This window comes from candidate division WOR-3 bacterium, assembly GCA_039804165.1.
Lineage (GTDB): Bacteria > Hydrothermota > UBA3072 > UBA3072 > UBA3072 > JAFGHJ01.
This window is the reverse complement of record JBDRZZ010000003.1, coordinates 114,041-163,953: the sequence shown is the minus strand read 5'-3', so window position 1 is coordinate 163,953 and position 49,913 is coordinate 114,041. Positions and strand designations below refer to the sequence as shown.

Annotated in this window: 42 protein-coding genes and 1 tRNA gene (1 of these 43 cut by a window edge); 27 read left to right on the top strand and 16 right to left on the bottom strand. The window is 33.3% G+C overall.

The genetic code is table 11. The features are described from left to right. From ABIN61_02765 to nadE, 6 genes are all read left to right on the top strand, one after another. A partial coding sequence (locus tag ABIN61_02765) for an AIR synthase-related protein (GenBank protein ID MEO0293128.1) occupies positions 1-888 on the top strand: 888 nt, incomplete at its 5' end. Continuing rightward, positions 882-1,604: a phosphoribosylformylglycinamidine synthase subunit PurQ gene (locus tag ABIN61_02760; GenBank protein MEO0293127.1), complete on the top strand. Its 723-nt coding sequence runs from the start codon at positions 882-884 to the stop codon at positions 1,602-1,604. The genes ABIN61_02765 and ABIN61_02760, both read left to right, overlap by 7 nt. Positions 1,605-1,668: 64 nt before the next feature. Continuing rightward, positions 1,669-2,622 (top strand): MraY family glycosyltransferase, encoded by a 954-nt coding sequence (locus tag ABIN61_02755; protein MEO0293126.1) that lies wholly within the window; start codon positions 1,669-1,671, stop codon positions 2,620-2,622. Next, a complete protein-coding gene (locus tag ABIN61_02750; protein MEO0293125.1) occupies positions 2,619-3,866 on the top strand; it encodes an FAD-dependent oxidoreductase in 1,248 nt (415 codons plus the stop codon). The genes ABIN61_02755 and ABIN61_02750 overlap by 4 nt, the downstream gene beginning before the upstream one ends. After that, positions 3,854-4,963: a glycosyltransferase gene (locus ABIN61_02745; GenBank protein ID MEO0293124.1), complete on the top strand. Its 1,110-nt coding sequence runs from the start codon at positions 3,854-3,856 to the stop codon at positions 4,961-4,963. Before ABIN61_02750 ends, ABIN61_02745 begins: the two co-directional genes overlap by 13 nt. A 215-nt stretch (positions 4,964-5,178) precedes the next feature. Beyond that, on the top strand, positions 5,179-5,970 hold the full coding sequence (gene nadE / locus ABIN61_02740) for an NAD(+) synthase (protein MEO0293123.1): 792 nt from the start codon (positions 5,179-5,181) through the stop codon (positions 5,968-5,970). 3 nt (positions 5,971-5,973) lie between these two features. Here nadE and ABIN61_02735 read toward each other — a convergent pair whose 3' ends face one another. From ABIN61_02735 to ABIN61_02680, 12 genes are all read right to left on the bottom strand, one after another. Next, positions 5,974-6,714: a polysaccharide deacetylase family protein gene (locus tag ABIN61_02735; protein ID MEO0293122.1), complete on the bottom strand. Its 741-nt coding sequence runs from the start codon at positions 6,712-6,714 to the stop codon at positions 5,974-5,976. Continuing rightward, a complete protein-coding gene (locus tag ABIN61_02730; GenBank protein MEO0293121.1) occupies positions 6,689-7,777 on the bottom strand; it encodes a glycosyltransferase family 4 protein in 1,089 nt (362 codons plus the stop codon). Before ABIN61_02730 ends, ABIN61_02735 begins: the two co-directional genes overlap by 26 nt. Then, a complete protein-coding gene (locus ABIN61_02725) occupies positions 7,774-8,601 on the bottom strand; it encodes a lysophospholipid acyltransferase family protein (GenBank protein MEO0293120.1) in 828 nt (275 codons plus the stop codon). Before ABIN61_02725 ends, ABIN61_02730 begins: the two co-directional genes overlap by 4 nt. 36 nt (positions 8,602-8,637) lie before the next feature. Further along, positions 8,638-9,072: a dUTP diphosphatase gene (gene dut, locus ABIN61_02720; protein MEO0293119.1), complete on the bottom strand. Its 435-nt coding sequence runs from the start codon at positions 9,070-9,072 to the stop codon at positions 8,638-8,640. Beyond that, positions 9,038-10,243 (bottom strand): pyridoxal phosphate-dependent aminotransferase, encoded by a 1,206-nt coding sequence (locus tag ABIN61_02715; GenBank protein ID MEO0293118.1) that lies wholly within the window; start codon positions 10,241-10,243, stop codon positions 9,038-9,040. The genes dut and ABIN61_02715 overlap by 35 nt, the downstream gene beginning before the upstream one ends. Beyond that, positions 10,224-11,408, bottom strand: coding sequence for a hypothetical protein (locus tag ABIN61_02710; protein ID MEO0293117.1), 1,185 nt, complete (start codon positions 11,406-11,408; stop codon positions 10,224-10,226). The genes ABIN61_02715 and ABIN61_02710 overlap by 20 nt, the downstream gene beginning before the upstream one ends. Beyond that, the gene (locus ABIN61_02705; protein MEO0293116.1) at positions 11,395-12,624 is read right to left on the bottom strand and encodes a pitrilysin family protein; all 1,230 of its coding nucleotides are present in this window, start codon (positions 12,622-12,624) and stop codon (positions 11,395-11,397) included. The genes ABIN61_02710 and ABIN61_02705 overlap by 14 nt, the downstream gene beginning before the upstream one ends. A 52-nt stretch (positions 12,625-12,676) precedes the next feature. Then, a complete protein-coding gene (locus ABIN61_02700) occupies positions 12,677-13,789 on the bottom strand; it encodes a glycosyltransferase family 4 protein (GenBank protein MEO0293115.1) in 1,113 nt (370 codons plus the stop codon). 6 nt (positions 13,790-13,795) lie between these two features. After that, positions 13,796-14,899 (bottom strand): UDP-N-acetylglucosamine 2-epimerase (non-hydrolyzing), encoded by a 1,104-nt coding sequence (gene wecB, locus ABIN61_02695; protein ID MEO0293114.1) that lies wholly within the window; start codon positions 14,897-14,899, stop codon positions 13,796-13,798. 79 nt (positions 14,900-14,978) lie between these two features. Beyond that, positions 14,979-15,164, bottom strand: a complete 186-nt coding sequence (locus ABIN61_02690) for a hypothetical protein (protein ID MEO0293113.1) — start codon at positions 15,162-15,164, stop codon at positions 14,979-14,981. Positions 15,165-15,178: 14 nt separating this feature from the next. Then, complete coding sequence (locus ABIN61_02685; GenBank protein MEO0293112.1) at positions 15,179-17,614, bottom strand: PAS domain S-box protein; 2,436 nt, start codon at positions 17,612-17,614, stop codon at positions 15,179-15,181. Between the two features lie 230 nt (positions 17,615-17,844). Beyond that, entirely contained in the window at positions 17,845-19,365 is a 1,521-nt protein-coding gene (locus ABIN61_02680) for a hypothetical protein (protein ID MEO0293111.1), read from the bottom strand. Between the two features lie 121 nt (positions 19,366-19,486). Between ABIN61_02680 and ABIN61_02675 the strand changes: the two genes are divergently transcribed. The 7 genes from ABIN61_02675 (at position 19,487) to ABIN61_02645 (ending at position 24,956) form a co-directional block, all read left to right on the top strand. Next, a complete protein-coding gene (locus ABIN61_02675; GenBank protein MEO0293110.1) occupies positions 19,487-20,158 on the top strand; it encodes a polyphenol oxidase family protein in 672 nt (223 codons plus the stop codon). 166 nt (positions 20,159-20,324) lie between these two features. Further along, a tRNA-Val gene (locus tag ABIN61_02670) sits at positions 20,325-20,399 on the top strand. Between the two features lie 19 nt (positions 20,400-20,418). Next, on the top strand, positions 20,419-20,688 hold the full coding sequence (locus tag ABIN61_02665; protein MEO0293109.1) for a DUF1844 domain-containing protein: 270 nt from the start codon (positions 20,419-20,421) through the stop codon (positions 20,686-20,688). Between the two features lie 3 nt (positions 20,689-20,691). Continuing rightward, the gene (locus ABIN61_02660) at positions 20,692-21,759 is read left to right on the top strand and encodes a LysM peptidoglycan-binding domain-containing protein (GenBank protein MEO0293108.1); all 1,068 of its coding nucleotides are present in this window, start codon (positions 20,692-20,694) and stop codon (positions 21,757-21,759) included. After that, positions 21,746-22,558: a 3-methyl-2-oxobutanoate hydroxymethyltransferase gene (panB, locus tag ABIN61_02655; GenBank protein ID MEO0293107.1), complete on the top strand. Its 813-nt coding sequence runs from the start codon at positions 21,746-21,748 to the stop codon at positions 22,556-22,558. Before ABIN61_02660 ends, panB begins: the two co-directional genes overlap by 14 nt. 9 nt (positions 22,559-22,567) lie before the next feature. Beyond that, positions 22,568-23,530, top strand: coding sequence for a GNAT family N-acetyltransferase (locus ABIN61_02650; GenBank protein MEO0293106.1), 963 nt, complete (start codon positions 22,568-22,570; stop codon positions 23,528-23,530). Between the two features lie 4 nt (positions 23,531-23,534). Then, on the top strand, positions 23,535-24,956 hold the full coding sequence (locus ABIN61_02645) for an oligosaccharide flippase family protein (GenBank protein ID MEO0293105.1): 1,422 nt from the start codon (positions 23,535-23,537) through the stop codon (positions 24,954-24,956). A 653-nt stretch (positions 24,957-25,609) separates the two neighbouring features. Here ABIN61_02645 and ABIN61_02640 read toward each other — a convergent pair. Then, positions 25,610-30,310: an FG-GAP-like repeat-containing protein gene (locus ABIN61_02640; protein MEO0293104.1), complete on the bottom strand. Its 4,701-nt coding sequence runs from the start codon at positions 30,308-30,310 to the stop codon at positions 25,610-25,612. A gap of 1,075 nt (positions 30,311-31,385) precedes the next feature. On the opposite strand from ABIN61_02640, the gene ABIN61_02635 reads away from it, so the two are divergent. From ABIN61_02635 to ABIN61_02585, 11 genes are read left to right on the top strand one after another with little or no spacing between them, the layout of a single operon-like run. Further along, complete coding sequence (locus ABIN61_02635) at positions 31,386-31,799, top strand: secondary thiamine-phosphate synthase enzyme YjbQ (GenBank protein ID MEO0293103.1); 414 nt, start codon at positions 31,386-31,388, stop codon at positions 31,797-31,799. Beyond that, on the top strand, positions 31,792-32,526 hold the full coding sequence (locus ABIN61_02630; GenBank protein MEO0293102.1) for a prolyl oligopeptidase family serine peptidase: 735 nt from the start codon (positions 31,792-31,794) through the stop codon (positions 32,524-32,526). The genes ABIN61_02635 and ABIN61_02630 overlap by 8 nt, the downstream gene beginning before the upstream one ends. A 51-nt stretch (positions 32,527-32,577) precedes the next feature. After that, positions 32,578-33,333, top strand: coding sequence for an SAM-dependent chlorinase/fluorinase (locus tag ABIN61_02625; GenBank protein ID MEO0293101.1), 756 nt, complete (start codon positions 32,578-32,580; stop codon positions 33,331-33,333). Further along, positions 33,326-33,748 carry an Hsp20/alpha crystallin family protein gene (locus ABIN61_02620; protein MEO0293100.1) on the top strand — a complete coding sequence of 141 codons (423 nt, stop codon included), beginning with the start codon at positions 33,326-33,328 and terminating at the stop codon, positions 33,746-33,748. The genes ABIN61_02625 and ABIN61_02620 overlap by 8 nt, the downstream gene beginning before the upstream one ends. A gap of 8 nt (positions 33,749-33,756) precedes the next feature. Beyond that, the gene (gene lon, locus ABIN61_02615) at positions 33,757-36,117 is read left to right on the top strand and encodes an endopeptidase La (protein ID MEO0293099.1); all 2,361 of its coding nucleotides are present in this window, start codon (positions 33,757-33,759) and stop codon (positions 36,115-36,117) included. A gap of 2 nt (positions 36,118-36,119) precedes the next feature. Further along, the gene (locus ABIN61_02610) at positions 36,120-37,061 is read left to right on the top strand and encodes a sugar phosphate nucleotidyltransferase (GenBank protein ID MEO0293098.1); all 942 of its coding nucleotides are present in this window, start codon (positions 36,120-36,122) and stop codon (positions 37,059-37,061) included. Continuing rightward, complete coding sequence (locus ABIN61_02605) at positions 37,045-37,482, top strand: LytR C-terminal domain-containing protein (protein ID MEO0293097.1); 438 nt, start codon at positions 37,045-37,047, stop codon at positions 37,480-37,482. Before ABIN61_02610 ends, ABIN61_02605 begins: the two co-directional genes overlap by 17 nt. Then, on the top strand, positions 37,466-37,819 hold the full coding sequence (rsfS, locus tag ABIN61_02600) for a ribosome silencing factor (GenBank protein MEO0293096.1): 354 nt from the start codon (positions 37,466-37,468) through the stop codon (positions 37,817-37,819). Before ABIN61_02605 ends, rsfS begins: the two co-directional genes overlap by 17 nt. Continuing rightward, a complete protein-coding gene (argS, locus tag ABIN61_02595; GenBank protein MEO0293095.1) occupies positions 37,809-39,389 on the top strand; it encodes an arginine--tRNA ligase in 1,581 nt (526 codons plus the stop codon). The genes rsfS and argS overlap by 11 nt, the downstream gene beginning before the upstream one ends. Further along, entirely contained in the window at positions 39,389-40,444 is a 1,056-nt protein-coding gene (locus ABIN61_02590) for a site-2 protease family protein (protein MEO0293094.1), read from the top strand. The genes argS and ABIN61_02590 overlap by 1 nt, the downstream gene beginning before the upstream one ends. Continuing rightward, entirely contained in the window at positions 40,441-41,481 is a 1,041-nt protein-coding gene (locus ABIN61_02585) for an L-threonylcarbamoyladenylate synthase (GenBank protein MEO0293093.1), read from the top strand. Before ABIN61_02590 ends, ABIN61_02585 begins: the two co-directional genes overlap by 4 nt. Positions 41,482-41,530: 49 nt before the next feature. Here the strand turns inward: ABIN61_02585 and ABIN61_02580 are convergent, their stop codons facing one another. Further along, complete coding sequence (locus ABIN61_02580) at positions 41,531-42,574, bottom strand: tetratricopeptide repeat protein (GenBank protein ID MEO0293092.1); 1,044 nt, start codon at positions 42,572-42,574, stop codon at positions 41,531-41,533. A gap of 138 nt (positions 42,575-42,712) precedes the next feature. Between ABIN61_02580 and ABIN61_02575 the strand changes: the two genes are divergently transcribed. Together ABIN61_02575 and ABIN61_02570 are read left to right on the top strand one after the other, a co-directional pair. Then, the gene (locus tag ABIN61_02575; GenBank protein MEO0293091.1) at positions 42,713-43,252 is read left to right on the top strand and encodes a TIGR03546 family protein; all 540 of its coding nucleotides are present in this window, start codon (positions 42,713-42,715) and stop codon (positions 43,250-43,252) included. 1 nt (position 43,253) lies between these two features. Continuing rightward, positions 43,254-45,305, top strand: a complete 2,052-nt coding sequence (locus ABIN61_02570; GenBank protein MEO0293090.1) for a TIGR03545 family protein — start codon at positions 43,254-43,256, stop codon at positions 45,303-45,305. Between the two features lie 22 nt (positions 45,306-45,327). Here ABIN61_02570 and ABIN61_02565 read toward each other — a convergent pair whose 3' ends face one another. Together ABIN61_02565 and smc are read right to left on the bottom strand one after the other, a co-directional pair. Beyond that, positions 45,328-45,801 carry a DUF192 domain-containing protein gene (locus ABIN61_02565; GenBank protein MEO0293089.1) on the bottom strand — a complete coding sequence of 158 codons (474 nt, stop codon included), beginning with the start codon at positions 45,799-45,801 and terminating at the stop codon, positions 45,328-45,330. Further along, a complete protein-coding gene (smc, locus tag ABIN61_02560) occupies positions 45,791-49,057 on the bottom strand; it encodes a chromosome segregation protein SMC (GenBank protein ID MEO0293088.1) in 3,267 nt (1,088 codons plus the stop codon). The genes ABIN61_02565 and smc overlap by 11 nt, the downstream gene beginning before the upstream one ends. A 158-nt stretch (positions 49,058-49,215) precedes the next feature. On the opposite strand from smc, the gene pilM reads away from it, so the two are divergent. Further along, on the top strand, positions 49,216-49,913 hold the 5' portion of the coding sequence (gene pilM, locus ABIN61_02555) for a type IV pilus assembly protein PilM (protein MEO0293087.1). It continues 340 nt past the right edge of the window; only the first 698 of its 1,038 coding nucleotides appear in the window; it begins with the start codon at positions 49,216-49,218; its stop codon lies beyond the right edge, outside the window.

Here is a 49,913-nt window from a genome sequence, read left to right as displayed (position 1 = left end):
TCAAATAAAGCTGTTGTTTTGGGATTTGGCATTAATCCTTCATATGGAAAAATAGACCCTTATAAGATGGGAGCTTCAGTGATTGATGAATCTTTAAGGAACTTAGTTGCTGCCGGAGGAGATATTAAAAATGCTGTTCTTCTTGATAACTTTTGTTTTGGTGATGTTGCAAATTCCAAAGTATTTGCAACTCTTTTTGAGACAGTGAAGGCTTGTTATGACTATGCTAAAATATTCAAAACACCTTTTATCTCAGGAAAAGATAGTTTAAATAACTTTTTCACATTGAAAGATTCTTCAAAAAAAAGAATTTCAATCCCTCCAACTCTTTTAATTTCATCACTTTCAGTCATAGATGATTATAATTATTCAATGACCTCAAATTTCAAAGAAGAGAATAATTATATTTATCTTGTAGGAGAGACAAAAGATGAAATAGGAGGGAGTGTATTCTCAAAAATTCTTGAAATAGATGGAGAGCCTCCCGAAGTTAATGGACCACTTTCATATAAAATATTAAAAAAAATATCAGATGGGATTAGAAAAAATTTATTTCTCTCAGTTCACGACTTATCAGAAGGAGGGTTAGCTGTTGGGCTTGCAGAGATGTGTTTCTCTAACGAAATTGGATGCGAAGTTGATATTAGCTTTATAACCCCAACCTTAAGGGAAGACATTCTGTTATTTAGCGAATCAAATTCACGTTTCCTCCTCGAAGTAAAGAGAGACAAAGCGAGATATGTGGAAAGGCATCTAAAGGGAATTCCTTTTTATAAGATTGGCGAGACAAGAGGAGACTCTTTTATCTTAAAGAAAGAGAGAAAAACAATAATGGATGTTAAAATAAGACATATTTTAGATTTATGGGAAAAGGCCGTAAAATGGTAAAAGCTTTAATTTTAAGAGGGCCTGGAACAAACTGCGATGTAGAAACAGGTTTCGCTTTTAGTAAAGCAGGGGCAGATGTGGAATTTATATTTCTCGACGCTCTTTTAAGAAACCCAAAGATTCTCTCAAGAATACAAATACTTGCAATTCCGGGAGGATTTACTTATGGAGATGACCTTGGAGCAGGAACCGCAGAAGCAGCAAGGCTTACAAAAATAAAAGATGAAATTCTTAATTTCGTAGAAAAAGGAAATCTTATTATTGGTATATGTAATGGTTTTCAAATATTAATAAAAATGAAACTCCTTCCAGGCTTTAAAGACGCTAAGGCTACGCTCACCCTAATTCCAGAAGCTAAATTTAGAGACGAATGGCTTACTCTTAAAGCAGAACCAAATCATTGTGTATTTACAAAAGGAATAGAAACCTTTCGCATCCCAATGGCGAATAGTGAAGGAAGGTTATTTATTGGGGATGAAAGAACACTTAATAAAATAGAAAAGGGAGGATATGTAGCTCTTAGATATTTTGGGAAAGATCCTACAAATTCAAGTGGTAAAATAGCTGGCTTGTGTGATAAAACTGGCAGAATCTTAGGGCTCATGCCACATCCAGAAAGAAATATATTTAAACACTCTCCCCCTGATTGGCAAGATGGGAAATTAGGAGGAGAGGGGCTTAAAATCTTCAAAAATGCGGTGGATTATTTCAACTGATTTGAAAAAATTTTATATTGACTAATTTGGATAAACTTGTTAATTTGAAAAGGAGAGTTAAGAGATGATTTATTTTATTCTCGCATTTTTTTTAAGTTTCTTTTTAACAATTCTATTTTGGAAGATTTCTCCAAAAATAGGATTATTAGATAAACCGGGAGGAATTAAAACCCACTCTGATCCAACTCCTTATGGTGGTGGAATTGCAATTTTCTTAGGGACCTTAATTGGTCTTTTAAGTAAAGGAGAGAAAGAAATACTCCTATTTGGTTTTTTAATTTTCCTCCTTGGGTTATTTGACGATGTTAGGCCTTATTCAAGGTATCTAAAACTTTTCTTTCAATTTTTAATAGGAATTTTTACGGTCTGGGCTGGTTTTAGGATGAGAATTGTCTCTTTACCTACATCCATTAACATAATCTTATCCATCTTTTGGATTGTTGGAATTACAAATGCTTTTAATATAATTGATGTGATGGATGGGATAGCTGCAGGGGTTGGCTTTTTTTCAGCCTTAAGTTTTGTTTTTATTTCAGCTTTTGGCACAGGAAATTATCCTATAATTGCTTTGACTCTTGCCGGAAGTTGTCTTGGCTTTTTACCATTTAACTTACCAAAAGCGAAAATTTTTATGGGAGACTCGGGGAGTCTTTTTCTTGGTTACATTCTTTCAGTGGTAGCTTTAATTACAAGGTATTCCTTCGGTAATCCCATTAGTATTTTTGTCCCATTATTAATTCTCTTTATCCCAATTTTTGACACTTTTTATGTAATATCTCTTAGAATTACGAAAAAACAAAATCCTCTTAGGGGTTCTCATGACCACTTTGTTTTAAAACTTAAGGCTTCGGGCTTGCCTATTCCTTCAATAGTGGCTATAATATACCTCTCAACAATTGCTTTGTGTGAAGCTTCTTTTATCATCACTTTACTTACCTTTAAAGGTGCCGTAATTTCATATGCGGTTGGATTTCTAATATTTGCATTTTTTGGCATTATATTAAGAGGCAAAACTTGATTGTAATCCTTGGAGCAGGAATTACAGGATTATCTATTGCATATCATCTTAAAGAGAGAAATTGTAGATTCATAATTATAGAAAAAGAAAAAGAGCCAGGAGGACTCTGTAGGAATATAAATATAGATGGATATGTTTTTAACTATACAGGGCATTTTCTTCATTGCAGAACCATATATGTTGAAAATCTAATAAAAAAACTTCTTCCTAATATTAGATTAATAAAAAGAAACTCGTATGTTTATCTTTACAAAAGACTTATTCCATATCCAATTCAATTAAACATTCAATACCTTCCTATATTAAGCCGTATAAAATCCTCTATATGGTTTACTCTTCGAAACAAGAAAAAAATTCAAAATCTTGAGGATTGGTTTATTAGTAATTTTGGAAAAGGATTATATGAAATTTTTTTCTTGCCTTATAATGAGAAGCTTTGGAGATATCCAATAAGAGAAATAACCCCTAATTTTCTCGTTAATTATGTGCCTAAGGAAAAGCCAAGCTCTTCACAGGAAGTTGGTTATAACGCTAAATTCTTTTATCCTCCTGAAGGAATTGGTGAGCTTATTTCTTCTTTTTCTAAAGGAATTGAGTTTGTAAAAGGGGAAGTTAAGAAAATAGATAAAAATTATGTTTATTTAGATTCCAAGAAAATAAAATATGAGAAGCTTATTTCTACAATCCCTCTTCCTGAGTTATTGAAGATGTTCTATAGAAGGAAGATTAAATTAAAAGAAAAACTGATTTGGAATTCGGTTCTTTGTTTAAATATTGGAATAAAAGGAGAAATTTTACCTCCAGGTGAACTACATAATATAAATTTTGAACCTTCGAAATTTCACTGGATATATTTTCCAGAAAGGGAAATTCCTTTCTATCGGGTTGGCTCTCTTTCAAATGTGTATAGAGAGCTTGCACCTAAAGGGTGTTCCTCATTATGGGTAGAAATTTCATATAGAGATAAAAATCCAAGTAAAAAAATTATTGAAATTGTAATTAAAAATCTGGAGGAAATAGGAATGATAAAAAGAGAAAAGATAGATATAGTTTCTAAGGTTGAGATTCCATATGCCTATCCAATTTATAATAAAAGTAGAGAGAATATCCTCAGAGAAATCAAGGAATTTTTAGAGAATTATAATATAACCTTAGCAGGAAGATTCGGCAAGTGGGAATATTCTTATATGGAAGAATCTATCTTGGAAGGAAAAAGAATTGCAGAGAATTTATGCGAGTTTTAGTTATTCAATGTATTGCTAAATTAGAATTAGGGGGAGCTCAAAAAATTGTATTAGATTTAGTAAGAGAGTTAAAAGATAAAGGAGTATTAATCACAGGAAAGGGTGGATTTCTCTATCAAAACGTAAAAGAAAAACTAGGAGAAAGACACATAACATTATCTTGTTTAAAAAGAGAGATTAGTCCACTAAGTGACATCCTTTGTTTCTTTAAATTAAGAAATATTCTTATTACATTTCATAAAGAATATGACCGAATAATCTTGCACACCCATGGTTCAAAAGCAGGTATAATTGGAAGATTAGTTTCGGGAACACTTCCTTTTGTATTTTCCGTCCACCACATTCATGGATTCGCTATTAATCCTTATATTCTTTTTTTCAAAAGATTTATTTATCTCTTAGCAGAAAGAATCGCTTCTTGTTTTGGCAATTTTCAAATTTCAGTCTCTAAGATCCATATAAAAAAAGCCCTGGAATGGGGTCTTAGTAAAAGGCCAAAATATATCTATGTTCCCAATTATGTAGATACGAGTCTTTTTAAAAGGAGAAGCAAAAGGAATAACTTTATAAAGATAGGAACGGTGGCTAATTTTAAACCTCAAAAAAATCCAATAATTTGGGCGAAAGTCGCCTTAAAAGTGACTTCAATATTCAAGAACGTCGTTTTTCTATATGTTGGCGATGGGGTTCTTCGTAAAAAAGTAGAAAATTTAATAAGAGGAAATAAAAGAATTAAGCTTTTAGGATGGCGGAAGGACATCCCTGATTTCCTTTCCAAGATTGATATTTTCTTTCTCCCTTCAAAATGGGAAGGAGCCCCTTTATCTATTCTTGAAGCAATGGCTTCAGGGCTCCCTGTTGTAGCCTCTTCTGTGGACGGAATAAAAGAAGTGGTCGTAGATTCTTTTACAGGCTATCTCATTTCACCCAATGATCTGAATGGATATGTAGAAAAGTTAAAAGAACTAATTAAAAACAAGAAGAAAAGAATCGAAATGGGGGAAGAGGGAAGAAAAATAGTAAAAAGCAAATTTTCTTATGAAAGAACAAAAGAAGCAATCTTAAAAATATACGAATCTTTAGGGTTAAATTTCTAAAGTTCTATTTAGTATTCAGAAAATAAATCCAGCTTGTTTTGGATTTCCCTATTCCAAAATTAAATCTATTGACTTATCCTTCATTTAAAATATATTATATCCTAAAATACTAAAAAGATAATAGATATAGGATTTTATCATTATTTGAAACCAAATAAGGAAACTTTATAGGTTTAATTTTGAATCGTAATAGATCTTTGTAAGAGTAAATAAAGATGAAATGGGAAGTAGTATATAGTAAAATCATAGAAGGAATAAGAAAATACTTCAATAAAAGTGGTTTTAAAAAAGGTGTTATAGGAGTAAGTGGAGGGCTAGACTCAGCTATCACAGCTTTTTTAACAGCTGAAGCAATTGGTAGAGAGAATATAATACCTCTTTTTATGAAGGCTAAATTTACTTCTCTTCAAAGTCAAGAAAATGCCTATGAACTTTGTAAAAGAATAAGTGTAGAGTTAATCGAGTTTGATATAACAGATATTTTCGATAAATATTTAGAAAAGCTTTCTAAGAAATTCATTATTAAAAGAATAGAAATACCAGAAGAAAATCTTCAGGCAAGAATTAGAGCAAATTTTCTTATGTATGTAGCTAATAAAGAAAAGGCTTTGGTCATCGCAACAGGAAATAGATCTGAAATATTAACAGGCTATTGTACCCTTTATGGCGATACTGTAGGTGCTATTGCTCCAATTGGAGACCTATATAAAACCGAAATATACGAACTAACAAAATGGATTAACAAGACAAAGGGAAAAGTCATTCCAAGTTCAATTATAAAAAGGCCACCGACAGCAGAACTCAATAAAGACCAATTAGATGAAAATGAGTTGTTGCCTTATAGGATTTTGGACCCCATTTTGAAACTCTATGTAGACGAAAAGAAAAACAAAGAAGAGATTATAAAAGCTGGGTTCAAAAAAGAAGATGTTGAGAAAACCCTCTCATTATTTAAATCAACTTATTATAAGAGAATAAAACTCCCTGTGATTGTGAAGTTAAGATAATCCTTAAGATTTAAATCCTTTTATAATACTGGTAGCATTAGAGACCAAATTTATTCCTCTACACTTAATTTTCTCAATTGTTCTTAATTTATTTAATCCTAACTTCGCAGAAAGAGTAAAGATATTATCTATGGTATAAACTCCCCATCTTCCTAAAAAATAAGGATTACCCAAAGAAACAGGGATAGAAGTAAATGCTAACTTAAAACCAACTTCTTCTGCAAGATACCATTCCCCTTTTCTTATTCTACCAAAAGGGTAAGAAAAGTACTTCACTTCTTCTCCAAGTTTATCTGAAATGATCTTAAAAGAGATCTCCATATCTTTTCTTACAAACTCTATAGGGATTCTTGAATAATCAGGATGAAGATGAGAATGAGAACCAATCGTAATCCCATAGCGGTGCATCTCATCTATTTTACTCCATGGAAGATGGATAAAGGATTTCCCTATTGTAACATCCCAATTATTCTTTTTCCCAGCAAACCCTGAAACCACAAAAATAATAGCAGGTATTTTTTCTTCTTGAATTATTGGAAAAGCAAACTCATATAAATCAATATATCCATCATCAAATGTTAGTAAGATTCCAGAATCCTCCTTGATAAAATTCTCTGGGGTTAAAAATTTTATTCTTTTATTTTTTAGAAATCTTATTTGCTTCCTAAATTCCCAAGGAAAAACAACCCCTCCATAAGGAGAAAAGGTTTTTGATATATTATGGTAGAGAAGGACTGACTTCATAGTAGAATTTAATAATTTCTTTTGCAATGGCACTCCAAGAATATCTTTCTACTGTATTAAGTCCTCCTCTTATTAAAGTCTTCCGTAATCTCTCATCTTTCATAAGTTTTATAACCTTTGACGCAATTTCCTCTGGCTTTCCAGGGGGGAAAAGTAAACCATTCACTCCATTTTTAATCACACATCTATAACCCGGAATATCCGAAGCAAGAACTGGAATCCCAGAAGCCATGGCCTCCAAAAGAACGATTCCAAAACTCTCACCGCTTATTGCGGGAGAAACGAAAACGCTCGCTCTATTGAATATTTCAGGTAATTTAGAAGGGGATACAAAACCTAAAAAGTTAACTGCTTCTCTAACCCCTGGCGGAATCTTTATCTTCATACTCTTATAACCTCCTCCTGCTACGGTTAAAAATGCTTTTGGGAATCTTCTCTTAATAATTGGCAATGCATCAATTAAAAATTGTAAGCCTTTTCTCGGTTCTATCCTCCCAACAAATAAAATTTCAAAAGGATTTTTCTCCACCTTTCTTATTTTAAATCTAGAAACATCAATCCCATTAGGAATTATGCGATATTCACCAGGAAAATATTTAGAAATAGACGCCATAGCTGTGGGAGAAACCGCTATCTTTCCGTGAATTTTCCTAAAGTAATGGTTTAAATAACCTTTGAAGACTTTATATAACGTAGAAGAATTAAATGTAGGGTGAAAGGTGAAAATATTTGTTCTCTTCGAAACCTTTAAGGCAAGAAGAGGAAGTGTAGGAGCAATTGTTCCATGGATATGGACTATATTATATTTATTTATAACTTCTGATAGTAGAGAAAGCTTAACTTGATAGGTAATTCTTGCGTTAGACTTATTCATTGGAATAACAATTGATTTTCCAATTCTTATAACTCTTCTTTCATCAGGTTTTAGATCTCCTTCTATATTTGCTGTGAGAATTGAAACCTTATGCCCCATCCTTTCAAACTCATTTGCAAGATGAAATATATGTTCAGAAATTCCTCCAATATGTGGGTAATAGAGATCCGAAACAAAAATAATTTTCATTTCCAAATCCTCTGAAAAACAAACCATTGTAAAGGATACATTTTTATTGCCTCCTCAAGATTCTTGACTAATACATCTAACATCTCCAAAGGAGAACAGAATTCTTCCGGATATATTGGGGGAAAAATCTTCCCTATATATCGTGGGGAACCAAATTTATTTAGAGCTAAGAATCCTACCAAGATAGGAGCTTTCGTTATTCTTGAAAGTAAAACAATTCCCTTTGGTATTGAAACGATTCTCCCAAAAAATTTTGTAGGAACTCCAGTATTTAAAATATCTCTATCTCCAATCAAAACCACTATTTTGTTTTCCTTAAGAAGCTTGATTAATTTGAATGTTAAATTTTTACTTTCAAGAGAGAGTAATTTATTTCCAAATTTTGTCCTATATCTTTTGTAAAAGTTAAAAAAACTCATTCCAGGGCCACGGGTTTCCGCTACAGAATAAAGAGGGAATCCTAAACTTGAGAGAAAAATTCCCGCAAGTTCCATACCACCAAGATGACAAGAAACAAGAATGAGGCCTCTACTTTTTTCTAATTCCTTTTTTAATATATATAGCTCTGGGACTTTTATCATTGATTTTACATATCTTTCACTCATATTTGGGATATTCAAAATATCACCATAAACTCTCATAAAGTTGATAAAAACCTCTTTCACGTCCTCTTCTTTTGCTTCCCCTAAAACTGCAAGGAGATTCTCTCTTATAACTTCTCTCCTTCCTTTCGCAAAAATATACCATAATGTTCCAAAGAGCTTCGCAAGAAACTCACGAAGAGCTTCTGGAGTGAATCTTAAAAATTGAGTTAAAAAAAGCATAAAAGTTTTTTTAAAGAACAACATTCTTATGAAAAACTAAAGATCTGTAGAACCAAATCCTTTATCATCTCTCTTTGTTTGAGAAAGTTCTTTCACCTCTTTTAGTTTTACTTTCTCCACCTTTGAGATAATCAACTGAGCTATTCTATCTCCTTTTTTTATTTTAAAATCCTTTTTACCAAAATTGAATAAAATGACTTTAACTTCTCCTCTATAATCAGAATCTATTGTTCCTGGAGAATTAAGAATCCCAATCCCAAACTTAGAAGCCAATCCACTCCTTGCTCTAATCTCTCCCTCATAACCAGATGGAATCTCAAGAGCTATACCTGTAGGGATGGTTCTAAATTCCCCAGGGGGTAAAATACAATCTTCAGAAGCATAAAGATCAAGACCTGAACTTCCTTCAGTTTGATACTCTGGTAGTGGTATCCCCTCATCCAATCTTTTTATATTTATTGTTAAACTCATAAAGCCCTTCTCTTAATATCCTTAATGCATCTCTTAGATCTTTCTCATTTAAAACAAAAGCTATTCTTGCCTCATTTATTCCCTTGGAAGGGAAAGTATAACAACCATCCGCAGGGGTAATCATTGTGGTTTTACCATCTCTTCTAAAAGAGGTTAGCATCCAAATAATAAATTCTTCGGCATTCTCTACAGGGAGTTTCACAATTGTATAAAAAGCTCCTTCTGTTTTTCTATAAATTACTCCTTCTATTTCCCCAATTTCTTCAAAAGCAACGTTCCTTCTGTGCTCATACTCCTTAACAATCTCTGGTATAATGTTTTTCCGTTCTCTAAATCCCTTAATAGCTGCATATTGTTCAACTGTAGGAGCACAAAGTCTTGCCATCCCAAACTTAAGAAGAATATCGTATAACTCTTTATTTTTTGTAACCACATAACCAATCCGTGCACCACAAGCTGAAAATTTCTTTGATATTGAATCAATAACAACAATTCTATCTATAGCTTTCTCAAATTGCAAAAAGGTCTTTGGGGCCTTCCCTTCAAAAACAATCTCTCTATAAGTCTCATCCGAAAAAATCCAGAGATTATTTTCAAATGCAATATCGACAAGCATCTTCATCTCTTCATCAGTAAGTAAAGTGCCTGTTGGGTTATTTGGAGAACACACAAGAATTGCTTTGGTTTTAGGTGTTATTAAAGATTTTATTTTCTGAGAAGAAGGAAGATGAAAGCCATTTTCCATTGAAGTCTCAATAGGAATAAGTTTACAACCCGCAATAGAAACAAAGGGTCCATAATTACTATAGAAAGGCTCTGGAGTTAAAATTTCTTCTCCATAATTTAAAACCGCAAGAAGAGTGAATAAAATTCCCTCACTTCCACCTGTTGTTATAAAAACTTCATCGGGGTTTATTTTAAGAGAAAAATCTTCATTTAGATATTCGGTAATGGCTTCCCTTAATTCTGGGATCCCTTGAGAAGGACTATAAGCTAAAATCTCTTCATCAAAGTTCCTTATTCCATTAAGAATTACCTTAGGCGTCTTTATATCTGGTTGCCCAATATTTAAATGATAAACATAAACACCCTCTTTTCTAGCCTTATCTGCATAATGCATAAGTTTTCTTATTGAAGACTTAGGTGTATTTTTACCCCTCTCGGAAATCATCCTTTACCACTCCTTTTTCACTAAGCCCAAGATAACGATTGAGAGCCTCTCCTAATATCTCTAAACCTTCTTCTAAGATTTCAGGATTGAGATAGCTATAATCAATCAAAACTTCCCCTTCCTCCTCGTATTCCTTCGAATGAAATAAAGAAGCTGGCGCAACAAAGACGGTTCTTTTATCCCAATTATACTCGCACAATAACCATTCCACAAAAGTATCAGCATTAGGAACTGGAAGTTTCAGAAAAACAGAAGATATAGTATTTGGGTAACTAATTACAACATCAGGCCTACTATCTAAAAAGCTCTGAAGCACAATCCTGTTTTGTTCTAATTTTTGAAGTCTTCCTTGAAGTAATTCCTCTGAGTGTTTTAGAAAATAATCTACATTAGAGAGTTGAGGCTGTATCACAGGAAATAAATCATGGGCTATTAATTCAATCTTTGAAGGTAAAGTTGAATGAAAAATAAAAGCTGTTAAATCCCCTAAAAAGAATTCCCTTAGGAAATTATTTATTCTAATGATTCTTTCGTTATTCAGAGCAAAGTTCTTCGTGAATATTAACCCTTCTTTGTCCCTAAAAAGAGTTGAAAGAGTTTCATCTGTTAGTAAAAACAATTGATAATTTCTTGATATAAAAATTATCCTTTCTAAGCTATCTTTTGAATATATTATATTCCCAGAAAAATTAGGTTCAGAAAAATAAAATATTTTCGTCCTTGGAGTAATAGAATCTTCCACCTCCCTTCTCAAAGGTAATTCGAAGTCTTCAGCAGATTTTGTTTCTATCCATTTGATTGTAAGTGCACAAACATCCGCATATTGTCTTAGAAAATAAGGTATAGGCGCAGGGGTTAATATTTCGTCTCCTACATCAGCTACTGTGAAAAAAGCAAGATAATAAGCAGCAAAACGATTAGGAAGGAGAAGAAGTTTATAATCCTCAGGAACTTCTAGAAAGATCCTAAGTTCTTTTATTATCTTTTCTTCCGAGCCTATCTCAGATTCAATTATTTGGTGAATACTTATAGGATCTACAGAAAAAAGATTTATTATCTGGATATCCCGACTCATAAAATAATAAAATTTATCTTTATAAAAATTAAAAGGGAAAGATTCGTATAAAGAGAATCTCCTTGAATTATAAATATCACCAAGAAACATTTTTGGCTTCTCCTAAAACTGTAAGAACAAGGTTTTCTGGGCGTAAATAATGATCCACAATAGTTTTTATCTCTTCCATCGAGACGTTTTCTATTTTATTTAAAAGTTCAAGAATAGAAGACCTCCTCCCACCGTAAATTTCTTCTTTAATATTCCTCTCCATTTTATTATCAATACTTTCCAAAGAAATTAAGATATTACCTTTCAATCTATTCTTTGCAGAGTTTACCTCTTCTTCAGTAAACTCTAAAGAACCTAATAAATCCTTTGTTGCATTTAAAGTCTCCTTTAACCGATCTGTAGAAAAATATATCCCAAAAATTCCTGTATCGGTAAAAAACTCACTGAAAGTGGAAACCTCATAAACATAATTTAATTCCTGACGCAATCTCTGAAACAAAAGAGAGCTCATTCCTGAGCCAAGAATAGTCCCTGCAATTAGCAGTCCAAATCTTAAATTACTTGTGTAAGGAAAAGAAGAAGAAGAGAGGACCACATATTTATGTTTTAACTCTCTTTTAGGAATAATGTTAATACTCACCCTTTCTAAGAGAGGGGAAAATCTATTTATATTATTTCCCCTTTCTCTTTTTATTCTTTTTTCTATAAGAGAGCACAAATTTTCATGACTAACTTTTCCCGCAGCAGACACAAAAATTCTATTAGAGGACCAATGTTCTCCCCAGAATTCTAAAATATCATTACGATTTATACTTTTTACAGATTCCTCCCTTCCCAATATAAATCTGGATAATGGATGTTCCTCTCCGAAAGTGCTTTTAAATGAATAGTCAAAAACCAAATTTTCTGGAGAATCATTTACCATTTTAATCTCTTGTAAGATAATTTCTCTCTCTGCATCTAAATCTTCTTCTAAAAAAAGAGGATTTTCTACCATATCTCCAAGAACATCAACTGCAAGCTCGAGATCTTCGGGTAGAACATGAGCATAAAGAGAGGTCCACTCCCTAGAAGTTGATGCATTTAAATAACCCCCTCTTGACTCTATTGCGAAAGAAATTTCTCTCTCGGTCCGAGTCTTTGTCCCTTTAAAAACTGCATGCTCAGTGAAATGCGATATCCCTTCCTTCTCCTTTTTCTCATCCCTTGATCCCACAACGACAAAAATGCCAATTGCAACAGAAGAGGCATAAGGGACAAATTCAGAACAGACAGTGACTCCTGATGATAAAACACTTTTTTTATAATTATCCATTTCCATATCTAATCCTTATGCGTAAGTATAATAATATATTTGAATATTTATGTCAATGGGATAATTTTAAGAAAGAAAGATAAACTTCTCTATGTCTCTCCACAAGTTTATCTAACCCCCAATTACTAATGACTTTTTTTCTTGCTAATTCTCCTTTCTTTTTCAGTAAATTAACATTATTAAAAGCAAGATTTATTTTTCTCGCTATATCTTCTGGATTCTTAGGTTCCATTAAGAATCCTACTTTTTCATCTATTAGCTCAACCAAACCACCTACTCTACTTGCGGCTACTGGCTTTCCACAAGACATTGCCTCAAGAGCTGCTATAGAAGTTGCTTCCATAAGAGAAGGAATTACCACTAAATCTCCGCTTACAAATAGACCTGGCATTTTGTCGTTAGGTAAACTTCCTATAAGAAAAACATTCTTTTCTATTTTAAGTTCTTTTATTCTTTTCTCTATTCTATCCTTTAATGGTCCCTCTCCAACCACTACTAATTTTACTTTTTTGTCTTTACAGATTTTAGGCATTGCTTCAATTAAAAATTGAACCCCATTTTTTTCAACAAGCCGACGTGGACAAATTAATAAAAATTCTCCCTTTTTTCTCCTAATAATTGGCTTTGCCCAAGGAGAAAAAAACTCTGTATTAACAGGGTTAACAATGGTTTCTACTTCTTTTTCTGGCGCCAATTTATTTGCAATCTCTTTTATTTCCTTACTTGCAGCAAAAACGTAATCAGCACCTTTTATGCCCCACCTAAAATATTTTTTAAATATGAAATTTTCTGAAAGTTTTATGAAGTGAGAACTATGTAATGTAAGAATAAAAGGCTTCTTTTTGAATTTTTTTGCAATCATACACGGAAGTATTGAAGCAATGTCATGACCATGAACAATATCTGCCTTTTTGGACCTTTTTAAAAAAACAGGGATAGAAAATAAGGTCGTTAAAATCCATCCAAGTAAATTTTTACCGAAAAAAGGGGTTCTTATTATAAGAATACCTTTATAAACCTCTTTTTCACCCATTTTGGCAGAATTAGATGTAACCACTTCCACCCTATCTCCAAGTCTTAAAAACTCAATAGCAAGATTCAACATATGAACTTCCATTCCTCCAACTTCTGGATAAAAATACATTCCATTAAGAAGAATTCTCATCGCAAACTATCCAAAGAACTCTTTAAGTATTTTTAAAATTCTAACACTCGCCTTCCCATCACCATAGGGATTTTTTTTCTTACTCATTTTCTTTCGCTCCTCTTCATTATCTAATATCTTTGTAACCTCTTCAAGAATTTTGTGTTTATTTGTCCCCAATAGCTTCGCTACACCACACTCAATTCCCTCTGGACGTTCTGTTTTATTCCTTAATACAAAAACAGGAACCCCAAAAGAAGGAGCCTCTTCTTGAATTCCACCCGAGTCTGTTAAGGCAAGATAAGCCTTTGATAAAAGAAACGCCAAATTTTCATAACTAAGAGGCTTAATTAATTTTATATTAGAAACCCCTCCTAAGATCCGTTTGGCTTTTTCTTTAACATTGGGATTAGGATGAACAGGATAAACAATTAAAGTATCCTTCCTTTTTGCTATTTCCCTAACAGCTTCAAATATCTCCTCCATTGGGCTTCCAAAGCTTTCTCTTCTGTGACAGGTAAATAAGATTACCTTCTTTTTATTTTCAACTAATTCTTCAATCTTTTTGTCTGGTTTTGTGTTTTTAATAACCCAAAAAAGCGCATCAATTCCTGTATTTCCGGTCACATATATTTTATCTATTGGTATCCCACTTTTTATTAAATTCTCTTTCGCCCAATCCGTTGGAGCAAACAAAAGATCACTAATATTATCAATAAAAATCCTATTTATCTCCTCCGGAAAGGGTTGATATTTATCAAAGGTTCTTAACCCTGCCTCAATATGGCCTATAGGGATCTTCTTGTAAAAAGCAGATAGAGCAGCCACAAAACTTGTGGTTGTATCACCTTGGACTAAAAGAAGATCTAAATTTTCTTTTTCTAAAATGTTTTTCATTTTTTTAAGTAAGCTTCCTGTGATATAAAAAAGATCTTGATCTTCCTTCATCAAATTAAAATCTACATCTACTTTTAGACCAAAAAGATGTATAACTTGATCTAATAATTCCCTATGTTGAGCACTTGCAATAACAAACGGAGAAAAAACCCTTGTTTTCTTCAAAACCATTGCCAAAGGTGCCATCTTTATTGCATCAGGTCTTGTCCCAACAAGTAACCCAATTTTATACATCTTTAATTCTAAGAAACTTATTTAGAATAAACTAATTGTCAAGTTTCTTAAAAAAATCTTTTTATATAAGCTCTTTTCTCTATGGAAGAATACTTTTCAATGCTTTACTAAGCTCGTAAACATCATAAGGTTTTATGACTACTGCAGAAAATCCGTAATCTTTATAATGGGACATAACTGGATCATTAGAATAACCACTTGAAACTATAGCTTTAACCTTTGGGTTGATTTTCAAAAGTCTTTTTATTACCTCTTTACCTCCCATCCCTCCAGGAACAGTTAGATAAGAATAACAGCATCAAATGGCTCTTTTTTCTTAATGGCTTCTTTATATTTTCTTATAGCCTCTTCCCCGTTTTTAGTTAAGAGAACAGAATATCCAAGAGTTTTAAGGATTCCCTTAATTGTATTTCGAACGGTTTCTTCATCATCCATAACAAGAATTTTGCCTTTTCCTTTAAGAGTGGAATCAATTCTTATTTCTTCTTTCACTATTTCTTCAAGTTTCTTTTCCATTGCTGGGAGGTAAATAAAGAAGGTAGTCCCACTTTTTAATTTAGAATCAACAGTAATAAATCCATTATGTTTTTGAATAATAGAATGGACAATTGCAAGACCAAGCCCACTACCTCTTTTTTTAGTGGTAAAGAAAGGATCAAATATACGAGGTAAATTCTCCTCAGGAATTCCTACTCCTTCATCCATAAATGTAATTTTTATGTACTTACCCTTTTTTAAAGGGATGGGTTGCGAATTTTCAAGTATTAGATTCTCAGCTTTAATTTTTATTTCTCCCCCCTCGGGCATCGCCTGTTTTGCATTTATTGTAAGATTCTCTATTACCTGGGCTATTTGACCCTTATCCACTTCCACCTTCCAAAGACCTTTTGGAAAATCATATGAACACTTAACATTTGAACCTCTAAGGGCAAATTCTGCTGTTTTTCTTATTATCTCCTCTATTGAAACTTCCCCTTTTATTGGCTCACCACCCTTTGAAAAAGTTAAAAGTTGCTGGGTTAACTCCTTTGCTTGAAGAGCAGCATCTTTTGCTTCTTCTAATAGCTCTTTTATGTCTTCTCCTCCTTCTTCTTTTATTTCAGCAAGAGATAAATTACCAAGAATTCCTGTAAGGAGGTTGTTAAAATCATGAGCAATTCCACCGGCAAGGACCCCTAAAGATTCAAGTCTCTCTATCTTCCTTAACTCTTTCTCTAACTCTTTTCGCTCAGTTATGTCTCTAACAATCGCCCAAATACTATTAGGGGTTCCATCATTATTGCGGATTAAAAAAGCTCTTAATTCTACAGGGAAAATCTCCCCACCTTTTCTAATGTACTCCTTCTCATAAACTTCCGAGTAACCCTTTTTTATAATTTGCTCTTTTATTATCTCTTTCTCCATTTTATGCCATTTTGAAGGAGTTAAATCTGTATTTTTCATTTTTTTTATTTCCTCTTCAGAATATCCAAGCATTTCTAAGTAAGTCTTATTAAATTCAATTATATTACCTTCCATGTCAAATCTAACAAAAGCATCTACTAAACTTTCATATAGATTTCTATATTTTTCTTCGCTTTCCTTAAGCTTCTCAATCGCTTCTTTTCTTTCTTTTATATTTTGAACAATTCCCAAGATCATTTTTTCCCCTCTTAAGGAGATTGCACTAATACATATCTCTGCAGGGAAAGAAGATCCATCCTTTCGATAGAGAGTGGATTCTAATCTGGCAAATTCTCCTTTCCCTAATTTAAGCCAGAACCTTTTTTTATCTTTTCTTGTCTCGCTTTCAGGATCAAAGTCTTTTATTCTCATTTTTAGGAGTTCTTCTCTTTTGTATCCAGAAAGTTCACAAAACGCATTATTTACAAGCAAGACTTCTCCCTCAATGTTATGTAAACATACACCGTATGGCATATTTTCTATTACTGTTTGGAACCTTTCCTCACTTTCTCTCAATGCCTTTTCTGCCTTTTCTCTATCTGTTATATCTCTTGCAATACTTAAGATCGCAGGATTACCCTTATAAGTTATTAAACTCGAACTAATTTCCACAGGAATTATCTTTCCTTTTTTTGTTCTATGAAGAGTAGAAAAAACTTGCTTTTCTCCTTTTCTCATTCCTTTTATAAGATTTTCTATTTCTTCTTTAGATAGGTGAGCATCAATATCAGTTGGCCCCATTTTTAAAAATTCTTCTCTTGAGTATTCTAAGACTTCTAAAGCTCTATCGTTAACTTCTATAAATTTACCATCAAAATTAATTACAAAAGCAGTTTCATTCATTCCATTGATTAAACTTTTATATTCTTCTTCCCTTTCTTTTCTTTCTGTAATGTCTAATAAAGAAGCCACACTTTTATCTGTTCCAGGAATAATGTCTACAGAAATATAAACGTCTTTCAGCTTACCATATCTATCAATAAATTTAAATTCATAATTTTTTGGAACAGAATTCGGGTCTTTTCTCCTATCTATATGGTATCTCTTCATCCTCTCCAAATCTTCTTTTCTTGCAACAAACTCGGTCCACTTTTTCTTTCCTTCTATTTCTTCTCTTTTGAACCCTGAGAGACGTTCAAATTCCTTATTTATTAGGGATATTGTCATATCATTTTCTATTATTACAATACTCGTTGCCGCAGTCTCAAAAGCTACTTTATATTGATCTTCTTTATCTCGCGATTTTCTCCCCTCATTTTTAAAATTTGTCATTAAAAATAATTTCTTACAAAAAATGGTCCAAAACACATAGCCTTTAACTCCAAGCACTTAATTTTTTAAAAATGTAAAATATAAAATAATAATGTCAAAAAATATTGTTTTAATTTCGAGTAGAAAATAGGGTAGCTTAAAAGTGTCTAAGATAATTATATTGTTAATTAAAACAAGAACTAAAAAGGAAGGTGCTATTTTTAGCACCTTCCTTTTTAGAGGTGTTTTATTTATCTTAAAAGAGTGAGCTTTATAGTTCCTTTTTCGTTTTCAATTTTCCCAAAGAGAATTCCTCCTGGAAGTCTATTAATATCTATTTCATATCTTGCGGTATTTCCTATAAATTCCTTCTGAGGAATTACCCCAACCATCTTTCCAGTTACATCAAACAGCTTGAGAGCTGCATCTTTTTTAGTTACTCCTTTTACCTCAAGCAAGGTAGAGGAAATAAGAAGGGTCGGGAAAGCTTCTAAGTTGGAAGAACGTTCCTCCTCTTTTATCCCCATCGTTTTTACATAGAAGTTTACACCGCTTGAGCCAGGGGAGACATTTTTAGGTCCTCCATATAAGGAATCAGGGAAATCACTTAATCCGACTGTATAAGACATCGGTTTAGAAGAAACAAGAAGTCTATAAAAGCCTGTAGAGAAAGTCCCTGAGCTTGGAGCCTTTCCAATTCCAGGGGAAAAAGCCCAAACTTCTATCCCATCTGTAGGAACTCCATCTACAAAAACAGTCCCTGCTATCTGTGCATCACAAGGTTCAACAATAATTGTATCTATTATAGTATCCGGAACCTCAACGAATGAAAAAGATCTCTTTGGGGGAGTCATTGAGTAAGGATCATATTTTTGAAAGAACTCCACCTCCCATGAATTTCCCAAAGAAGAAGACCGCAACAAGAAACTTCCCTCTCCTAATTTCCCAACCCCGGTTTTAAAGCAAGGGATTAAAGTTTCAATCATTCCGGAAGGATCTATGAAAAGACCGGAGATAAAAGTCATTATTGGAGAAGTATAAGGGGTGGGAGGCTCTTGTGTCATTTCTTTAAGGAATATACATTTAAACAAAGAGCCATCCGTGGCAATCAAAGTATCATCTAAAGATTTTTCCCCAGGTATAGCTGAATCCCGAGATAAAGTCCCTAAAAATCCAGGGAAAACTTCATTAGGAGGAAGTGTGAGAATCTTATAATATTGAAGCGTGGGGACAGAAATGCTATATTCTCCTTCCTGATTCGTTATGTCAATTAAGGATCCTATTTCTTCTTGAGCTGCGTCCTTAAAACAAGGGACAGCTTTTACCAATACACCTGAAGCATTAATTGGGAGGGGACTAGGAAAGAATATCTTTCCAGTAAGAGGTCCACCTATAGGAGGCTGAACATGGAGTATTGCTTGATCTAGTCCTGCTTCATCTCTTACTATAACAATAAAGTCACCTGTAGGAATCTCAATCTTGGAGGATCTCACCACTGTTGAAAAATAGATATTTTTCTTCTCATCAATGTCTTCCCAGCTTCCATCAATTAAACACCCATAGTATAAAGGTGGCTCTCCTTCTTCAAGAATTCCATTATTATTAAGATCCATATAGACCTCCAAAGAGGCTAAAGAATCTCCATCTAAGTTTACCTCTAAAAATAGAGTATCTCCTATTATAATTGTAGCCACCGAATCACCATTTATCTTTAACTTACTTACCCCAAAAAGTGATAGAGATAAAAGTAAAATTAAATAAATCTTACGCATATAAACCTCCTTTCTTTTAAAGAGCATGCTCTTTTTTAATTATATTAGATTCGAAAAAACCAGATTAGTTCCAATTTTTATTTTCTCTTGATTTTTTTTAAAATAAGATAAATTTTTGGCTATGAATAAAGATACCAAATCTTGGCAGAAAAGAGTTGAAGGCGAAAAAGAATGGTATGAATTTTATTTTGAACCAAAAGTAAAAGTGATTCAGGGAACAAAATATTTTAATCCTCTTGATTTTATAAAATGTAAAACTGTAGGTCTTATTCAAATTCACTCTGCAATAATTCATAAGGCAAGTTTTGGAGTAAAATTGGTTGGAGATGGGCTTTTCACCCAAGAGAAAAATGTAGGTTTGTATGTTAGAACGGCAGATTGTCTTCCACTAACCTTTTACCATAAACAGAAAGAACTTCTTGGACTTCTTCATATTGGTTGGAGGGGAACAGTTCTTGAATTTCCGAAAAATTTTGTGTTAAAAATGAAGGAAATTTATGGGATAAAACCTCTTGAGTGGGAAGTTGTGCTTGGTTATTGCATAAAATGGGAAGACTACGAAGTTAGTGAAGAGATTGCAAATCTCTTCAATAAATTTGGCTCACCTTGTGTTTATTTTAAAGACGGCAAATATTTTCTCTCTCTTAAGGAAGCAAACATCAATATTTTAAAAAATTTAGGAATTGAGAGAATTTATCTTTTTCCAGAGATAGAATCCCCTTATGAATTATTTTATTCTTATAGGAAAGGCGATAAAGAGAGAAATATCACGTTGACTTTAATTGAGTCTTAAAATAAATCTTAAAGAGTTCAACTTGAATGCTTATTCTTAATGAGGTCCCTTTGAAATTACTCTACAAAATTTCAGAGAAAATAAAATGGCTAAGTCTTAGTAGACAATCTTAATGTAAATGAATATTACCCTTGACAAAATAAGTTGCAAAGATTAAAATAAAAAGGGGCGGATAGCTCAGTCAGGTGAGAGCGCCTGCCTTACAAGCAGGAGGTCAGAGGTTCGAGTCCTCTTTCGCCCAATTGAAAGCTTTATGCAAAATGAGTAAAAAAGAAAAAAAAGTTTTAGAAGAAGCAACTTTTTCTTCCATAGTTATGCGGATGGCAACAGGGGCTTATATTTCTCTTGGGCTTGTAGAGGATCCATTAACAGGCAAAAAGGAAAAAGACTTAGAAACATCAAGATATCTCATAGACTCTTTAAGAATACTTAGAGATAAAACAAAAGGTAACCTAACAAAAGAAGAAGAAGGTTATTTAAAGAACATAATTCAAGATCTTGAATTAAAATATATAAAAGAAAAGGAGTAAAAAATGAAAAGATTTATTTTAACTATCCTTTTGGTTGGAAGCTTTTCTTTGATTGCACAATATAAAAAACACACTGTAGTTAAAGGGGAATGTTTATGGTTTATTGCTGAACATTACTACAATAATCCATTTCTCTGGCCTGTAATATATGAAGCAAACAAAGATTCAATAGCAGATCCACACTGGATTTATCCTGGGGAAGTTTTTGTAATTCCAAATGTTCCTGCCGAACAAGAAGTAACACCTCCTCTGAAAGAAGGGTTAGTAACAGAATTAAAAGGGGCAAAAGGCAAATTAATCGAAGAAAAGAGAAAAGCAATTAGCACAAAAAAGACTCCTCTTGAGTTATGGAAAGAGGAACCTGTTCTTTTCTCGGTTATAAAACCTGAAACATATGCCTTTACAAGAAAGGCTGCTCTTTCTGCAGGCTTTATAACTACAGATCACAGTTTAGAAAAAGGAGAGGTAGAAAAGATTCTATATGGAGAAGCTGTACTTGAAGGCTCTCCAACTACTCTTGGAGACAAAGTTCAAGTAAATATTGGTAAATCTAAGGGAGTGGAAGAAGATAAGCTTTATACTATATTTAAATGGGACAAGGAGATTTTTGGATATGGAAGAATAGTAAGAATAAAAGGTATATTAAAAATAATTGAAGCAGGGGAGAAAGTATCAAAAGCAAGAATAATTGACTCTTATGAAAAAATAGAAGTGGGTGATAAGATCATGGATTATATTCCGCCTGAAATCAAAGCTGGGAAAGTTAAGCCTACACTTCAAGATTTAAAAGGAAAAATAATTGCTTTTAAAGAAGATGAAGACGTAGTAAAGCCCTTCTCCGTTGCTTATATTGAACCCGGAAAAAATAAAGACGTTCAACTTGGAGATGTTTTCCTCATCTACAGAGAACAAGGAGGAAGGGAAAGAGATTTAATTAAACCTCTTGGGGAGATTCAGATTGTCAACGTTCAAGATAAAACAGCCTCAGGATATATAACCTCTATTATGGGGAATACTGATATATCTACTGGGGATAAAGTAAGATTGGTTGGGAGAATTGGAGGAGAGTAAGCCAACAGCAAAGTTTTTCCTTAAAAAAAAACAAAATAAAGAAATCGTAGTAGGTATAACTGCGTATAATTATCCAATTGCAAAAATCGCAGAGGAATGTGGGATAGATTGGATCCTTGTTGGTGATTCTGCTGGTAATTGCGAGTTAGGGTATTCAAGTACTATTCCTGTAACAATGGAAGATATGCTCACTTTCACAAAGGGGGTTCTAAAAGGAGCAAAAAAAACACCAGTAATTGTAGATATGCCATTTCTCTCATTTCATACAACTCCCCATAAAGCAGTCTTAAACGCAGGAAAATTTCTTCAATTAGGAGCTTCTGGAGTAAAAGTTGAAGGAGTTAAGCAAAAAGATAATATAAAGGCGATTATAGATGCAGGAATACCTGTTATGGGACATATAGGCTTAAATCCTCAATATTTTCTACAAATAGGACACAAGATAATAGGAAAAACCGAACAAGAAATAGAAGAAACCGTTAAAGCGGCAAAAGAACTTGAAGAGATTGGCGTTTTTGCAATCATTTTAGAAGCAGTAACTCCAAAGTTAGCTTTAAAAGTTAAAGAAACTTGTTCCATTCCAATTTATGGGATAGGAGCTGGTAAAAATTTAGATGGGCAAATCCTTGTTGTCAATGACATTCTTGGTCTATCTTTTGGCTTTAAACCAAAATTCTCAAAGCAATATATAGATCTTGAAAAAATGATTAAGAAAGCCCTAACAAAATATAAAGAGGAAGTTAAATCTGGGAAATTCCCAGGCCCTCAACACACTTACAACGATTATATTGAGGCTTAGCATCCTTAAATGAAAGAGATAATTGTAGAACCTTACAGAGAAGAATTAAAAGAAGCTTGGGATAAATTTGTGGATAAAGCTAATAATGGAACAATTTTCCATAAAATACAATTTTTAAAATATCACCCAATTAACAGATTCAATTTCCATCATCTTGTTTTCCACTCAGAGAGTAACATAATAGCGGTTTTACCAGGAATGTTAAACAATTCTGTTTTTAAGTCTCCTGCAGGTGCAAGTTTTGGAGGAATTGTGATGGATGACAGAAGTTTTGATAAGGTAGATTGCGTAATAAAAACTTTCATTAAGTATTGCAAGGATAATAACATAAAAGAGGTTTATATTACAATTCCTCCAATTATATATTTAAAAGAAATTACTTGCAATTTAGAATATGTTCTTCTTTACAATGGGTTTACCTATTCTTCAATTATGTATACATCGGTAATAGATCTTTCAAAAGAAGATCCATTAAAAATATGCCATGGAAATTCCAGAAATGCAATAAGAAAAGCCATAAAAGCAAATGTTGAAGTGAAATTAAGCGAGGATTATGAGAATTTCTACCCCATTTTATTAAAAAATAAGGAGAAGTTTAAGGTCCCTGTAACTCATACACTTGAAGAGTTAAGAACTCTCAACTCTCTTCTCCCAAATAATTTTAAACTTTTCTTAGCTTATAGAAATGGAATTTTATTGGGAGGGTCTCTAATATTTGTATGTAACGAAAAAACTCTTTTAGCTTTTTATATTGCTCTTGATTACGAGTATCAAGAGTATCGTCCTATAAATTATCTTTTATTTGAAATAATAAAATGGGGACAAAAAAACGGTTTTAAATATCTGGATCTGGGTGTGAATCAAGAAGTCTCTCCGGAAAATCCGATGGAGGTAAACAGAGGTTTGATTTCTTTTAAGGCCAGTATGGGTGCTCAGTGTTTTTTCAGAAACCAAGTTTATAAAAAAATTTGAAATATTGAAAAATTCTGGGAGCGTAAAAGAACTTTTTAAAGAAACAATAATTTATGGAATTGGGCTTTTCTTAAAAAGAGCCATTGGATTCTTTTTAATCCCCCTTTATACTCACACTTTCACTCAGAAAGAATACGGGAAAATTGCTATGATATATTTATTATCCAGTATATTGATTCTTCTTTTTACACTCGGATTAAATGACGCTCTACTTAAACAAATAACAGAAAAAAACGCGGAAGAGAACGAAGTTTTCACTAGATTCTTTATTTTTCGTTTAATTTACACTTCTATTTTTCTTCTTCTGTTAATCATTTATTCTGAACAAGTGGCAATATTCCTAATGGAACCTGACGAAGGTTACCTTATTTCTCTTGCTATTCTAACAATATGGATAGAAACTCTATTTGAACCAGCTCTCTTAATTTTAAGAATCAAAAATCAATCAAAAAAGTTTGTTACAATTAACACCTTGAGATTTCTCTCGAACATTGTTTTCAATATTCTTTTTGTTTTAAAATTAAAATTAGGCATTGGTGGAGTTCTCCTCGGTAATCTCCTCAGTAGCTCTATATTCTTTTTTATCCTTTATCCAGAAATACATTCTCGCTTTACCCTAAAAATAAAATGGACTAAAATAAAAAATCTTTTATCCTATGGATTACCTCTCCTACCCTTATCCTTCATAATATGGATAGGTCTGGAATTAATTGACCGCTGGATAATAAAATTGATCCTTGGACTTTCTGAAGCAGGCATTTATACTCTTGGCTATCAATTCGGTACCGTAATGGGGATAATTGTTCATGGCTTTCGTGCCTCCTGGACTCCATTCTTTTTCAAGAATCCTCGTAAAAAAGAAGCCTTTGCTAACTCTGCCATCACATTTGTCCGGCTATCTCTTTTTCTCTGGGCAATCCTTTCGTTCTTTACCCCAGAAATTTTCAAAATTATGGTGGCAAAAGAATACTGGGAAGCTCAATCAATAGTTCCCATCATTGCTCTCTCTTACATTTTCTTTGGTCTTGAGGAAATCTTTACAGCTCCTTTTTATATAAAATCAAGAACAGGTCTACTTGTCCCTATCGCCCTTACTCCACTCCTGGTAAACATTGCCCTCAATCTTTACCTGATTCCCTTTTGGGGTATAATGGGAGCTTCTTTCGCAACATTATTTTCTTATTTTCTCTTTGCCTTATTCTCTTACCTTGTTGGGAATAAGCTCTTACCAGTAAATTACAATTTAAAAATAATTTTATCAGACCTATGTTTAGGTATCGCACTATTATGCTTGACAACCCTTTTTGGTAATGCTCTATATCAAAGATTACTCGCATTTATAATTCTCTGCTCTGTCCTATGCTACAAAGAAAAAACAAAAATAAAGATATTACTTCAGAAAATCTTAAAAGCATCTAAATCTTAACAAAAACAATGGTCAAATTATAATTTTTAAATGGCGAAATCCTTATTGAAAAAGAAATCCTTTGTCTTTTTAAAAAAAGAAAGTCTAAAAGCTGATTTCTGGAATATTCCTTCTTTTTAGGAAGTAAATTTTCTTCATATGTAGCAAAGAGACTTATTTATTTCACCGACGGAAGAGCTTCTTTCCCGCTCGTCATTAATTTATATTTGACAGAATTAGGCGAACTAACAAAATCCAATTTTTTGAAAATCTGGAATGGAGAAAAAGTTAGAAAAATCAGAAAATAAATATATAGAGGCAAAATGCTCCCAATATGTAGTGGTTGTTGCAACCTTTATGTGTGAGATAAACTGAGAAAAATTTTAAGTTTAAATCCGTTTTGTTGAAAAATAGAAGATATTGAAAAAACCGAAAAATCCATAATCAAACCTTTATTTTGGCAGAAGCGTCGATCGGATAATTAAAGGTACGGACATAATGTGGGGACCTGGCGGAAGGATAAAAGAGGTATTACTGTTGGGAGTAACCTGTCGGCTCAATATATATTAAAAAACCTGATCACGCAATGGGTATCAAAAAGGTAAAAATTTCCGTATTAAAAAAATGACACTTTCTGAAGAAAGTTACGTCTTAGGATTAGGTATTCGGGAGAATTATTTATAACGATTAATTAACACAACCTTCCTTACTTTGGTAAATTCTCCTCCGTTAGCCTCCATCTTAAGGAAGTATAACCCTGCTGATCTACCAGCCATATCTATTTCTCTTGAGTAAAATCCTCGTTGTTTCTCTTCAATAATTTCTTCTATCTTTGCACCTTTTATATCATATATTTCAAATCTAACAGAAGCCTTCACGGGAAGAGAATACCTCACTTCAAACTTTCTACCAGTGAGAATTGCCTTTACACTCATTGAATAAACTTCCGGCAAATCTTCTGGAACCGTTGAAAGAGGTAAAATCTTAAATAATCCATCGCTTACGTCTGAAGGCTCACCATCAATGTCACTTACTCGCACAAGACAACTATCGGACGGTGCATTTGGTATTGTCCAGGAGTAACTACCGTCATCCTCGGTACTTCCAATAATTTCTGCCCAATTTGAACCTTTATCTATAGAGTATTCTATTCTGACCGCTCCGCTCGTGCCTAAAGAACCCCAGGTAATATTATAAGTGCTATCCACTCTCCAGTTCTCTCCACCATTAGGAGAGATAACAGTAATAAAAGAGTTATTGTTCAACAAAACAGAAACAGTGTTGGGACCAATATTCGCAACAGCCAAGTCCATATCCCCATCACCGTCTAAGTCAGAGGAAAAAATAGAAGTAGGACCATCTCCTACACCATAGTTCACTTTCGGAACAAAAGTCCCATCTCCATTATTCTTTAAAATAGAAATACTGTCAGAAAGATAATTCGCCACAGACAAGTCTAAATCCCCATCACCGTCTAAGTCAGAGGAAAAAACGGATTGAGGACCGCTCCCCACCTTATAGTTCTCTTTCTCAGCAAAATTCCCATTACCATAGTTCTTTAAGATAGAAACATTGCCAGAACCAAAATTTGCCACAGACAAGTCCATATCGCCATCACCATCTAAGTCAGAGGAAAAAAGGGAGGCGGGACCATCCCCTACACCATAGTTCACTTTCGAAGCAAAAGTCCCATTACCATTATTCTTTAAAATAGAAATACTGTCAGAAAGATAATTCGCCACAGCCAAGTCTAAATCGCCATCACCGTCTAAGTCAAAAGAAAAAATAGAAATAGGAGCATTCCCGACATCATAGTCCTCTTTCTCTGCAAAAGTGCCATCACCATTATTCCTTAAAATAGAAATATTGTCAGAAAGATTATTCGCCACAGCAAAGTCTAAATCGCTATCACCATCTAAGTCAGAGGAAAAAATAGAATAAGGACCATCTCCTACACCATAGTTCACTTTCGAAGCAAAAGTCCCATTACCATTATTCTTTAAAATAGAAACACTGTCAGAAAGATAATTAGCCACAGACAAGTCTAAATCGCCATCACCGTCTAAGTCTGAGGAAAAAACGGATTTAGGAGCATCTCCCACATCATAGTCTTCTTTCTCTGCAAAAGACCCATCTCCATTATTCCTTAAAATAGAAACATTATCGTACCCCTGATTCGCCACAGCCAAGTCTAAATCGCCATCACCGTCTAAGTCAGAGGAAAAAATAGAACAAGGATCAATTCCTGCTCCATAGTCTACTTTCGGAGCAAAAGTCCCACTTCCTCCATCCGCTTTAACAGTGAAAGCCCATTCATAGGGACTATTTAAATGATTCCCTCCTATATCCTTAATCCCTTTTGTAAGGATGACATAGACTATTTCTCCTACAACAAAATCATTAGCCGGGTCGAATCTCGCTCTTTTTGTTGTATTTTCATAACTGTAAGTTCCTGCTTGCAACCCTTTTTGCAGGGAATAAACAATAAATGTGGTATCATTGATTGTAGAGGCATCCATATCATTATTAAATGTAACAGAGATATCCGTATTTTTTGAGACATTAAGAGCGTTCTTAACGGGACTTACAGAAACAACCTCTAGTAAAGGAAGATTACGTAAAATCGAAACATTCTCAGAATACTGATCTGCAATAGCCAAGTCTAAATCTCCGTCTCCGTCTAAGTCAGAGGAAAAAACAGAAACAAGATCACCACCTATCCAATAGTCCACTTTCGGAGCAAAAGTCCCATCTCCATTATTCTTTAAAATGGAAACATCGTAAGAAGCAATATTCGTCACAGCCAAGTCTAAATCGCCATCACCGTCTAAGTCAGAGGAAAAAATAGAAGTAGGATTACTTCCTACTCCGTAGTCCACTTTCTCCGCAAAAGTCCCATCTCCATTATTCCTTAAAATAGAAACATTGTCGTGCCCCTGATTCGCCACAGCCAAGTCTAAATCGCCATCACCGTCTAAGTCAGAGGAAAAAATAGAAGTAGGAGCATCTCCCACCTCATAATCCACTTTCGAAGCAAAAGTCCCATCTCCATTATTCTTTAAAATAGAAACAGTATGGGAACCCCAATTTGCCACTGCCAAGTCTAAATCCCCATCCCCATCTAAGTCAGAGGAAAAAATAGAATAAGGATCAATTCCCACATCATAGTTCTCTTGTGTAGCAAAAATGCCGTTTCCATTATTCCTTAAAATAGAAACATTCTGAGAACCCCGATTCGCCACAGACAAGTCTAAATCCCCATCACCGTCTAAGTCTGAGGAAAAAATAGCAATAGGAGCATCTCCCACACCATAGTCCACTTTCGGAGCAAAAGTCCCATCTCCATTATTCTTCAAAATAGAAACAGTCCCGGATCCACTATTTGCCACAGACAAGTCTAAATCTCCATCCCTATCTAAATCAGAAGAAAAAACGGTTTTAGGAGCATCTCCTACACCATAGTCCACTTTCGTAGCAAAAGTCCCATTACCATTATTCTTTAAAATAGAAATACTGTCAGAAAGATAATTAGCCACAGCCAAGTCTAAATCCCCATCACCGTCTAAGTCAGAGGAAAAAATAGAACAAGGATCAATTCCTGCTCCATAGTCCTCTTTCGGAGCAAAGGCCCCACTACCTCCATCTACCTCAACAGTAAAAGACCATTCATAAGGAAAAGCTAAAGTATCGCCATTTGTATTTTTGATATCTGGGGTAAGAACAATTGTTACTATTTCTCCTACCTTAAAATCATTAGCTGGGTCAAATGTCGCTGTTTTTGTTTCCGCGTTGTAAGTATAGCTTCCGGTATGTAATCCTTTTCCTAAGGAATAAACAATAAATGTGGTATTATTAATCGTAGAAGAGTCTATATCCTTGTCAAATGTCACAGAGACATTTGTGTTTTTCGAGACATTAAGAGCATTCTTAGTGGGGTTTACAGAAACAACCTCTGGTGGTTGAAGATTGGACAAAACCGAAATATTGTCGGAAGCCCAATTCGCAACAACAAGGTCTAAATCACCATCAGAGTTTAGATCAGAAGAAAAAATAGAAATAGGATAACCTCCTACCTCATAGTCCACTTTCGGAGCAAAAGTGCCATCCCCATTGTTCCTTAAAACAGAAACAGTGCCAGATAAATTATTTGCCGAAGCCAAGTCTAAATCGCCATCACCGTCTAAGTCTGAGGAAAAAATAGAATAAGGAGTACCCCCTATATCGTAGTCTTCTCTCGTAGCAAAAGTCCCATCTCCATTATTCCTTAAAATAGAAACATTGTTGGAACCACTATTTGCCACAGCAAGGTCCAAATCTCCGTCCCCGTCTAAATCTTGGGAAAAAACTGAATAAGGACTATATCCCACATTGTAGTTCCCTCCTAGAGTAAAAGCCCCATTCCCCTCATTCTTTAAAATAGAAACATTGTTAGAACCAAAATTTGCAACAGCCAAGTCTAAATCCCCATCACCATCCAAATCAGAGGAAAGAAGAGAAACAGGACTACTTCCTACTCCGTAGTCCACTTTCGTAGCAAAACTCCCATCCCCATTATTCTTTAAAATAGAAACATTGTTGGAATTTCCATTTACCACCGCAAGGTCCATATCACCGTCCCTATCTAAGTCCGAAGAAAAAACAGAATAAGGACCATTCCCCACTCCATAGTCCACCTTTGGAGCAAAACTCCCATCCCCATTATTCTTTAAAATAGAAACTTTGTTTGAACCACTATTTGCAACAGCCAAGTCTAAATCGCCATCACCATCTAAATCAGAGGAAAAAACGGAATAAGGAGCATATTCTACCCAATAGTCCTCTTTCTCTCCAAAATTCCCATTACCATTATTCTTTAAAACAGAAACAGTGCCAGAAAAATAATTTGCCGAAATCAAGTCCATATCTCCATCACCATCTAAGTCCGAAGAAAAAACAGAATAAGGACCATCTCCTACACTATAGTACTCTTTCCCTCCAAAAGCCCCACTTCCCCCATCCACCAGAACAGTAAAACACCATTCATAGGGACTAATTAAAGGATTACCTCCTGTATCTTCAATCCCTTTTGTAAGGATGATATAGACTATTTCTCCTACAGCAAAATCATTAGCTGGGTCGAATGTCGCTCTTTTTGTTCCAGATTCATAACTGTAAGTTCCTGCTTGTAACCCTTTTCGAAAGGAATAAACAATAAATGTGCTCTCGTTTATCGTGGAAGGATTCATCTCCTTATCGAAGGTAACAGATATGTTCGTGTTTTTTGAGACATTAATGGAATTCTTAGTAGGACTCACAGAAACAACTTGTTGAGCAAAAAGCGAAAGGAGATTAACACTAAAGAGAAAAATTAATAAGATAATTATTACTTTTTTCATTTTTCCTCCTCAATATTTTAATCAACATTAAATACAATTATAAAAATTGTCAAGTGATTCAATCAAAAGCTTGGACACATATTTTAGAAATCAAAGATAAAGGCGATTTGCGAATAGTTGCCATTGGACTTTTAAGATTTCATATTCTTTTTTATTTATATGTAAAATATTGCCATATTTTCGAATAAAAAACATCTTCTTAAGCCCAAATAAGGAGATATTTTAAAGTTGTGAGTGAAATATTATAAAGGTAAGAGTAAAAGTCTAAAAGGAAGCAAGAAATCATAGGCAAGGAACAAATTAGTATTAAGAAGAAAGTCCTCTTAGTTAGAACCAGTTTAAAGGGTAACGAAAGTATTAAAAAGATAGCAAAAACAGTGAAATATCTCACCAGAGATTTCATTGTAATCTTATTTATTACGAGTATCCTGAAAGTCCTTTTTAAGTGATGGAGATAGGTAACAAATACAGGGAATACTACAATTAAAAACGATACTATTGAAGAATAGGTTTAAAGATGCCAATAGATTCATTATACTTGTATCATATTAGCCACTGTCTTTCACTGAGTTGGATTAGCTGCCCAGCTCTTCCCTAAAATTATTTTTAATATCCCATAGCCCCCAAGAGAAACCAAATTAGAAGGGCTATAGCAAAAGTAGGAAAAATAGCATTTACTATCGAAATATAAATCTTATTTATCGATAGAGATAACTTCAAAAAGGTTGTTCAGAAATTTAAGAGCTATAAAAGATGCTCTTAAAAGAAAACGCAGGCTGGAAAGGGAAACCACATCTCACATTAAAGAAAATAAAAAGATGGTTATATCTTTAGAATACAAACGTTGAAGCAATTATTTTCTATCAGTTGAGAAAAAGAGCCATGTTCTTCCACTTAATTAGAATGCCTAACTGGGGCTTGTTCTTTAGAGATAAAGCATTATTTTTATTACAAAAAATCCTTGAGCAATAAGAAAAATCGATAAAATATAGATAAAGATTTTTTGCTTAGTAAATTTATTATTCTTATACCGGTGTATAAGTGGAATAAATAAAACCTGAATAAGGAGGTGAAAGTGAAAAGTTATAGAAAGGAATTATGGTTTAATACTAAAGAAAGGGTTGAATTTATAAATATAACTCCTGAGGTAGAAAAAGCCTTGGAAGAAAGTAAAATAAAAGAAGGTCTGTGCCTTGTGAATGCTATGCATATAACAGCAAGCGTTTTTATAAATGATGACGAGAAAGGACTTCATGAGGATTACAAGAGATGGCTTGAGGAGAAAGTCCCTTATACCCCATCTCTTTATAAACACAACACTTTTGAGGATAATGCTGATGCTCATATAAAACGGCAAATTATGGGAAGGGAAGTTGTTGTGGCTGTCACTGATGGAAAATTAGATTTTGGCCCATGGGAACAAATATTCTATGGAGAATTTGATGGGAGGAGAAAAAAAAGAGTTTTGATTAAAATAATAGGTGAATAAAGTGAAAATCTGGAATAAACCAGTGAAGGGTTTTCTTTTCTTCCTCTTTTTACAACTATCAAATTGTATAAATCCGAATCTCTCCAGAGCTCCGATTAGGGAAATTGAAACAAAAGGGCATTCTCTTTACAAATATCTTTTATATTTACCAAAAGATTATGAAAAAGAGGATAATAACAAATGGCCTCTCTTGGTTTACCTTCATGGTAAATCTTCTAGGGGCTATAACTTAGAAAAAATAAAAAAGTATGGGCCTCCTCATCTTATAAGTAAAGGATGGGAGTTTCCTTTTATCGTAGTCTCTCCTCAATGCCCTCCAGACAGAAATTGGAGTAAAGATGATTGGTTCCCTATCTTATATAAAGAACTATCAAGCAAATATAGAATTGATGAAAAAAGAATTTACTTAACTGGAATGAGTATGGGAGGATGTGGAGTTTGGATGCTTGCAATGAAACATCCAGAATACTTTGCAGCAGTAATCCCTTTATGCGGATGGTGGAGTACCAAAAATATTGAAGCAATGAAAGAGATTCCGGTTTGGGCGTTCCATGGGGCTTTGGACAAGATTGTGCCTCCCAAGAAAACCGAAGAGATGGTAGAAGCTCTAAGAAAGGTAGGTGGAAAAGTTAAATATACAAAACTCACTGGGGAAGGACATTCTATCCACAAGGTTTACGAAAACAAAGAAATATATGAATGGTTGTTGATGCATAAGAAACATTGAGAAGCTATTTTACCCTTGCATATTAATTTTTATGGTGTATATTTTTATTGTATGTCTTTGATTACATTTATTACAGATTTTGGAATAAAGGATCCATACGTAGCTATGGTAAAGGGAGTGATTTTGAAAATAAATCCTTCTGTTAAGTTTATTGATATTACAAATGAGGTAGCACCTGGAGATTTAGTATCTGCTTCTTTCATCTTAGGAGAAACCTATCAATACTTTCCCCCTGGAAGCGTCCATCTTGTTTTAGTAGATCCAACTGTGGGGAGCAAAAGAAGAGCAATTTTTTCTTTTAAAGATGGGCATTTTTTTGTAGGTCCTGATAATGGAGTTCTTACTCCTGGCCTTTCCTCCGTTTTTAAGATAAAAGAAAAGATCGGTAGGAAATCCAATACCTTCGATGGAAGAGAGCTATTTGCTGAAGTTGCAGCGAGGCTCTCTTTAGGAGAAAAAATGGAAATTTTAGGAGAAGAAATAAAGGATCCTGTTAGAATTTCAATTCCAAAGCCTAAGGAAGAAAAAGATAAAATAATTGGGGAGGTGATATACATAGACAGATTTGGGAATCTCATTTCTAATATAAATGGAGATAAAATTAAGAAAAATATGGAAATAGAGATAAAAGGAATAAAGATTAAGGGTCTATCAAAAAATTACTCAGAAGGGAAGGAGAATGAACTTATTGCTCTTGTAAATGATGGCTTTAGAAAATTAGAAATCTCTTTAAACAGAAAAAGCGCAGCATCTTTCTTAGGAGTAAAGGTAGGAGAAAAAATTATAGTAAGGGGGGAAAATGGGTAATATTTTTGATGAAATAAAAAAGTTTGAGAGGGAAATGGATTTGCTTTTAAACGATTTTATGAATTCTGTGAGAGGAATTCCGTATAAATGGGGCTGGCATCCTCTTATAAATATATTTGAGAAAGAAGATTCACTCATTGTCCTTGTGGAAGCAGCGGGAGTAAAGTGCGAAGATATAAAAATAACAATAGAAGGAAGAATCCTCACTATTTCAGGGAAGAGAAAAGATCCATTTTCAGAAGAAAATCGGAGGTTTTTCTCAATGGAGATTCCTTTTGGAAGTTTTGAAAGGAGAATTAAATTACCTTATCCTATCACTGAACCAGAAAAAGCTATGGTGAGAAAAGAGGAAGGTTTTATTCAAATAATTCTCCCTAAAACTCCTGAGAAGGAAAAAATAATAGAGATAGAATAGGAGAAGAAATGGAAGAGAATGGAAGAGTTTCTATAGAAGAGCTTATTTCTGAAGTCCCTACTGTTTTGCCAATACTACCTTTAAGAAAAGTTGTTTTATTTCCAACAATGGTTCTACCCATTGCGGTAGAAAAGGAACATTACATTAAGTTAATAGAAGACGCCCTTAATAAGGATAAACTTATAGGTGTTTTCCTTAGCAAAGTTTTGGAGAATCCTACCCCAAATGACATAGAAGAGTATGGGACTATGGCTTCAATTATTAGAATGATAAAAGTGCCTGATGGGAGCATAAGGGTCCTTGCTCAAGGTTTAAGAAGAATAAAGATCAAAGATATAGTCCAGGAAAAACCTTATATTTCCGCAAGAGTAGAAAAAGTAGAGGAGAAACCCGTTAACGAAGAGGAAATAGAACCCATCAAAAATAGATTATTAAATATCTTCAAAGAATTTGTGGAGTATTCCCCTTATCTCCCTGAAGAAATAGTTACAGTTGCCCTTAATATAGAAGATACTTCAAACCTCGTAGATTTTATTAGCGGAAATTTAAAAATAGATATTTCTGCAAGACAAGATCTTTTAGAAACCTTAGATGTTAAAGAGCGGTGTGAAAAACTCATAAAAATTCTCTCCGAAACTCTCGCCAGGGCAAAGATTCAAGGTGAAATTTCAGGGCGAGTTCAAAAGGAACTAACTGAAAGCCAAAGGAAGGCAATTCTCCGAGAGCAACTTAAAGAAATAAAGAAGGAACTTGGAGAAGAAGATCCTCTTGCAGTTCAGATTAAAGAATATAAAGAAAGAATAAAAAAGGCAAAGATGACAAAAGAAGCAGAAGAAACTGCCTTAAGTGAACTTAATAGATTAGAAATGGTCCCCCCTCATTCTCCCGAGTACAACGTTATTAGAAATTATCTTGATTGGCTGTGCGATCTACCTTGGCAAAAGAAAACAAAGGATAATACGGATATAAAGAAGGCAGAAAAAATTTTAGATGAAGATCATCATAATCTTCAAGACGTAAAAGAAAGAATAATAGAGTTCCTCTCTGTGAGAAAGCTCAAAAAAGACACAAAAGGTCCCATAATATGTCTTGTTGGCCCTCCTGGAGTTGGTAAGACCTCTATTGGGCAATCAATTGCAAGAGCCATGGGGAGAAAATTTACTCGTCTCTCTTTGGGAGGTGTCCACGATGAGGCTGAAATTAGAGGACATAGAAGAACATATATAGGGGCACTCCCAGGTAGAATAATCCAACATTTAAAAAGACTAAAAACAAAAAACCCCATTTTTATGCTGGATGAAATAGATAAAATTGGAAAAGACTTTAGAGGGGATCCTGCCTCAGCTTTACTTGAAGTTCTTGATCCTGAACAAAATACAAACTTTAGAGATAACTTCTTAGAAGTGGCTTTTGACCTCTCTTCCGTTATGTTTATAACCACGGCAAATATAACCGACACAATCCCTCCACCTCTTTTAGACAGAATGGAGATTATCAGAATGCCTGGTTATACGGCTTTTGACAAATTTAAAATTGCTACTAAGTATCTAATCCCAAGGATGATAAAAGAAAACGGTTTAAAAAAGAAACAAATAGAATTTACAGAAGAGGCGATAAAAAAAATAATAAATAACTATACAAGAGAAGCTGGAGTTAGAAACTTGGAGAGAGAAATTGGAAAAGTTTGTAGAAAAGTGGCAAGAAAAGTCGCTAAGGGAGAAGGAACCTTCTTCAAAATAACTGAAGATTCGTTAGAGGAATATTTGGGACCTATTAAATTCCGCGGAGAAGAAAAAGAAAAGGAGCCTTCTATTGGTGTTGCTACTGGACTTGCATGGACCCCTGCTGGAGGAACAATTCACTTTGTAGAAGCAACAATAATGGATGGGAAAGGGGAACTTATATTAACTGGACAGTTGGGTGATGTCTTAAAAGAATCCGCAAGAGCCGCTCTTTCTTATATCAAATCTAATGCTTCACTATTTAACATTGATTATAATAAATTTGTTAATAAAGACATTCATATTCACATCCCTGAAGGCGCCATTCCTAAAGATGGTCCATCCGCGGGCATTACATTAACAGTGGCTCTTATATCTTTATTTACAGAAAAACCAGTCTCCCCTGATTACGGAATGACAGGGGAGATAACTCTAAGAGGTAGAGTTCTACCAATAGGAGGAGTAAAAGAAAAAGTTCTTGCAGCTAAAATGGCAGGGATAAAGAACATCATTCTTCCAAAAGATAATGAAAAAGACCTTGTGGAAATCCCTGAAGAATATAAAGAAGGGCTTTCTTTCCACTTTGTTGAACGAATAGAAGAAGCTGTAGAACTTGCAATTATTGGTTTGAAAATAGAAAAAAAATAATAATGGTTCCCCACATAATAATTCTTGCTGCAGGAATAGGCAAAAGAATGAAATCAAAAAAAATAAAGGTGCTTCATGAATTAATGGGAAAACCTATAATCGAATGGGTTATTAATCTTGCAAAAAGCCTTTCCCCTGAATCCATCACTCTTGTTTACGGAAAAGATGGAGAGGTTTTAAAAGGAATTTTTAAAGGGATAAATTATGCATTTCAAGAGAAACCAACAGGAACAGGGGCTGCTGTCTCAATTGCCTTAAAAACCTTTAAGGAGTGTAAAGGAGATGTTATTGTTCTGTCTGGTGATACACCACTTCTAATGAAAGAGTCCCTTATTAGATTATTAGAATATCATAAAAAACAAAATAATGATGCGACTATAATGACTTTTTTCCCTGAAGATCCTAAAGGTTATGGTAGAATAATAAGAAAGGGAGAAGAGATAATCCAGATTATAGAGGAAAAAGATGCCACTCCAACTCAAAAAGAAATCAGAGAAGTAAATGGTGGAATCTATGTGTTCTCTATCCCGAAACTCAAAGAAGCTTTAAAGTTCCTTACCCCTAACAACGCTCAAGGAGAGTATTATCTTACCGATGTTATCTCTCTTATAAAAGAAGCTGGAGGAAAAGTTGGAGGGGTAATTATAGAGAATTCTTGGGAACTAAAGGGCATTAATACAAGGAGAGATCTTGCAGAGGTAACCGATATTTTAAGAAGAAAAAAAATAGAAGCTCTTCAAGAAGAAGGAGTTACAATAATTATGCCTGATACTGTGTTTATAGAACCCGAAGTTATGGTGGGGAAGGACACAATTATCTATCCAAATGTTGTTTTAAGAGGGAAATCAATTATTGGGAGTAATTGTATCTTAGAACCTTTTGTCTATCTTGTCGATAAAGAAATCCCTTCAGGAACAATAGTTAAAAGTGGCGAAAGAATCTAAAAATAATTTTTCAATTCTAACTTTAATTCTCATGTTCTTTATTGGATTATTCCTTTTCTCTTTCGGTAACAAAATAGTTAGACCAATAGATTATCATAACATAAAAGTGGAAGTCCTAAATGCTTGTGGCGTAGATGCTCTTGCAAGGGTTACAACAGATTATCTAAGAAGCAAGGGATTTGATGTGATAAATTATGCCAATGCAAAAGAAAAACAAGAAAAAACAGTTGTAATAGACCGCTTATCGAAGGAAAAAGAATGGGCAAAGATTGTCAGCTCTAACCTTGGAATAGACTTGACTTCTACAAGTATAGATTCTAATATGTGTGTCCACGTTTTAATTTTACTTGGAAAAGATTATAAAGAGGTTTTACCAGAAAAAGTCTTAAAAGACAGGAGGTTAAGTGGAGGACACCAATAATCTTATTAAAATTGTTATTGAAAAAATGAAAGAAAAAAAATGCAAAAATCTTGTTAAATTAAAGGTTGGAGAAGTTACAGATTTGACTGAAGCTTTTATAATTTGCACTGCCTTTTCCGACATTCAATCAAGAGTGGTAGTAGACGCCATTTCCGAAGAATTAAAAAAGAAAAAAAAGATTGCTCATAGTATAGAAGGATATGAAATGGCAAAATGGATTCTAATGGACTATATAGATTTTGTAGTTCATGTTTTTCAACCTGAGCAAAGAGAGTATTATAATCTTGAACGTTTATGGGGAGATGTAACAAAAGAGGAGTTTCCTGATGAGGAATAAAATTGAACAAATAATAAAAGAAATAACAAAGGATATATTTGGAGAAGAAATAGAATTCGATATTCTTTATCCTCCAGATGAAAAAATGGGGGATTATAGCGTGAATGTTGCCTTCCCATTAGCTAAAAAGTTAAAAAGCAATCCTGAGAAAATCGCAAGAGAAATCCTTGGAAAATTGGACTTGGATATAACAGAGTCTGTTTTTCAGATAAAAGGATTCTTAAATTTTAAAATAAAAAAAGAAGCTTGGCTTAAAGAGTTAGCCGAGGCAATAAATCCTAATTACGGGGAAACAAACTCAGGAAAAGGGAAGAAAGTTCTAATTGAATTTGTTTCTGCTAATCCCACAGGGCCTTTAACTGTAGCTCATGGTCGTGGGGCTGTTTACGGGGATGCTTTAGCCAGGATACTTCAATCTCAGGGATTTGATGTGAAAAGGGAATATTATGTAAATGATACAGGGAATCAAATCAAAAATCTTGGCGAGTCAATTAAGCTCAAGATAGAAGAAATAAAAGGTAAAGAGGTTCAATATCCTGAAAATGCTTATAAAGGTGATTATATAGAAAAAATTGCTAAAGAAGCAATTAATAAAGGAATTAAAGATTATGGAAAGTTCGGGGCAGATTATATGCTGGAGGAGATAAAAAAGACTCTTCAAAGATTGCACATTCATTTTGACGAGTGGATAAGAGAATCTAAAATAATTGAAGATGGGAAAGTAGAAGCAGTTATCTCAGACCTTAAAAAAATAACTCCCAATCCTCTTGTAGAAAAAGAAGGTGCACTATGGTTTGTAGCTGGGAAGAGAGAAAGAGTTTTTAGAAGAAATGATGGCACATGGACTTATATCGTTCCTGATATTGCGTACCATAGATTCAAATTTGATAGAAATTTTGATCTTTTGATTGATTTACTTGGTCCAGATCATCAGGACCATATCCCAGAGCTTAAGGAGAGTTTAAAACTATTAGGATATCCAGCCAACAATCTTGAAGTAAAAATTGTGCAATGGGTAACTCTTAAAAAAGGAAACGAAACCCTGAAAATGTCAAAAAGAGCAGGAACTTTTATCACTCTGGACGAACTAATAGACGAGGTTGGAATTGATGCTGTGAAATTCTTTTATCTTTTAAAGAAATCTTCCATCCCCATGGACTTTGATCTTGAACTTGCAAAAGAGGAATCTGAGAGGAATCCTGTTTATTATGTCCAGTATGGTCACGCTAGAATCTCTTCTCTTCTTGAGCTTGCAATGGATAGAGGTTATCCTATAGATTCAAAAGAAGCACTTTCAAAACTTAAGCAAAAAGAGGAATGGAATTTAATAAAGAAAATCCCAATATTTACAGAAATTTTGGAAGACGCCGCAAAAATAAGAGAAGCCCACCTCATCACTCATTATCTCCTTAGTCTCTCTAAACTTTATCATAATCTCTACCAAAATATAAGGATTTTAGATGGTGATAAAGAATTAATAGAACCCAGACTCTTTCTCTCAAATGCAACAAGAAATGTAATAAAAAAAGGATTAGAACTTTTAGGAGTTTCAGCTCCTTTAAGAATGTAATGGAAAGTCTTCACAAAAAGATTGAAGAGTTATTACAAGAAGTTTTAGAAATAGAAGCTTCAAAAACAGAGCATTTTTCTTTTGTCTTGGAAGGAAAGTTAAAGATCCCAGAAGAAGAAGCATTAAAATATATAAAAGAAAAAGTAAAACTTTTGGATTTTTTCGTAAGTTTTAGAAGGAAAGGAGAAGGAATCTCATTAACTTTTATTCCACTACCTGAGAAAAAAGAAAGAAAAGATTGGATAAATTTTTTACTTTTAATAATGACGTTCATAACAACGTTAATTGCTGGAGCTCTTCAGTTGGAAGTGAATCCCTTTTCCCCAATCTTTAATATTATTAAAGGGATTCCTTTTTCCTTATCAATTATGTTAATCATTGGAAGTCACGAGCTCGGGCATTATCTTTTGGCAAGAAAAAACAATGTGGATGCCTCTTTACCTTATTTCATTCCAGCTCCACACTTAATTGGAACTTTTGGGGCAATAATTAAAATGAGATCACCAATAAAAGATAGAAACTCTCTAATAGAGATAGGAGCAGGAGGCCCAATAATTGGCTTTATTGTCTCTACTATTGTGCTATTAATAGGTCTTCATCTTTCAGAACCCGTGAGTATTTCAGATTATAAGGGAGGATTAACACTTGGAGATTCCATTCTGATTAAGCTGTTCACAAGGATATATTTTCATACATTGCCAGAAGGAAAAGACATCTCTTTACATCCAATAGCCTTTGCAGGTTGGATTGGATATTTCATAACAGCCTTAAATTTACTTCCCGTTGGGCAGCTTGATGGAGGACACATATTATACGCCTTAATTAACGAGAAAAGCAAGATAGTAGGTTGGATTGTTTTTGGTATAGCAATATTATTAAGTTTTTTCTGGATTGGATGGATAGTTTGGGCTATCCTTTTCCTCGTTATTGGTTTTAAACATCCCTCTCCACTTGACACAATATCTCCTCTTTCTAAGAAACATAAGATTATTGCTTTAATTTCTTTTTTAATATTAATCTTGACTTTTGTCCCAACACCATTTTTGGTGAAATGAAAAAAGAAACAAAAAAAGTGGAGGTATTTCTTTTCCCCACAGACACCATTCCTGGGATTGGATGCTTCCTATCTACTTCGTGTGTAGAAAGATTAAAAAAAATAAAGAAACGACCTCAAGATAAACCCTTTCAACTTATTCTTGGGAATGTAGAAGAAATAAAAAAATGGGTGGAGGAACTTCCTCCTGTTCTTGAAAAGCTCAAGAAACTTCTTCCAGGAGGGTTAACTCTTATTTTAAAAGGGAAAAAAGATTTACCCCCTGGGGTCCTTTCAAAAGAGGGGAAAATAGGGATAAGAATTCCCAATCACAAAGAATTAAGAAATTTCATAAATAAAAATAAACTACCTCTTGTTGCAACAAGTGCAAATATCAGTGGTGAAGAAACTCCTAAAAAAATAGAAGACGTTAAAATTTATTTTGATAAAAAAATAGAGGGAAAACCTGGAAGCGGAAAAGCTTCGACTGTTTTAGATATTTCAGATAACTCAATTATAATTCAAAGAAAGGGTGATGTCTCTATTTTGAAAATAGAAAGAATTGTAGGGGAAGAAGTTAAACTTGGAGAGCATTTAGAATTTAATGTTCTTTTTGTCTGTTCCGCTAATAAATGCAGGAGTCCTATGGCAGAGATACATTTAAGAAATTTATTAAGCGATCTTAAAAAAGTTAATATTCGCTCAGCAGGAATTTTAGGACTGGGAGGAATGGATTTATATGAAGATGCCAAGAAGGTTTTGGAGGAAAACAATTTAATTTTCGAAAATTTTTCCTCAACTCTTTTAACAAAATCTTTAACAGAATGGGCAGATTTAATTCTAATTATGGATGATTTTCAGAAAAAATATATAATGAAGGTTTTCCCAGAAAGTATGGATAAAGTGGTTTTCTTAAGAAATTTTAGAAGGGAAGAAAAAGAGTATATAATAGAAGATCCTGCTGGGAAAAGTTTGGAAGAATGTAGAAAAACATTTAATATAATAAAAGAGGCAAATAAAAAATTGGAGGAGTATCTTAGAAATAAGTTCAAAAAATAAGGGATAAGCAATTTGCTTATCCCTTGAGATAGAATTTAAAATTACCCTTTTATTTATTCTTCTCGCATTCTTCCCACTTCTTTGACCAGAGGCTAGATTCTTTTATCTGCCCCAATTTATAATAAGCTTGTGCCATTAGAGAATAAGCATTACAGTCGTTAATTCCCTTATCTATACATTCTTTCATTAAATTTATCGCTTCCTTATACTCATTCTTTTTTATATACATTTGCCCAATAAGATTATAAGTATTATTAAGAACCGTGGGGTCCACACCCCCTTTCTCTATTACCTTCTTCCCATTCTTTATTCCCTCATCGTAGTTCTCACTTTCATAATGTGCAACCATAAGGTTGTAAAAAATTGTGGGTTTTTCTCCAATAACTTTCAACGCTCCTTCTAACGATTTTATTGCTCCTTTATAATCTTTCTTAAGAAGATAAGCTTGCCCAATTAGTTCATAAACCTCAACCTTTGTAGAATCCACTTTCAAGGCTTCATTAAAATACTTAAGGGCTTTTTCTGTCTCTTTTGTTGTTAAATAATATCTGCCTAAGTATATGTAGGGTTCAACATTATTTTTATAAACTTTAATTGCTTCTTCATAATACTTCTCTGCTTCATCCACTTTTCCCATATTTAAAACCATTCTTCCCAAAAGACAGTAACTTAAAGAAACCTTTTCGGGGTCAGAAACATCTAAAGATTTTTTTGCAAGCTCAATTCCTTTATTGGGATTCTCGTTGTAATTTTCAACAGCTCCATTATAATAAATCTGCCATTTCAAATACTTTGTATTTAAAAGCTTTTCATAATCTCTAAGATCTTTCTCCGTCTTCTCTTTATCCATATCGATTGCCTTTTCAAGATATAAAACTGCATCTTTATAAGCTTTTTTCATATAAGAAGCTACTGATACCCCAACAACTGGAGTTGTGTTATTAGGTTCTTTCTCTATTGATTTTTTATACTGTTCAATAGCCCTATCAGGTCTTCCTTCTTGAAGATGAATGTTCCCACCTGTAATTTCAGGCCCTTTACAACTAATCCCTAAGATAAATGCTGCAGTAAAAAATTTTAACAATTTATTCATAAATCCTCCTTTTTAAAATTTTTAATGCTTTTACTATATGCTTTTCAACTAAGATGTCAAGCCCTATTTATCTTATTCAATAATAAGAGCTTTAAGTGTATCTTGACAGAGAAATAAAAATTTATACACTTAATTTATATGCTTATTAATTGGATTGCGAAAATTTTCGTGGCGATAAATTCAAATAAAAAATCTTCTGGAATTGCATTATCTATTTCTTTTGCATTCGTTTTGGCAATGATTCCAAAGACAAATATTCTTTGGCTCTCTATCTTTATTTTAACTTTCTTTCTTAATTTAAATCAAGCAATAGAACTCATATTTATTGCCATATTTAGCCTCCCTATTAAATTTTTAGACCCACTTTTAGACAAAATTGGTTTTGCGATTTTAACCATTCCTTCCTTATCTAACTTCTTTACAAAACTTTTTAATAATCCATTCCTCTATTTAACCAAATATTATAATTCTATAGTTATGGGAGGATTTGTTTTGGGAGTCCTCCTATTTTTACCCATTTATTTTTTATCAAAATTCCTAATTGATGTTTATAGAGATAAATTGAGAGAAAGGGTTGCAAATAATAAATTTATTCAAGCTCTCCTTCAACAACCCCTTATTACAAACCTTAAAAACACCTTCAGCACAGCCGTAAGATTTTACGAAAATATCAGATAATATGGAGAATTTAAAGAAAATTCCCAAACTATTTAGAGGCTCATTCACCGAAGAAGATTTCAAAAGAAAGATCTTAAATAAACTTTATATCCATGAATACAAAAACTTTATTCAGGAGGTGTTTTATAAGAATGAAGAAGGTGTTTATAAGGTAAAAGAAAATCTTGAAACTAAAGATATAAAAAGGTTAAAGAAAATAGCAAAGAGTATAAAAAGTAACGAAGGTTTTATTCTAAAAGGTAGGCTTACCCTTTTGGGATTCTTCCTCGGAACTGTGGTTCTCTTTAACGCTTTCTTTAAAGACAGGCTAATTGAAAGGGGTTTAGAAAGAAGCCTTGAAAACATCTTTGAAGCAAAAGCAGATATTAGAGACCTTAATTTTAACATCTTTGAGGGACGAATTAATTTTAAATCTCTTGAAGTGGCAAATTGTAGAAAACCTTTTCGGAATTTGTTCGAACTTGGAGAAACCGAAATTCATCTTGACCTTCAAAAACTAATAAGAGGTAAAGTTATAATCAACAATGTTAAATTTCAGGAAATTAGATGGGATACAGAGAGGAAAACCTCTGGAGCTCTTACCCGTAGAAAGAAAAAAACAAGCCCAGCTATAGAAATACCAAAAAGCTTTGGAGAGTTTTTCTTAGAGGATTCGAAAAAAGTTGTTATGGAAATTATAGAAAGGGAGAAGAAAAATATTAAATCTCCAAAACTTTTAGAAGAGCTCGTAGAGAAATATAAGAGCTTAGAAGATAAATGGAAAGAAAACTCAGCAAAGCAAAAAAAGGGGATAGAAGGGCTACCTAAAATAATAGAACCTATAAAAACAATAAAAGTAGAAGAGATAAAAACAGTTGAAGAAGCAATAAATTCTTACAACAAAGTAGAAGACGCATATAAAGAAATAAAACTCTTAGAAAGCAAATTTTCTAATACTTATAAAGAACTAAAAGAGGCCCTCGGAATTGTCAACGAAGATAAAAAGAAAATTGAGAATACTATTAAATCAGATTACTCATACCTAAGTTCTTTTATTAAATCCCCAGAAAAAAGAAAAGAAATAGTAACTTCAATCCTTAGACCTATTATAGAAAGATATACAAAAGAAATTCATAATAGATTTAAAATCTGGATTTATTATTTCGAAAAATTAAAGCCGATGATAAAAAGAAGAGAAGGAAAAGAACTCGTATTACGAGCTTATGGAAGAGACGTTACTTTCCCAACCACAATTCTCCCGAAATTCTGGATTAAGAATATAGATGTTTCTTTAGGGAGTGTTGCGGAAAGGAATCTTTATGGGATAAAGGTTAAACATATAACGAGTGATCAGAATTTAATAAATAGTCCTACCACATTTTCTATCAAAAGAATTAAAAATATAGAAGAAATTGAGTTAGCTGGTTTAATAGACAAAAGAGACAAAAGAGAAAAAATAGCGGCTTTCAATTTTAATGCAAAAAATATTCCGTTTTTTTTAGAAGAAGAGATAAAAGCTTTTAGAATTAGAAAGATAAAAGGAAATTACAATCTTGAGGGTAAACTTGCTTTTAATCCTTCAAATAAAGCAGAAGGAAGTTTATCTCTTCATCTCTTTAGTGTTGATATAGATTTAAAAGAAGAAGATAAAATTGGGGCTCTCCTCAAGTATATCCTATCAAAAAATCCTGTAGATATTGAAGTAAGCTATTTAGTCTCAGAATTAGGAAATTATGACTTTAAGATAAGCAGTAACTTAGATGAACTTGTTTCCGAAGTCATAGAGAAATTAATGGTTGACTGGTTAGAAGAAACTAAAGGTAAACTCAACTCAGAACTAAACAACTTACTTAAAGAAAAATTCCAAGAATATGAAGATTCTTTAAAGGGTTTTATTTCTATAGAAGAAGATCTCAAAGGAAATCTTTTAGAATTAAATACATATGTCCAATTTTTAGAAAAGAAAAAACAGGAATTACAAACCAAGATAGAAGAGAGAAAAAACGAAGCAAAAAAGATGGCAAAAGAGAAAATCGAAGAAAAAATTAAAGAAAAAATAAAAATTCCTTTTTAATTTATTATAAATAAAAAGTTTTTCAGAAGTTCGGTTTATAATCCTTAAAATTAATTTTATCTCCAGGTTTTATATCATGCCTCTTGAACCAACCTCCAATCATCTCAATAGCAAACTTTATTTTTGATGACTTGGAAGGATATCTCTTTAAAGAATCTAAAGGGGTAAAAGGAGACTCTTTTTTCATTGTTATGATTTCCGAAATTACCCCATTTGGTTCTATATAGGCAAGATCTATATCAAATTTACACCCCCTCATCCAGAAAACCCTTCTTTCCAACGTAGGGAAAACAAACAACATTCCTTTATCCTCAGGAAGTGTATCCCTATATGCAAGGCCAATTTCCCACTCCTCTGGAGTATCAGCGATTTCAACCTCTATTTTTTCTTCCCCAATCTGGATAATCTTAAATTCCCGAGATCTTATCTCCTTACATCCTACGAGAAATATTAAAGCAAATAAGAAATAAAATTTAATTACAATTTTAAATTTCATTCACACTTATAGAAAGGACCTTTGATACACCTTCTTCTTCCATGGTTATCCCATATATGTAATCTGACCGTTCCATTGTGGCTCTATTATGAGTAACTATTAATATTTGAGAATCCTCTGCAAACTCCCGGAGAACATCGTTAAATCTCTCAATATTACTTTCATCTAAAGATGCATCGATTTCGTCCATTATATAAATAGGAGACCTCAACTTACGCATCACAGAAAGAAGAAGAGCAATAGCAGCTATGGTTTTTTCTCCTGTTGAGAAAAGCTCCATATTTTTTAGTTTTTTCCCTTTTGGTCTCACCAAAATTTCGATATCTGATTCAAACACATTTCCATCTTTCAATCTTATATCAGCTTCGCCTCCTGGAGAAAGTTTACTATATATAGATTTAAAATCCTCTTTAATCTTATTAATTGTTTCTTCAAATTCTTTCTTCGCTTTTGCATCTATCTCTAAGATAGTTTCTTCAATATCTTTTTTAGAAGCAACAAGATCTGCTCTTTCCCTTTCAAGTTTTTCTAACTCTCTTAACTTCTCTTCATACTGAATCATAGCTAATGGATTCACAGGATAAAGAGCTTCTATTCTCTTCTTTAAAATCTCTATTTCTTTAGAGAACTCTTCTTCATTCACTTCCACTTTCTCTGGCGTAACTTCCACTCCAAACTCCTTGAATATCTGATTTTGTAGACCCTCTTTTTTATATCTTTCTTCGGCAATTTTCATTTTTAACTCATTTAACTGGCTTTCCAATTTACTTTTCTCTTCCTCTTCTTTTAATAACTCTTTTCTCTTCTCAATTAAAACTTCTTCCCTTTTTTGGATTTCACTATTTAAGGATACATTTCCTTTTTTCTGATCCTCAAATTCTTTTGTTTTTTTCTCAATAATAACGTCAAGCTCCTGAATTTCTTTCTTTAATTCCTCTTTTTTCTGAAGAAGCCTTAAACCTTCTTTCAGCCTTCCCATTTCTTCTCTTAATCTTCTTTCTTTTTCTTCGATCTCTCTTCTTTCTTCTTCTAACTTCTTAAGTTCTCCTTCTTTTATTTCTATTTCTTTTTTTATTTTTTCTTGTTCGTCAAAATTCAAAGATAATTTTCCTTCAATATTCTTTTTTTCTTCCTCTTCTTCTTTAAGAGTCTTTTTTATATTATCTAAATCTTTTTGAGTATTAGCTAAATTAGCTGTAATGGATTCCAATCTAACCTCAAGACGGCTAATTTCAAATTCTATTTTAGAAACACTATTTACAAGTTCTTCTCTTTTGTTTTTTTCTTTCTCCATTTCTTTCTCTATTTGATTCAATTTATCTAAAATCTCTGTTCTTTCCTCTTCCAGAATCTTAAGACGGGCTTCCTTTTCTTCCTTCTTCTTAAATAAAAACTTCTCTTTTGCTCTTCTCTCTAAGACTCCTTCTTTGTCTTTTGGAAGAATAATAAAGTTGTCAATCACAAGCTCCCCTCTTCTCGTTACCCAATATCCTCCTTCTTTCTTTGCCTTTTCTATTGCTTCACCAAGAGTCTCTGTAAATTTATATTTAGAAAGCTCTTTTTTCAAAAGATTAGCAAATCTCCCAAAAATAACTTCTGCCATTCCACCTTTTTCTTCTTTTCCTTCTTCTGTTACAAAAACTCCCCCTCTCAAATCTCTATCTCTAATAAAATTCAAAATTTCCTTTATTTCTTCGACCTTTACAACCAAACCTTTAACTTTTTCCCCTAAAATGGCTTCTATAGCTGATTCGTAACCCTTCTCTACTTCTAAATCATCAGAAAGAAAAGGTAAATTAAATTCCTTAGAAATTTTTTTTATCTCATCTGAGACTTCAATATCGATTTTCTTATAAAATTCTATTTCCCTTTTTATTCTTTCTATTTCAGCCCTTTCTTCCTGTATTCTTCTAAGAAGAATTGTCTTTTCGTTTTCCAATTTGTTGAACATTTCGTTCAGCTTATTTATTTTTTCTGAGCTTTCTTTTAGTCTTTCTCTTTTACTTTCTATAGAGGTTTTAAGTTCTCTCATTTTAGAGATTTCTCTTTCAATCTCTCCTTTGCATTCTTCTACTACTCTATTAAGCAAATTCATTCTTGATATCTGTTCTTCTCTTCTTATCTTAAGGGAAAGCTCTCTTTCTTTAAGCCCTTCTATTAAAGAATTTAGTTCTTTATACTTTTTTTCTAAATGTTCTATTATTTGCTTATAATTTAAAATTTGATAATCTAATTTATTCTCTTTCTGCTTAACCTCTTCTAACTCATTTTGTAAGTCTAATATAACATCTGAAATATTATTTGGAAAATCTTTAGTATAATTTTCTATATGACGCAATTCTCCAGAATTAGCTGCTTTTTTCTCTCTCAAAATAGAGATTTCTTCTTGAACTCTTTGAATTAAATCCCCTTTTAATCTGTATTCTTCCCTTTTTTCTTTTAGAACCTCCTCTTCTATTTTTATTTCACTCATCAATTTATTAATTATAGATTGAATTAGATCTATCCTTTCCTCTTGTTCTTTCTTTACTTTTTCTCTTTCTTCAAGAATCCTTTCCATTTCAAAAAGCTGTTTCTTTGCTAAAATAATTGTTTTCTCCTTTAATTTTTCTTTATATTTATGAAATCTTCTTGCTCTATTTGCTTCTATTTTTAACGAATTAACAGAACTCCTTCTTTCGTTAAGAATTATTTCCAATTTCTCAAGGGCAGCTGAAACCCCAATAAGTTTATTCTCTGCTTCTTTTTTATCATTCCTATATTTCTTTATACCTGAAATCGACTCAAAGATTTCCCTTCTTATTTCTGAATCAGCTATAAGAAAATCTTCTACAGATCCTTGACTCAAAATGGCAGACTTTAGACCCGTATTAGCGAAAAGATTCCGAATATCTCTAAGCTGACAAGGTGTTCCATTAATTAAAAACTCACTCTCACCAGAACGAAAGAATCTTCTTTTTATCTCTACTTCATCAAACTCCGTCGGAATTCCTCCATTATTTTCAAATATTAATGTAACTTCTGCCATACCTACAGGAGGCCGTTTCTCTGTTCCCGAGAAGATTAAATCTTCCATTCCCTCTGCGCGTAGAGCCTTTGTGCTTGTTTCTCCCAAAGACCACCTTATTGCATCAATGATATTACTTTTCCCACAACCATTTGGTCCCACAAAGGAGGTAACCCCTTCTTTTAAACTCAAACAAGTTTTACTTGGGAAAGATTTAAATCCTGATAATCTTATTTCTTTTAGTCTCATTTGGCTTTAATTTATAAAAAAAATAAGAAATAGTCAAGAGTTTTTTTAAAGTTGAAGTAAATCAAAAAATAAAGTGTTGAATTTAACACAAAAATTAGCTAAAAGACTTGACAAATATAGAAATATAAATTATAATTAAAAAAAGAAGAGAGGTGTTTATGTTCAAAAAGAGTTCAGTGCTATCTATGGATATAGGTAGCCATTCTCTTAAAACAGTAGTAGTAGAAGGAAGTATCAAAAAACCTGTATTAACAAAGTGTAGTATTACCCCATTACCTTCTCATGCCATTGTAGATGGGGAATTAATGGACAGAGAGACAGTAATTGACGCAATAAGGCAAGAACTTGGAAAGCTTGAAATAGATAACAAACAAGTTATTAGTTGCATTTCAGGAAGAGATATAATTGTAAAAAAGATAAAAATGCCAAAAATGAATGAAGTAGAAGCGAGAGAGCAAATAAAGTGGGAAGCTGAGCAATACATTCCTTATGACATTGAAGACATATCCATGGACTTTGAAATAGTAAATCCTAATGCGGGAGAGGATTCTATGGAGGTTATCCTTGTGGGAGCAAAAAAGAGCTCCGTTGAAGCAAGGATAAATCTCTTTAGAGAAGTTGGTCTTGAACCGATTGTCTTAGATATTCCTGCTTTCTCCCTTCAGAACATTTTTGAATTTAACTATACAACAAAACCCAATAAATTAGTAGGACTATTAGATATTGGAGCTCAATCTACTACAATGAGCTTTGTCACAGGTTCCATAAATCATTTTACCCGTTCAATCTCTACAGCTGTAAACAACTTAATTCAAGCCCTTCAGAGAGAAGCAGGAATAGATGGAGAAAGAGCCAC

What these genes read in the sequence shown, in the direction of transcription:
- ABIN61_02760 (MEO0293127.1), top strand. Translation starts at nt 882, where the DNA reads ATGGTAAAAGCTTTAATTTTAAGAGGGCCTGGAACAAACTGCGATGTA.
- ABIN61_02755 (MEO0293126.1), top strand. Translation starts at nt 1,669, where the DNA reads ATGATTTATTTTATTCTCGCATTTTTTTTAAGTTTCTTTTTAACAATT.
- ABIN61_02745 (MEO0293124.1), top strand. Translation starts at nt 3,854, where the DNA reads ATGCGAGTTTTAGTTATTCAATGTATTGCTAAATTAGAATTAGGGGGA.
- nadE (MEO0293123.1), top strand. Translation starts at nt 5,179, where the DNA reads ATGAAATGGGAAGTAGTATATAGTAAAATCATAGAAGGAATAAGAAAA.
- ABIN61_02735 (MEO0293122.1), bottom strand. Translation starts at nt 6,714, where the DNA reads ATGAAGTCAGTCCTTCTCTACCATAATATATCAAAAACCTTTTCTCCT.
- ABIN61_02730 (MEO0293121.1), bottom strand. Translation starts at nt 7,777, where the DNA reads ATGAAAATTATTTTTGTTTCGGATCTCTATTACCCACATATTGGAGGA.
- ABIN61_02725 (MEO0293120.1), bottom strand. Translation starts at nt 8,601, where the DNA reads ATGCTTTTTTTAACTCAATTTTTAAGATTCACTCCAGAAGCTCTTCGT.
- dut (MEO0293119.1), bottom strand. Translation starts at nt 9,072, where the DNA reads ATGAGTTTAACAATAAATATAAAAAGATTGGATGAGGGGATACCACTA.
- ABIN61_02715 (MEO0293118.1), bottom strand. Translation starts at nt 10,243, where the DNA reads ATGATTTCCGAGAGGGGTAAAAATACACCTAAGTCTTCAATAAGAAAA.
- ABIN61_02710 (MEO0293117.1), bottom strand. Translation starts at nt 11,408, where the DNA reads ATGTTTCTTGGTGATATTTATAATTCAAGGAGATTCTCTTTATACGAA.
- ABIN61_02705 (MEO0293116.1), bottom strand. Translation starts at nt 12,624, where the DNA reads ATGGATAATTATAAAAAAAGTGTTTTATCATCAGGAGTCACTGTCTGT.
- ABIN61_02700 (MEO0293115.1), bottom strand. Translation starts at nt 13,789, where the DNA reads ATGAGAATTCTTCTTAATGGAATGTATTTTTATCCAGAAGTTGGAGGA.
- wecB (MEO0293114.1), bottom strand. Translation starts at nt 14,899, where the DNA reads ATGTATAAAATTGGGTTACTTGTTGGGACAAGACCTGATGCAATAAAG.
- ABIN61_02690 (MEO0293113.1), bottom strand. Translation starts at nt 15,164, where the DNA reads ATGGGAGGTAAAGAGGTAATAAAAAGACTTTTGAAAATCAACCCAAAG.
- ABIN61_02685 (MEO0293112.1), bottom strand. Translation starts at nt 17,614, where the DNA reads ATGACAAATTTTAAAAATGAGGGGAGAAAATCGCGAGATAAAGAAGAT.
- ABIN61_02680 (MEO0293111.1), bottom strand. Translation starts at nt 19,365, where the DNA reads ATGCGTAAGATTTATTTAATTTTACTTTTATCTCTATCACTTTTTGGG.
- ABIN61_02675 (MEO0293110.1), top strand. Translation starts at nt 19,487, where the DNA reads ATGAATAAAGATACCAAATCTTGGCAGAAAAGAGTTGAAGGCGAAAAA.
- ABIN61_02665 (MEO0293109.1), top strand. Translation starts at nt 20,419, where the DNA reads ATGAGTAAAAAAGAAAAAAAAGTTTTAGAAGAAGCAACTTTTTCTTCC.
- ABIN61_02660 (MEO0293108.1), top strand. Translation starts at nt 20,692, where the DNA reads ATGAAAAGATTTATTTTAACTATCCTTTTGGTTGGAAGCTTTTCTTTG.
- ABIN61_02650 (MEO0293106.1), top strand. Translation starts at nt 22,568, where the DNA reads ATGAAAGAGATAATTGTAGAACCTTACAGAGAAGAATTAAAAGAAGCT.
- ABIN61_02640 (MEO0293104.1), bottom strand. Translation starts at nt 30,310, where the DNA reads ATGAAAAAAGTAATAATTATCTTATTAATTTTTCTCTTTAGTGTTAAT.
- ABIN61_02625 (MEO0293101.1), top strand. Translation starts at nt 32,578, where the DNA reads ATGTCTTTGATTACATTTATTACAGATTTTGGAATAAAGGATCCATAC.
- ABIN61_02620 (MEO0293100.1), top strand. Translation starts at nt 33,326, where the DNA reads ATGGGTAATATTTTTGATGAAATAAAAAAGTTTGAGAGGGAAATGGAT.
- lon (MEO0293099.1), top strand. Translation starts at nt 33,757, where the DNA reads ATGGAAGAGAATGGAAGAGTTTCTATAGAAGAGCTTATTTCTGAAGTC.
- ABIN61_02610 (MEO0293098.1), top strand. Translation starts at nt 36,120, where the DNA reads ATGGTTCCCCACATAATAATTCTTGCTGCAGGAATAGGCAAAAGAATG.
- argS (MEO0293095.1), top strand. Translation starts at nt 37,809, where the DNA reads ATGAGGAATAAAATTGAACAAATAATAAAAGAAATAACAAAGGATATA.
- ABIN61_02590 (MEO0293094.1), top strand. Translation starts at nt 39,389, where the DNA reads ATGGAAAGTCTTCACAAAAAGATTGAAGAGTTATTACAAGAAGTTTTA.
- ABIN61_02585 (MEO0293093.1), top strand. Translation starts at nt 40,441, where the DNA reads ATGAAAAAAGAAACAAAAAAAGTGGAGGTATTTCTTTTCCCCACAGAC.
- ABIN61_02580 (MEO0293092.1), bottom strand. Translation starts at nt 42,574, where the DNA reads ATGAATAAATTGTTAAAATTTTTTACTGCAGCATTTATCTTAGGGATT.
- ABIN61_02575 (MEO0293091.1), top strand. Translation starts at nt 42,713, where the DNA reads ATGCTTATTAATTGGATTGCGAAAATTTTCGTGGCGATAAATTCAAAT.
- ABIN61_02570 (MEO0293090.1), top strand. Translation starts at nt 43,254, where the DNA reads ATGGAGAATTTAAAGAAAATTCCCAAACTATTTAGAGGCTCATTCACC.
- ABIN61_02565 (MEO0293089.1), bottom strand. Translation starts at nt 45,801, where the DNA reads ATGAAATTTAAAATTGTAATTAAATTTTATTTCTTATTTGCTTTAATA.
- smc (MEO0293088.1), bottom strand. Translation starts at nt 49,057, where the DNA reads ATGAGACTAAAAGAAATAAGATTATCAGGATTTAAATCTTTCCCAAGT.